The sequence below is a fragment of the Brevibacillus halotolerans genome, assembly GCF_026891775.1.
Taxonomy (GTDB): domain Bacteria; phylum Bacillota; class Bacilli; order Brevibacillales; family Brevibacillaceae; genus Brevibacillus_B; species Brevibacillus_B halotolerans.
Window position 1 is genome coordinate 57,672 of record NZ_JAPTNK010000012.1, and the last position, 57,671, is coordinate 115,342.

General features: G+C 41.5%; 19 protein-coding genes and 1 pseudogene (2 of these 20 cut by a window edge). 8 read left to right on the plus strand and 12 right to left on the minus strand.

Features of this window, described 5'->3' with window-relative positions; genetic code table 11:
• The 4 genes from O0550_RS15710 to O0550_RS15725 all read right to left on the minus strand — a co-directional run.
• On the minus strand, positions 1-406 hold the beginning of the coding sequence (locus tag O0550_RS15710) for a non-ribosomal peptide synthetase (RefSeq protein ID WP_258426781.1). Its footprint begins 12,200 nt before the window's first position; only the first 406 of its 12,606 coding nucleotides appear in the window; its start codon is at positions 404-406; the stop codon falls past the left edge of the window.
• Between the two features lie 175 nt (positions 407-581).
• A complete protein-coding gene (locus O0550_RS15715) occupies positions 582-37,154 on the minus strand; it encodes a non-ribosomal peptide synthase/polyketide synthase (RefSeq protein ID WP_258426782.1) in 36,573 nt (12,190 codons plus the stop codon).
• 530 nt (positions 37,155-37,684) lie between these two features.
• Positions 37,685-39,475: an ABC transporter ATP-binding protein gene (locus O0550_RS15720; RefSeq protein WP_258426783.1), complete on the minus strand. Its 1,791-nt coding sequence runs from the start codon at positions 39,473-39,475 to the stop codon at positions 37,685-37,687.
• Between the two features lie 14 nt (positions 39,476-39,489).
• Positions 39,490-41,283, minus strand: a complete 1,794-nt coding sequence (locus O0550_RS15725) for an ABC transporter ATP-binding protein (RefSeq protein WP_258426784.1) — start codon at positions 41,281-41,283, stop codon at positions 39,490-39,492.
• A gap of 1,057 nt (positions 41,284-42,340) precedes the next feature.
• On the opposite strand from O0550_RS15725, the gene O0550_RS15730 reads away from it, so the two are divergent.
• Positions 42,341-42,829 carry a DinB family protein gene (locus O0550_RS15730; RefSeq protein WP_258426785.1) on the plus strand — a complete coding sequence of 163 codons (489 nt, stop codon included), beginning with the start codon at positions 42,341-42,343 and terminating at the stop codon, positions 42,827-42,829.
• A 192-nt stretch (positions 42,830-43,021) separates the two neighbouring features.
• Here O0550_RS15730 and O0550_RS15735 read toward each other — a convergent pair whose 3' ends face one another.
• The 6 genes from O0550_RS15735 to O0550_RS15760 form a co-directional block, all read right to left on the minus strand.
• Positions 43,022-44,404, minus strand: coding sequence for a ribonuclease H-like domain-containing protein (locus O0550_RS15735; protein WP_258426786.1), 1,383 nt, complete (start codon positions 44,402-44,404; stop codon positions 43,022-43,024).
• Positions 44,394-46,676: a DEAD/DEAH box helicase gene (locus O0550_RS15740; protein ID WP_068792338.1), complete on the minus strand. Its 2,283-nt coding sequence runs from the start codon at positions 46,674-46,676 to the stop codon at positions 44,394-44,396. The genes O0550_RS15735 and O0550_RS15740 overlap by 11 nt, the downstream gene beginning before the upstream one ends.
• Positions 46,677-46,862: 186 nt before the next feature.
• Positions 46,863-47,291, minus strand: a complete 429-nt coding sequence (locus O0550_RS15745; protein WP_003336305.1) for an Rrf2 family transcriptional regulator — start codon at positions 47,289-47,291, stop codon at positions 46,863-46,865.
• Between the two features lie 176 nt (positions 47,292-47,467).
• Positions 47,468-48,466, minus strand: coding sequence for an inorganic phosphate transporter (locus O0550_RS15750; RefSeq protein WP_003339551.1), 999 nt, complete (start codon positions 48,464-48,466; stop codon positions 47,468-47,470).
• Positions 48,467-48,483: 17 nt separating this feature from the next.
• A complete protein-coding gene (locus O0550_RS15755; protein ID WP_258426787.1) occupies positions 48,484-49,104 on the minus strand; it encodes a DUF47 domain-containing protein in 621 nt (206 codons plus the stop codon).
• Between the two features lie 36 nt (positions 49,105-49,140).
• On the minus strand, positions 49,141-49,728 hold the full coding sequence (locus O0550_RS15760) for a TetR/AcrR family transcriptional regulator (protein WP_003336302.1): 588 nt from the start codon (positions 49,726-49,728) through the stop codon (positions 49,141-49,143).
• A 273-nt stretch (positions 49,729-50,001) separates the two neighbouring features.
• On the opposite strand from O0550_RS15760, the pseudogene O0550_RS15765 reads away from it, so the two are divergent.
• The 7 genes and pseudogenes from O0550_RS15765 to O0550_RS15795 all read left to right on the plus strand — a co-directional run.
• Positions 50,002-50,205, plus strand: a pseudogene (locus O0550_RS15765) (permease); the annotation flags it as partial.
• Positions 50,206-50,332: 127 nt separating this feature from the next.
• A complete protein-coding gene (locus O0550_RS24550) occupies positions 50,333-50,539 on the plus strand; it encodes a TIGR03943 family putative permease subunit (protein ID WP_346659910.1) in 207 nt (68 codons plus the stop codon).
• Between the two features lie 109 nt (positions 50,540-50,648).
• Positions 50,649-52,223 carry an FAD-dependent oxidoreductase gene (locus O0550_RS15775; protein WP_258426789.1) on the plus strand — a complete coding sequence of 525 codons (1,575 nt, stop codon included), beginning with the start codon at positions 50,649-50,651 and terminating at the stop codon, positions 52,221-52,223.
• Between the two features lie 493 nt (positions 52,224-52,716).
• Positions 52,717-53,298 carry an SMI1/KNR4 family protein gene (locus O0550_RS15780; RefSeq protein ID WP_003339562.1) on the plus strand — a complete coding sequence of 194 codons (582 nt, stop codon included), beginning with the start codon at positions 52,717-52,719 and terminating at the stop codon, positions 53,296-53,298.
• A gap of 78 nt (positions 53,299-53,376) precedes the next feature.
• The gene (locus O0550_RS15785; protein ID WP_258426790.1) at positions 53,377-53,781 is read left to right on the plus strand and encodes a VOC family protein; all 405 of its coding nucleotides are present in this window, start codon (positions 53,377-53,379) and stop codon (positions 53,779-53,781) included.
• Between the two features lie 251 nt (positions 53,782-54,032).
• The gene (gene def / locus O0550_RS15790) at positions 54,033-54,554 is read left to right on the plus strand and encodes a peptide deformylase (RefSeq protein WP_003336293.1); all 522 of its coding nucleotides are present in this window, start codon (positions 54,033-54,035) and stop codon (positions 54,552-54,554) included.
• A 45-nt stretch (positions 54,555-54,599) separates the two neighbouring features.
• A complete protein-coding gene (locus O0550_RS15795) occupies positions 54,600-54,809 on the plus strand; it encodes a DUF2905 domain-containing protein (RefSeq protein WP_003336292.1) in 210 nt (69 codons plus the stop codon).
• 91 nt (positions 54,810-54,900) lie between these two features.
• Here the strand turns inward: O0550_RS15795 and O0550_RS15800 are convergent, their stop codons facing one another.
• Together O0550_RS15800 and O0550_RS15805 are read right to left on the minus strand one after the other, a co-directional pair.
• Positions 54,901-56,241 carry a globin-coupled sensor protein gene (locus tag O0550_RS15800; protein ID WP_258426791.1) on the minus strand — a complete coding sequence of 447 codons (1,341 nt, stop codon included), beginning with the start codon at positions 56,239-56,241 and terminating at the stop codon, positions 54,901-54,903.
• Between the two features lie 586 nt (positions 56,242-56,827).
• A protein-coding gene (locus O0550_RS15805; protein ID WP_258426792.1) for an alkaline phosphatase family protein crosses the window boundary here: on the minus strand, positions 56,828-57,671 show its 3' portion. Its footprint extends 602 nt past the window's final position; only the last 844 of its 1,446 coding nucleotides appear in the window; the start codon falls outside the window, past its right edge; it ends in the stop codon at positions 56,828-56,830.

The window sequence follows — 57,671 nt, forward strand, 5'->3', positions numbered from 1 at the left end:
TCATTGCTTCACTAATGGAGGATTTGATTTTGTTTAATAAGGATTTAAAAGTATTCTTGCTATGTACTTCATTTTTTAAAATGATGAGCTGATTTGAAAGTGGTTGCGCATCAGGTGAAGTACGAAATCCCGGGACACCCACAATGATGGTTTCTTGGCTCGTATATTTGGACAACAAGCTTTCTAACCCTGCTAATAAAATCATAAAGATAGCGATATGTGACCCGCCTGCAATGGAACTGATTCTTTCGAAAATCTGAGGCGGCAATGTACTGGAAATGCTTTGGTATCTGTCGGTATTTCTATCAATAGAGGAAGTTCTGTTATACGGGAGAATTACGATTTGATCATCGGCATCAAACTTGCTGCTCCAAAAAGCTTTTTCTTTTTCAAATAGAGCTTTCAATTACATCACTCCAAGTTTTTAGTCACATTTGAACGCTAAACAATAGCGAGGTGTCTTCTATTGCATCCACACCTCTAATCGAATTGATATCTAGAAAAATGAATGAGTGCAAAAATGAAGGGTGAGCGTGTGCAATGGAACCCGCCCAAAACACACGCTCGTAAAGCTTTTTTTCTTAGAAATCAAATGTAATAGATTCTACTAGGTCTTGATTGCTAGCTGTATTCTCTACTAGCTCGAATTCCCCTAGCTTTCTGTCTGGAGTGCTAACAACCTCAGATAGGATCCGTACGAAATCATTTGCTACCTGTTCAATCATGTTTTTATTGAAAAGTTTTGTGCAATATTCGAATGCTCCCCTGATCTCTCCCTCTTCTGTACTCATTGACAAGGTTAGGTCAAATTTAGCTACAGTATGGTCTTGTACATAAGGAGTAACGGATAACGATCCAATGGTTGCTTCCTGATCCTCCGTATTTTGCATAACAAACACTGTGTCGAAGAGTGGATTTCGGCTTGGATCCCGCTTCACATTCAGCCTTTCCACTAATTCTTCCAATGGATACTCTTGGTTTTCAAACGCTTGTAGCGTGCGCTCTTTCACCTCTTCAAGGTATCCTTGGAACGTCTTATCCTTCTGCGGATAGTTACGAATTGCTAAGGTGTTAACAAACATACCGATAAGTGGTTCTAATTCGGCAGAAAGTCTTCCACCAACAGGAGTACCAACAATGATATCCTCTTGTCCACTGTACTTAGAAAGCAAGATTGTATAGGTAGCCATGAGAAGCATATATAAAGTGCTTCCGCTATTTTCAGCCAATTGGGTGACTTGGTCTGCCAAAGCACGGTCAATGACAAATTCATGCTCAGCGCCCTCAAAGCTGCGTACCGCAGGTCTCGGATAAGCAATCATTAAATCCAAGACAGGCAATGGACCAAAGAACTCACCAAACCAATAGTTTTCTTGCTGTTCATAGAGCTCGCTCTTCGCTCGTTGCTGCTGCCAAACCGCATAATCCTTGTACTGTAGCCGCAATGGGGACAATTCCTTGCCCTCATACAACTCGGCCACTTCTTGTATAAGGATACCCATCGAAATTCCATCAGAAATGATATGGTGCATGTCATAGAGTAGGATATGGCGATCTGGCTCTATTTCTATTAGGCCAGCTCTGATCAACGGTGCTTGTTGAAGATCAAATTTCCGCACAAAGCTGTTAAGATGTGCATTCACTTCCTCTTCTCTTGCTTGTATCTTCTCTAAAGTGAACTCCACATCTTTGTAGATCCGTTGAACTACCTCTCCATCGACCATTTCAAAACCTGTGCGTAATGACTCATGACGATCAATCAATTGGCGGAATGCTGTCTCTAGCTTCATCCAATCAAGTTGACCTTCAATTCTCATCACTCCCGGCATATTGTAGCTAAGCTCTCCACCATCGACGTGACTCAAAATATAGAGACGTTTTTGAGCTGAAGACACTGGATAGTACTCTTTTTCCTCCGCAAGAGGAATGGATATATAAGCTTGCTTCTCTGTAGTGGCAATGTGCTCAGCCATCTGCTCAATCGTTGGCATTTGGAATACATCTCGCAGTGTAATGCTTGTGTCCAATGCTTGATGTATTTTGGCTACAAGGGTCGTAGCACGTAAGGAATGTCCTCCGATCTCAAAGAAGTTTTCTGTAATCCCTACTTGCGATAGCCCTAGGACTTCCTGCCAAATTTGAGCTAGCTTCGCTTCCACCCCGGTTCTAGGGGCAACATATTCTCTACCTGTTTGCATACTTTCTTCTGGTGTTGGCAACGCTTTTCGGTCTAATTTACCGTTTCCAGTCAGAGGCATGCGTTCCATTTGGACAAAATAAGCTGGAATCATATAGTCCGGTAACTGTTGTGACAATGCTTTTCTTAGCTCTGCTACAGTCAGCTCATGATCTGCAACAAAATACGCGCATAAGTATTTGTCACCGCTTGCGTCTTCATGTGCTATCACAATCGCTTCTTGCATGGATTCGATGTTTAGAAGCTGCGTTTCAACTTCTCCCAGCTCAATGCGATAGCCGCGAATTTTGACTTGATGATCAATTCGGCCTAAATACTCAATATTGCCATCTGCCAGCCATCTCGCTAGATCGCCAGTCTTATACATACGTTCACCAGGTACAAACGGATTAGGAACAAATCGCTCATTGGTCAACTCTGGACGATTTAAGTAGCCACGGGCTAATCCTTCACCAGCAATATACAATTCTCCCTTAACTCCTACAGGTTGAAGGCGTAAATGTTCATCGAGAATGTAAGCAGATAAGGTTGGGATTGTTTTACCGATATTGCTTTTCGCTTGAGAAATTTCTACTTCGGTAATTTCCTTGTACGTAACATGGACAGTGGTTTCTGTTATTCCATACATGTTGATTAGCTTGACTTGTGGGTATTTCGCCTTCCAATCCTTCAATAAAGCTGGACTTAACGCTTCTCCACCGAAAATCACATTTCGTAGAGACAACTCTTTTCTATTATCCTTCGCTTCTTCCTGAAGCAATTGATAGAAATAGGTTGGTGTTTGATTTAATATCGTCACTTGTTGATCCTGAAGTAACTGAAGGAATTGCTTCGGATTCTTCGCTGTTAACGGAGGCACGATAACCAATTTTCCACCGTATAAGAGTGCTCCGTACATTTCCCACACAGAGAAATCAAAGCAGAACGAATGGAATAGCGTCCATGTATCAGAATCAGTAAAATCAAACAAATTTTTGCTGTTAAATAACAGACGAACCACGTTCTTATGCTCGATCAAGGTACCTTTTGGCTTACCTGTAGTCCCTGACGTATAGATCACATACGCCAGATTCCTTGGTCCAGAGCGCAGCTCCAGATTAGAGTGATCAGTCTGATAGGATTGTTCGTCATCTAGTAACAAGACCTGTTTATCAAAAGCTACACGTCCTAGTAAATGGGACTGCAACAATAGCAGATTCACATTCGAATCCTCCAGCATATAGGCAATACGATCTTCTGGATACTCTGGATCAATCGGTACATAGGCTCCTCCTGCTTTGAGGATCGCAAGCATTCCTACAACCATATCCAAGGATCGTTCAGCCATGATGCCTACTAACTCATCAGCCTGAACACCTTGAGCTACTAATGATCTTGCAAGTCGATTTGCCTTCTCGTTTAGATCACGATAAGAAAGCTGTTCCCCCTCAAAGAAGACTGCGACATGATCTGGTACAAGTGCTGCCTGCTCTTCAAACAACTGATGAATTGCCTTCTCGCGTGGATAATCCGCCTCTGAATCGTTAAATGTCTCAAGAATGGCAGTCTTTTCATGTGACGTAATCATCTCAATAGAGGAAAGGAGTGCATCTGGATTTGCAAGAACAGAATCAATCACCTGCATGAAATGTTCAATCAGTCGTTCTATGGTTTCGCGCTTGTACAGGGAGCTTGCAAAATCAAAGCTGCAAACGATGCTATCCTCAAGCTCTTCCGCATTTAAGGTCAAATCAAACTTAGCTACTATTGGTTGTTCTCCATAAGGTTTTAGTTGCAAGCCTTCAATGGACAGATCTCCTTGTTCCGTGTTTTGCAGCACAAACATTGTGTCAAACAGCGGGTTACGGCTTAGATCTCGTTTCACATCCAGCTTTTCTACTAATTCTTCAAATGGATAGTCCTGATTTTCAAAAGCTTGTAACGAATTGTCTTTGACCTCTTGTAAGTAAGTCAAGAAGGATTTATCCGCTTCTGGGTAATTCCGAATGGCTAAGGTGTTAACAAACATACCGATAATGGACTCCAGATCAGCGTGTGGTCTTGCTGCAATCGGCGTACCTACAATAATGTCTTCCTGACCGCTCTGTTTAGCAAGCAATGTGGTATAGACTGCAAGTAACACCATATACAAGGTGGACTCATGATCGGCTGCGAGTTTTTTCAAGCCTTCGCTTCTCTGTTTATTGATTATGAATTCGACGGCTTCTCCCTCAAATTTTCTGTTTGCAGGTCGCTGATAATCAATTGGCATGTCCAGAACAGGTATTTCACCAGCAAAGACTTTCATCCAGTATGCTTCCTGCTTGCTCATCCACTCGCTTTGCATGCCTGCTTGCTGCCAAGCGGCATAATCCTTGTATTGGATTCGTAGTGGAGAAAGCTCTTCTCCCCGATATATCTGGACAAATTCTTGCATGAGAACGCCCATAGATACACCGTCAGAGATAATATGATGCATATCAAATAGCAGAATGTACTGATTCACATTGACTGAAAGTAAGCCTACCCGCAATAGCGGAGCCTGTTTGAGATCAAACGCACGTACGAATCCTTCTATAATTGGTTCTGCTTCCTCTAAGTTGGTTTCCCAATACTCCAGCTTAAACGACACCTCATCGTGTACTCGTTGCATTGGTTCCCCATTTACAAGCTCAAAGCCTGTGCGTAATGTTTCGTGACGTTGCGCTAATTGTTGGAAAGCTGCTTCTACACGATCCTTATCTAGCGAACCCTCTAGCATCATAATGCCTGGCATGTTGTAGCTTAGCTCTCCACCTTCAAGATGACTTAGAATGTATAGTCTCTTTTGAGCAGAGGAAACCAAGTAGTACTCACTGTTCTCTATGACAGGAATAGAAGCGTACGTGTTATGCTCCATACTGGCTATCAGCTGAGCCAACTGTTCAATCGTCGGATATTTGAAAATGTCCCTTAGTGGTATCGCAACATTCATCACTTTATGAATCTTGGCAACTAAAGTAGTGGCACGTAGCGAATGCCCTCCCACATCAAAGAAATTCTCTGTCACTCCAACAGTTGAAAGGCCAAGCACCTCTTGCCAAATCAATGCCAAAGCTGTTTCCACTGGTGTCTTGGGAGCAACATACTCGTTTCCAGTTTGAATGCTTTCTTCTGGCACTGGCAAAGCTTTTCGATCAATTTTTCCATTTGGAGTAAGAGGCATTTTCTCCAATTGTACAAAGTAAGATGGAACCATGAATTCAGGCAGAACCTGATTTAATGCTTTTCGCAGTTCACGTGCCTTCAACTGATCTTCAGAAACAAAGTAGGCACATAACTGATTTTGTCCAGCATCTCCTTCTTTTACAATGACGATCGCTTCCTGAATAGGAGCCACCTTCATTAGCTGTACTTCCACTTCGCTAAGCTCAATACGATAGCCGCGAATTTTCACTTGATGATCAATTCGGCCTAAATACTCAATGCTGCCGTTTGGTAACCATCTGGCCAAGTCACCCGTTTTATACATCCGTTCGCCGGCTGCAAACGGATTCTCCACGAATTTCTCCGCTGTTAGCTCTGGTAGGTGCAGGTATCCCCTAGCTAAACCACTTCCTGCCATGCATAGCTCCCCAGCTACTCCAATTGGCTGAAGCTGATTGTGAACGCCAATGATATAGACCTGTTTATTTGCTATCGGGCTTCCGATAGAAATTTCCTGTTCTGGATTCGTAATCCTTAGAGATGTAGAGACTACACTGCTCTCTGTTGGACCGTATTCGTTGCAGATTTCAATGCTTGGCTTCATTTCCATCACTTTGTTAACTAGCGACGAAACGATCTTTTCTCCCCCAACTACAATATTCCTTACAGACTTCAGATCCTCTGGATTCATCGTATCCACAATACTCCATAAGAAACTAGGTGAGCTTTGCAGATGTGTAATGCTCTCTTGCGTAATAGCATTTTTAATAGCAACAGGGTCTTTGCTTTCTCCATCCGGCAACAAATACACCGTTGAACCAGATACCAATGGACCAAACAAGTGTGTCAGGAATGGATCGAAGACAAATGGAGTAACCATCAGCACGCGGTCGTTTTTCGTAAACCCGAATGCATTAGATTTCCAATGGATCGTATTTGCAATACTTGCGTGTTCGACCATAACCCCTTTTGGTTTGCCCGTTGTGCCTGAGGTATAGATCACATAGGCTAAATCACTTTGTCCATGGATTGGCTCCAAATTGGAACGCTCAGCCTGATAATTCGCAGAATCATCAAGAAGAACAAGCCTTTCTGTAGCAAAGAAGGAAAGCTGATCTAGCAAAGGTTGTTGCGTAACAACCAACTTCGCATCTGCATCCTCTAGCATGTAACGAATGCGATCCTCTGGGTATTCAGGGTCAATTGGTACGTATGCAGCGCCAGCCTTCAGGATTGCCAGTATGCCGACGATCATTTCTGTGGAACGTTCAGCCATAATGGCCACCAATTGATCAGCTTGCACACCTTTCAATCGTAATGTTCTTGCTAGTTGGTTTGCTTGATCATTTAATTCACGATAGGTCATTTGCTTATTTTGGCATACAATGGCTAGCTGATCTGCCGAGAGTTCTGCTTGCTGTTCAAACAATTGATGAATCATGTACTCCTGTGGATAAGGAACTGCTGTATGGTTGAATTCCTTGATAATCTGCTCTTTTTCCTGCTCTGTTACTATTTCCACCATATTCACAGCGATGGCAGGGTTATTGATCACTTGCTGCATAACATGAACGAAATGCCCCAGGATTCTCTCAACACCCGCTTGATCGTACATAGCCGCATTGTAATCGACATGAATTCTAATTTCTTCACCAGGAATTACGATGAGATTAAAGTCATAGTTGGTTTGTTCGACCATCTTGACGTTTGTAACCTCAAATGCCGTTTCGTCATCTTTTCCTACCTGCTCCATCTGCTCTTCAACAGGATAGTTTTCAAACACCATAATATGGTTGATCAAATCCTGTTTTTGTTCTGTCAGAGCCTGAATTTCGTAAAGTGGATGCGTGTCATATGCATGAGATGCCAAAGCTTTTTCTTGATTCTGCTTTAATAAATCAGCGAAAGAAATACCTTCCTCGCAATGGATACGAACAGGAATTGTATTGATAAACAAGCCGATCATATTCTCAACGTCTCGAATATCCGCTGGTCTACCAGAAACTACACTTCCAAAGACGACATCATCCGTTCCATTGTATTTTTGAAGCATGATGCCCCATACCGTCTGCATTAATGTATTGATTGTCACCTGATTCTGTCTTGCTAGATTGTTCAACTGTGCCGTCAGATCTTTATCTACATCGCAGAAGCTTGTTCTAAAGATTTGCTCCGCTTCTTTATCTGGCGATTTTGCTTTTGGAACGATTGTTTGTTGCTCATAGCCAGCCAAATAATTGCTCCAATAGCTAGAAGATTCCCTACTGTCTTGGTGCTCCAGCCATTCAATATAGGCACTATAAGGTGAGACTTCAGCCAATTGTGGGGCTCTTTGCTGCAATATGGCAAAGTAGCATTCAAACACCTCTGATGCAACTAAAGATAAGCACCAGCCATCCATTAAAATGTGATGGGAGCTCCAAATCATTTTGTATTCTTCTTCCTCTGTCCGAAGAATAGAAACGCGCATCAATAAATCCTGGCTTAAGTCAAAGCCTGTTTCCCTGTCCTTCTTGATAAAGGAGGTAACGTAAACATCCCGCTCTTCTACATCCATCACCATCAGGTCTTCATAATATAGAGAGCTATCTTTCTCTCGATATACGACCTGCAGCGGCTGCTCCTTCCATCCGTTGTAGAAATTCGTTCTAAATATCTCATGTCTTTGGAACAGCATACGTAAGCTTGTTTCAAAGATGTCTACATGGAAGTTTCCACGGATGTCAAAAGTCGTTTGTTCAAAATAAGCTCCAGACTGCGGGTCCATCAAGCTATGGAACCACATTCCCTTTTGCATAGGTGTCATCGCATAAATGTTTTCCACTTCACCTACATGACTGGTCTGTTCAACAATCTGTTCCAATTCATCAACAGTCAGTCCACGTAACAAGACATCGCTTGGCGTTAATTCTGGCCGCTCCTTGGCTACGCAGTGATGTAGAACTTCTCGGAGGCTGGCTTGTAGTAATGCTGCTAGCTGCTCCATCGTTTCTCTCTGGTACTCTTTTTCACTGTACGTAATTTCAAAGGATAGAGCGCCTTCTGAGATCAAACCATTCATGTCTAATGTAAATGGCATTGCTGCATTCGGGCTTGTCTCTGCACCACTTGCGTACGGAGAGAGCTTAATGTCATTGTTTTGCAAATCCTGGTCAAATTGTCCCAGATAGTTAAAGCTAATCTCAGGATCCGTAAAAGTACGATCCTCGTTTCGCTTAGACAAATATCTGTGAATGCCGTAACCAATTCCTTTTTGTGGGATATGGCGAAGCCCTTCTTTAACACTCTTGATTTGCTGGGAAACATGTTTTCCTTCATGTAGTGTCAGTACTACTGGATATTGACTTGTAAACCAGCCGACAGTTCGGGTAATATCCATGTCTTCAATAATAGATTCGCGACCATGACCCTCTAGGCTCACATGGATTTGTTCTATTCCAGTCCAAGAATGTATAGCCATGCCAAGTGCTGTGAGCAGCAAATCATTCACTTCTGTATTGTAGGCACGATTCGCTTGTTTCAGCAGTTGCTCTGTTTCCTCTGCTGTCCAATGCACCATAATATACTGGCTGTCTTTCATAAGCGAAGTAGCTTGGTCATTATCTTTTGGCAACGGAGTCATCGGAATTTGTTCAAGGTGTTGCCAATACTCTCGCTCTTGCTCCATCGCATCTGACTTCGCATAAAGAGCCAAGTGTTCTGCCCACATCTGGAAGGAATCTGTTTTGTACGGAAGACTAATGTCCTCTTTGTTCTGCGCTTGTTCAAACCCATTCGCAATATCTTCGAATAGAATGCGCCATGAAACCCCATCTACTACTAGGTGATGAAGTATGATCAACAAATGATCACCTTGCTTGCAACGGAACAAGCCCAGCTTCATAAGCGGTCCTTCGCTTATGTTCATGCTGCTTTGCAGCTCACTTGCTTTTGCTTCGACCGCTGTCGCTTCGTCAGATACATCTCGGAAATCAACAACCTCTAGGCTGTAGAGTTCGCCTTCCTCAATGCCACGGTTCCGTGCTTTATACCCGTTATCCGTTGGGATATATACGGTTCGCACAGCATCATGGTGTTCAGCAATCTTTTGCATCACCTTGCAAAGCGCTTCTTCCTCAAAGCCTTGCTCTTTAAACAACATAACGGACTGGTTATAGTGATGTTGTTGTGTGTATGCTTGCTCAAAGAACCAATGCTGAATCGGAGTTAATTCCACCTCGCCTATCACTTCACCTTGGTCCGCCAATCTGGTGATCGATTGAATCCGTTTGCTCAATTCGGCAATGGTTGGATATTGGAACAAGTCCTTCATTTCCAGCTTATAGCCTGCTTGGAACAAGCGTGATGATACCTGGATGGACTTGATAGAGTCCCCACCAAGATCAAAGAATTTATCCATGATCCCTATTGCATCCGTTCCAAGTACTTCTTGCCAGATAGACACAAGCGTCTTCTCAACCGGTGTACGTGGAGCTACGTAATCTGCACCTGTTTGTACACTTCCTTCTGGGGCCGGCAAAGCCTTGCGGTCAATTTTACCGTTTGGCGTTAGTGGCATCTCATCCAATTGAATAAAGTAGGTTGGAATCATGTACCCTGGCAATTCTTGAGATAGTGTGTTGCGAAGTTCGCTTAGGGTCAGGGTTTTCGTCGCTACAAAATAAGCGCACAACTGCTTAACCCCAGCCTCATTTTCTTGAGCAACTACGATAGCCTCCTGCATGAATGGCGTCTTCAAGAGCTTGGACTCAACTTCCCCTAGTTCAATCCGATTACCGCGAATTTTTACTTGGTGGTCGATTCGGCCAACGTACTCCATGTTTCCATCGGACAACCATCTTGCCAAATCTCCAGTTCTGTACATTTTCTCTCCCGGAACAAACGGATTATCCACAAACTTTTCTGCCGTTAGCTCTGGTCGATTCAAATAGCCTCGCCCTACTCCTTTTCCGCCAATATACAGTTCACCTAGAACACCTATCGGCAACATAGCATGGTTCTCATTTAACACGTACAGATTGACGTTAGGCAATGGCTTCCCAATAGGTAAGCTCACTGAAGGTACAATCGTTACTTGTTCGAAATAACTAGAATCGATGCACGCTTCTGTAACACCGTAACTATTTAAAATACGTATTTGTGAACCAAATCTACTCACCAATTGAGCAAAGGCATCTGAAGGGCATTGATCTGATCCTACAATTAATGTTTTCAAAGAACGAATGTCCAAGCTGTTTTCATACACGTACTCCATAAGTGGAATAACGATGGCTGGTGTAGATTCAAAAATGGTGATTTTGTACTCTTTCATCAATCCGTAGATACGAACAGGATCTAATCTGGACTGACTCGGGCAAATCACTAATTTTCCGCCATGTAACAATGCTCGAACATAATCACCTGTAAATACGTCAAATGAGAAGCTTGCCCATTGCAGCAATCGAACGGCATTCTCTTCTAATCGGTACGCTTTGTTCCAAGCAGCAGCGATTGAAGTAACCTGCTTGTGCTCAATCATGACACCTTTAGGCTTGCCTGTTGTTCCTGACGTATAGATGACATAAGCAAGATGCTCTGGGCTCGATGCTGCTGCTAGATTCGTTCCATCTTGATCGTAGCTGTCGGAATCATCTAACAGTACGAGTTTTCCAGTAAAGGATACGCTCTCTACTAAATGACTCTGCAAGACCAATAGTTTCGCTTGAGCATCCTCTAGCATATAGCTGATACGTTCTTCTGGATATTCAGGATCAATTGGTACATACGCACCGCCAGCTTTGAGAATTCCCAAGATCCCAACCATCATTTCAACCGATCGATCAACCATTATTCCTACTAACTGATCGGCTTCAACACCTTCAGCTCGCAATGTTCGGGCTAGTTGATTCGCTCGCTCGTTGAGTTCGCGGTAGGTTAATTGATCGCCCTCATGCACAACCGCTACTTGATCTGGAGTACGCTCCACTTGCTCTTCAAATAAGCGATGTATCGTTTTTTCGATTGCATAATCTATAGCCGTAGCATTAAACACATCTAAAATTGCTTCTTTTTCTGCCAAAGTAATCATGTCGAAAGACCCTAGTGTATTTTGAGGATTTTGGACAATGGCAGAAATGATTTGTTTGAAATGCCCTACTATGCGCTCAACAGTCTCTCTCTTGAATAGAGCTGTAGCATATTCTAACGTGCATACAATTCCTTCTTCTCTCTCCATAGCTTCTAGCGTTAGATCAAATTTAGCCACGGTATTTTCACTTGGATACGGCTTAACATGTAAACCTTCCATCTGTAGCTCGCCTTGCTCCAATGTGATAAATTCAAACATCGTGTCAAACAGAGGATTTCGACTTAAATCTCGATTTACTTTCAGCTTTTCTACCAATTCTTCAAATGGATAATCCTGATTTTCATAAGCTTTGAGAGCATTTACCTTCACTTCTTGCAAATATTCATCGAAGGATTTGTCTTTAGACGGATAGTTGCGAAGTGCTAAGGTATTCAGGAAAACACCAATCATGTCTTCAAGGTCAGCATGTGGTCTTCCAGCAATCGGAGTTCCCACAATGATATCCTCTTGTCCTGTATATTTATGCAGGAGCGTAGTATAGGCTGCTAGCATGACCATGTGTAAGGTAGAACCTGTTTGAGCCGCGAGTTTCTTTAAGCCCTCTCTATCATGATCCTCTATCACAAATTCAATCGTTTCACCAGCAAAGCTTTGTAGAGCCGGTCGAACATAGTCGGTAGGCAAGTCTAGTACAGGAACCTCTTTGCGGAAGGCATCCAGCCAATATGCTTCCTGCTGTTGCATTTGCTCACTATGAACATTTGTATGTTGCCATGCCGCATAATCCTTGTATTGGATGCGAAGCGGTGATAGCTCTTCTCCTGCATATAGTCGAGCGAATTCTTGAATAAGATTGCCCATTGAAACCCCATCAGAAATGATATGGTGCATATCAAATAGCATGAGGTAACGATCAGGGTTGGTTTCAATCACACCAACACGTAGCAATGGTGCCATTTTCAAGTCAAATTCTCGGATAAATTCACGGACATGCTCTTTTGCTTCTTCAAGACTTGCCCGTACATGCGAAATAGAGAAGTCAACCTCCTGATGAACTCGTTGTACTGGTACTCCATTTACCATTTCAAAGCTGGTTCGTAGGGTTTCGTGACGCTCGATCAGCTTCTGGAAGGCTTCCTCCACCCGCTGTTTATCCAACGAGCCTTCAATCATCACGATATCTGGCATATTGTAGCTAATTTCGCCACCTGTGAACTGACTTAAAATGTATAAACGTTTTTGTGCAGAAGATACAGGGTAATACTCTCGCTCCTCAGTAACTGGAATTGAGGTATACGTACTTTGCTCCTTACCAGCTATTACGTTGGCCATTTGCTCGATAGTCGGGTATTGGAATACATCCCGAAGAGGAAGATTTTTGTTCATTTCTTTATAGATCCTCGCTACCAAGTTGGTGGCTCGTAAGGAATGCCCACCGATTTCAAAGAAGTTATCTCTTATTCCGATGGTTTCTAGTCCTAGTACCTCTTGCCAAATTTGTACCAGCTTAACTTCCATCCAAGTACGAGGTGCCACGTACTCTGCTCCAGTGTGAATGCCTCCTTCTGGGGCAGGCAGTGCGTTACGATCAATTTTTCCATTTGGTGTAAGTGGCATTTGTTCCAATTGAATAAAGTAGGACGGAACCATATAGCTTGGCAATTCCTGAGACAATTGGGCTTTTAGATCATAGACAGTTAGTGGCTGATCTGCTACAAAATAAGCGCATAGCTGCTGCTGACCCTCTTGATCTCCACGTGCAATGACCACTGCCTCCGCTACAGAGCTTACATGTAATAGCTGTGTCTCTATTTCACCTAGCTCGATTCGATGGCCTCTAATTTTTACCTGATGGTCAATCCGACCAAGATACTCGATCGTTCCATCTGGTAGCCATTTGGCCAAATCTCCTGTTTGATAAATTCTTTCTCCTGGTACAAACGGATTCTCAACAAACTTCTCTGCCGTAAGCTCAGGACGATTCCAATAGCCTCTTGCCAATCCTTCACCTGCGATGCACAGCTCCCCTGCAACCCCGATCGGTTGTGGCTGACCCTCAGCATTTAACAGATAGAAGCGTGTATTGAGAAGCGGCTTACCGATTGTTATTTGCTCCTCATCTGTCACATCTCCGACTGACGACCATACAGTGGTTTCCGTTGGTCCATACATATTGTATAGACTTGCAGATGTATTCTTGCGTAACGCCTCCAGCAAGGAAGTAGACAGTGCTTCTCCGCCTAGCATAATTACTTGTAGCTGTTGCAAGCACTCTAGCTCGTTAGACGATAGCAACATCTGCATCCGAGATGGCGTCATTTGAATCATGTCTATTTGTTGTTCGACAATCACATCACTCAATGCTTTTGGATCTGTTTGCTGATCTGTATTAGCTAGAACGACTTTTACTCCTTTACTTAATGCTAGGAATGTCTCTAACACGAAGATATCAAACGAGATCGTGGTAACAGATAAGAGCGACTTGCCTTGAACAAATTCAATTCGATCTGTGATACCTTGTATCAGGTTTACGACCGACTGATGCTGAAGCATAACCCCTTTTGGTTTACCTGTTGATCCAGACGTATAGATGACATAAGCCAAATCATCGGAACTACCCAACGCATCTAGATTTGAGCCATCATGATGATAAGAGGCTTCTTCATCTAATGAGATACGTCTGTTTACAAAAGTAAGGCGATCGTGCAATTGATTTTGCATGACGACCAGTTTGGCTCCAGCGTCCTCTAGCATGTAACGGATACGTTCTTCTGGATATTCTGGATCAATCGGTACGTAAGCCCCGCCGGCCTTCAAGATACCTAATAATCCGATCATCATTTCTAAAGAACGATCCACCATAATACCGACTAGCTGATCTGACTGAACACCTTCAGCACGTAGTGTGCGTGCCAATTGGTTAGCTCGTTCATTTAGTTCACGGAATGTCAACTGCTGTCCTTCGTAAACCACGGCCACTTGATCTGGTGTGCGCATCACCTGATCCTCAAATAACTGGTGAATCGTTTGTTCACGAGGATATTCTGCTGTTGTATCATTAAACGTTTCAAGAATGAACGCTTTCTCTCTAGCTGTTATCATCTCAAGAGTAGCCAGCTTTTCATGTGGATCATTAATAATACCATCGATCACCTGTAGGAAATGTTCTGCCATCCGTTCTATGGTCTCACGCTTGTATAGTGAGGTAGCATATTCCATTCCACATCTGATGCCCTCTGCTTCTTCCACTGCATTCAATGTTAAATCAAACTTGGCAACACCATGCTCATCTGCATAAGGAGTAAATGTCAAGTCTTCAATAGCAAACTCCTCATTCTCCGTATTTTGCATGATAAACATTGTGTCAAATAATGGATTTCGACTGAAGTCACGAGCCAGGTGCAATTGTTCTACCAGTTCCTCGAACGGATACTCCTGATTCTCAAATGCTTCTAACGCATGTTCCTTGACTTCTTGCACGAACGAATAGAAGGATTTTTCTTTTGCAGGCTGAGTCCGGATCGCTAATGTATTAATAAACATACCAATTAAGTTTTCTAAATCAGCATGAGGTCTACCAGCAATTGGCGTTCCGATGATGATATCTTCTTGTCCGCTATATTTGTGAAGCATCGTGGAATAGCTAGCCAGCAAAACCATAAATAAAGTAGAACCAGTCTGAGCTGCGATCTCTTTTAATCCCTTACTACGTTCTTTGTCAATGAAGAAATCAAAAGTATCTCCCTGATAAGTTTGTATCGCAGGTCTGACAAAGTCCGTTGGCATATCCAAGACTGGAATTTCTCCGTGGAAAACATCTAGCCAATATTCTTCCTGCTTGTTCATTTGTTGGCTTTGTACTTCCTCTTGTTGCCACACTGCATAATCCTTGTATTGAATTCGAAGCGCTGGCAGCTCCTCACCTTTGTATAATTGAACGAACTCATGTATCAGAATGCTTGAAGATGCGCCATCAGAAACAATGTGGTGTATATCAAACAGGAGAAGGTGTCGATTTATGCCAAGCTCGATAAGTCCGACTCTGAGAAGCGGCGCTTTTTCCAAATCAAATGCGCGAACAAAAGCTCTAATTAGATGCTTCGCTTCTTCTTCAGTTGCCTGGGCATACTCTACTTCAAACTCTACTTCCTGATACACCCGCTGAATTGGCTCTCCGTTTATCATTTCAAAGCCAGTTCGCAGTGCTTCATGTCGTTCAATCAATTTTCTAAAGGCTTCTTCTAAGGATGTTCGCTTAAGTGGACCCTCTATTAGAAGAACGCTCGGCATATTGTAGCTGAGCTCTCCACCTTCCATCTGACCTAAGACATACAATCGTTTTTGAGCGGATGAGACAGGATAGTAATCTCTTTGCTCAACAATAGGTACAGAAGCATACGTAGCTTGAGAGTTTGTATCTGTAATTTTTGCTGCCATTTGCTCAATCGTTGGTGAGCTAAATACGTCCCGTAACGCTACGTTTAGCCCCAACTCTTTGTGTATTTTAGCCACTAAAGTTGTCGCACGTAACGAGTGGCCTCCAATATCAAAGAAGTTGTCCTTCACTCCAATGTCTGATAAGCCTAGTACCTCTGCCCAAATCTGCGCTAAGGAAAGTTCCAATGAAGTGCGTGGTGCTACATGCTCTACTCCCGTTTGCAGACTACCCTCTGGGGCAGGTAATGCTTTTCGATCAATTTTTCCGTTTGGTGTTAGTGGTAGCTCCTCAAGCTGCACAAAGTATGAAGGGAGCATATATGCAGGTAGCTCTTGCATAAGCGTTGCTCTCAAATCGCTCACGATAAGCTGATCGTCAGCTACAAAGTAGGCGCATAGATGCTTTTGTCCAACTGAATCCTCCTGAGCTATCACCACAACTTCTTCAATCGCATGTATCTTCAATAGCTGTGCTTCTATTTCACCTAGCTCAATTCGGTTTCCACGAATCTTAACTTGATGGTCGATTCGGCCTACATATTCGATATTGCCATCTGGTAGCCATCTGACTAGATCACCTGTTCTGTACAATCTTTCGTTGTCGACAAATGGACTGTCTACAAATTTTTCTGCTGTCAGTTCAGGGCGATTCAGGTAACCACGCCCCACACCTATTCCAGAAATATACAACTCACCTGGAATTCCTACAGGCTGTATTGCACGATTCTCATCTAAAACGTACATTTTTACGTTAGGCAACGGCTTTCCTATCGGTAGATTCAACGACAAGAGATTTGTCGTCTGCTCATAGAAGCTTGAATCAATGCACGCTTCTGTCACACCATAGCTGTTAAGAATGCGCATCTGTTCACCAAATCTACTGAGCAACTGAGCAAAAGCTTCTACAGGGCATTGGTCTGAACCTACAATCAGCGTTTTTAATGTATGGATATCTAGCTGGTTCTCGTAGACGTAATCCATAAGAGGAATCACGATAGCTGGTGTTGATTCAAAAATGTTAACCTGATGCTTACTAATTAGCTCATAGATACTAGTAGGGTCCAATCTGACATGACTTGGGCAAATAACTAATTCCCCGCCATGTAAGAGAGCACGTACATAATCACCTGTGAATACGTCGAAGGCAAAACTAGCCCATTGCAAGACTTTTGGATGTTGTTCATGTAACCCATAGGCTACTTTCCAAGCATTTGACATAGCAGTTAATTGCTTGTGCTCAATCATGACACCTTTTGGCTTACCAGTTGTTCCTGACGTATAGATGACATAAGCCAGGTGATTTGGTGCTTGTATCGGTTCCAGATTTGAGCCATTTTCATTATAAGACTCTGGCTTATCCAGAAGCACCATGCTTCCCATAAAGGCAACACGATCTTGTAAGTGGCTTTGTGTAACAATCAGGCTTGCTCTCGCATCCTCTAGCATGTAGCTGATACGTTCTTCAGGATACTCAGGATCAATCGGAACATAAGCAGCACCCGCTTTTAGAATTCCTAAAATCCCAATCATCATCTCAACAGAACGCTCCACCATGATCCCTATCAGTTGATCAGCTTGTACGCCCTTACTTCTCAAGGTTCTGGCTAACTGATTTGCTCGTTCATTTAGTTCTCGATAAGTCAACTGCTCGTCTTCGCACACAATTGCCACTTGATCTGGTGTACGCTCTACCTGATTCTCAAACAATTGCTGGACAGTCTTCTCTTCCTGATAATCAGCTATTACGTTGTTTGATTGAAGTAAGATTTGTGCTTTTTCTTCAGCGGTTACCAGTTCCAGTTGATCTATAGATACCTGTGGATCATTGACCACTTGCTGCAGCATGTGAACAAAATGGCCCAAAATCCTGTCAATTCCTGCTTGATCAAAGACAGACGCATTGTACTCGATATGGACTCTAATTTCTTCCCCAGGAAGAATATTTAGATTAAAGTCATAGTTTGTCTGTTCTACAATCGAAACGTTAGCAACCTCAAAGGCTTCTGGATTATTACCACCGACTTGCTCCATCTGTTGTTCCATCGGATAGTTTTCAAACACCATAATATGGTTAATCAAATCTTGTTTTTGTTCAGACAAGGCTTGGATTTCATAAAGTGGATACGTGTCATACGCATGAGATGCTATTGCATGCTCTTGACTTCGTTTCATCACCTCAGCAATTGTATCACCAGCCTCAGAACGAACACGAATCGGTATGGTATTAATGAACAAACCAATCATGCTCTCTACATCTGGAATATCAGCCGGTCTTCCTGAAACAACGCTTCCGAAAACAACATCTTTACTACCATTATATTTCTGAAGCATCAGACCCCACACAGTCTGCATTAACGTATAGATTGTCACCTGCTGTTTTCTTGCAAGCCCATTCATCTGCACAGTCAGTTCTCGACTCAAATCGCAGAAACGATGGTCGAAAACCGGAAGTTCTTTTCTTGGAAGTTTATCTTTTGGCACTGTCGTTTGTTGGTCATACCCAGCCAAATAATTGCTCCAATAGCTAGATGCTTCCTGCATGTCCTGACGCTCTAACCATTCAATATAGGCACTATATGGCGGAACCTCAGTCAATCTCGGTTCTCTATTTTGCATGATGGCAAAGTAGCATTCAAACACCTCTTGAGCAACCAGAGATAAGCACCAGCCATCCATTAGAATATGATGGGAACTCCAGATGACTCTGTATTCCTCCGTACCTGTTCGTAATACGGATATCCGCAACAGCGTATCCTGGCTAAGATCAAATCCTGTTTCTTTATCCCTTTGGATAAAGTCTTTCAAATACAATTCCTGTTCAGCTTTATCCATTCCCAGCAGCTCTTCATAATGAAGAACATGGGCTCTATTTTGGAAGACAACTTGAACTGGTTGATCCTTCCAGTCATTGTAGAAGCTTGTTCTAAAAATCTCGTGGCGTTGGAACAGCATTTGTAAGCTTTGTCCGAAAACGGTAGCATCAAAGCGTCCAAGCACATCAAATGCCGTTTGTTCAAAATAAGCTCCTGATTGCGGATCCATGAGACTATGGAACCACATTCCCTTCTGCATTGGCGTCATTTCATAAATGTTTCCAATTTCACCAAGATGTTTGGTTTTTGCTTCAATCTGTTCAAGCTCTTCTACCGTCAATCCTTTTAGTAAAACATCACTTGGCGTCAGTTCTGTACGTTCTTTCGATACGCAGTGTTCAATTACTTGACGTAGACTCTCTTGCAAAAGCTTAGTGAACTGCTCCACCGTTTCGCGATGATACTCTTTGCCGCTGTAATGGATTGTCATTGACAAGGCGCCATTCGAAATCATGCCATTCATATCCATGGCATATTGCATCGTCGCATTTTCACTCATGTCTGAGCCTTTTGAATATGGAGATAGCTCAATAGCATTGTTTTGCAAGTCCTGATCAAACTGACCGAGATAATTAAAGCTAATCTCAGGTTCAGATGTGAATGCATGCTCCTCACGGCTGTCAGATAAATATCTTAGGATACCGTAGCCAATTCCCTTTTGAGGTATTTGGCGAAGACCTTCTTTAGTTGTTTTTATTAATGTTGACATCTGTTTGCCTGCATTCATCTGTAGCAGGACAGGATATTGACTCGTGAACCATCCTACGGTACGTGTGATGTCGACATCTGAAAGAATAGCCTCTCTGCCGTGTCCCTCCATATTTATCAGCACTTGTTCCATTCCTGCCCAAGAATGAAGTGCTAAGCTTAAGGCTGCCAGCAATAGGTCATTTACCTCTGTGTTATAAGCTCGGTTTGCTTGTTTTAACAATTGCTCGGTTTCCTGCTCTGTCCAATGAACAGTGACAGACTCAACATCCTTCATCAACGAAGCAACATGTCTGTTATCTTTTGGTAATGGGGAGGTTTTTGTTTGGTCGATTTGCTGCCAGTATTTACGCTCTAGCTCGATTTGTTCGCTATTCGCGTATCGGGATAACTGCTCTGCCCAAGTACGGAACGAGTCTGTTTTATATGGGAAGCGAATAGCTTCTCCCTTCACAGCTTGTTCATAACCACTTGCAATATCCTCAAACAAGATTCTCCACGAAACCCCATCTACAACTAGATGGTGGATCACAATCAGCAGATGATCTCCATCCTCGCATTGGAATAACCCAAGCCTTAGAAGCGGTCCTTCACTCATGCTGATGCTCTCCTGCAACTGAATTGCTTTCTCTTCAATCGCTTGAGCGCAGTTGCTCACATTTTTGAAATCAAAAACATCGAGACTATAGACTTCCCCTTCACCTACTCCACGGTACCATGCCTGATACTCGCCTTCAGATTCGCGAATGACCATCCGTAGTGCATCATGGTGTTCCGTGATTTTATCCATTGCTTTATGAAGGGCGGTTTCATCAAAGCCTTCTGCCCGGTATAGCATCATCGCTTGGTTATAGTGATCTGAGTCTGCATAGGATTGCTCAAAGAACCAGCGTTGAATCGGAGTTAACAACGCTTCCCCTATTACTTCTCCTTGATCAGCTATTCTTGTAACCGAATGAATATGCTTGCTTAGTTCAGCTATAGTTGGATAGCTAAATAAATCTTTCATCTCCAGCTTATAACCTGCCTGCAATAAGCGCGAAGAAACTTGTATAGATTTGATCGAGTCACCGCCAAGATCAAAGAAATTATCCATGATCCCGATTGCTTTTGTACCCAAAACAGCTTGCCAAATGGAAACCAGCATTCTCTCTGCCGCTGTGCGAGGTTCCACGTATTCGATTTCATTCTCGATAGTTCCATCTGGAATTGGCAACGCACTACGATCGATTTTTCCATTCGGTGTAAGCGGTAGTTGCTCTACTTGCATGAAATACGAAGGAACCATGAAACTCGGAAGTACTTGTGACAAAGCCTCTCTTAGCTCACTTGAAGATAGTTTTTGATCTGCTACGAAATAAGCGCACAAATACTTTCTTCCTGCTTGGTCCTCTTGTGCAACGACAACATTTTCTTTTATCTTCGCGATTTTTAGGAGCTGTGTTTCTACTTCTCCTAATTCAATTCGGTTCCCGCGGATTTTTACCTGATGATCGATCCGACCCAGATATTCAATATTGCCATTCGGTAACCATCTTACCAAGTCGCCTGTTCGATACATCCGCTCTCCTGCAACAAACGGATTCTCTACAAACTTCTCTGCTGTCAGCTCTGGACGATTCAAGTAGCCACGTCCCACACCTTTTCCAGCTATATACAGCTCGCCTGGTATCCCGATAGGCTGCATCACGTTGTTTTCATGTAAAACGTACATGTTAACATTAGGCAACGGTTTACCAATCGGTATATTCATAGCGAAAAGGGAGTCAGTCTGTTCAAAGAAGCTAGAATCAATGCACGCCTCAGTTACCCCATAGCTGTTAAGAATACGCATGTGCGAGCCAAATCGAGTTAGCAAGGTCGCGAAGGCATCTGGCGGACATTGATCGGAACCAACAATTAGCGTTTTTAAGGAAAGCACGTCCAATTTGTTGTCATAAATGTAATCCATGAGCGGTACGACAATGGCTGGTGTTGATTCAAAAATAGTAACCTTATGCCCTCTGATTAGGTCATAGATACTCGCAGGCTCTAATCTGGAATGACTTGGGCATATAATCAATGTTCCGCCATGCAGTAATGCCCGGACATAATCACCTGTAAATACGTCAAAGGAGAAGCTTGCCCACTGCAATACTGTTGGTCGCTCTTCACCTAATCCATAGGCTACTTTCCAAGCATGGGCCATCGCTGTCAATTGTTGATGCTCAATCATGACACCTTTTGGCTTACCTGTAGTTCCAGAAGTATAAATCACATAGGCTAAATGATCTGGTCCTTGAATTGGTTTTAGATTGGAATGATCGTGACTATATGCTTCTGCATCATCTAGCATAACGATGCTGCCTGTAAAAGCTACACGCTCCCGCAAATGAGTTTGCGTTAGCAGCAGTTTGGCTCCCGCATCCTCGAGCATATAGCTAATGCGTTCCTCAGGATACTCAGGGTCAATCGGTACATAGGCTGCGCCGGCTTTTAAAATCGCAAGAATACCGACTATCATTTCTACTGAACGTTCAGCCATGATCCCTACCAATTGATCAGCTCGTACTTCAGCAACTCTCAATGTATGGGCCAGTTGATTTGCCTTTTCATTTAACTCACGGTATGTTAGCTGACTTCCCTCATAAACAACCGCTACCTGATCTGGTGCACCTTCTACCTGTGCCTCAAATAGCTGTTGAATGGTCATTGCATGAGGATAATCCATGTCAGTGTCATTAAATCCTTCTAGGATTTGTGCCTTTTCTGGTACTGTTATTAATTCCAGCTCGTTGACACGAATGTGTGGATTCTCCGCAATTTGCTCCAAAATGTGTACAAAATGGCCTAGAATCTGTTGAATGCTATCCTGATCATAGACAACTGCATTGTACTCGGAGCAAATATCCATATTTTCTCCTGGAATAATAGATAGGTTGAAGTCATAGTTGGTTTGTTCCATTATTTGGATATTAGAAATCTCAAAGCCCTCATCATCGCCATTGCCCAACTGCTCAATTTGTTCGCCCATTGGATAATTTTCAAACACAATAATATGGTTGATCAAATCTTGTTTTTGTGCAGATAGTCGTTGGATGTCGTATAGCGGATAAGTATCAAATGCTTGAGATGCTAAAGCCTGCTCCTGACCACGAATCATTACATCCGCAAAAGATTCTTCCTTTGTGCAACGAATACGAACAGGAACTGTGTTGATAAATAGCCCAATAATGTTTTCAATTCCAGGAATTTCGGTTGGTCTTCCAGAGACAACACTTCCGAAAACAACATCTTGGCTATCATTATATTTTTGCAAGGTAACTCCCCATGCTGCTTGTACCAGCGTATTAATTGTTACTTGTGTTTGTTTTGCTATCTGATGCAAATGCTCGGTTAGCTCCTTGCCAAGCTGATGAGTGAACTTCGAAGCGGAATAACCCTCAGGTTTGTTTGACATCTTTCCTTTTGGCAGTAAGGTTTGCTGGTTATAACCAGACAGATACTCACTCCAGTAATCTGATGCCTTATCCTCATCCTGATTTTCCAGCCACTCGATATAGTTGCTATAAGGTGTTATATCTCCAAGCTCAGGTTGCTTATTTCCTCGAATAGCGAAATAGCTGCCAAACACTTCTTTTGTCATAAGAGATAAGCACCAGCCATCCATCACGATATGATGGAAGCTCCAGATCAAGTGATACACTTTTTCATCTGTGCGTAAGATTGACACCCGAATGAGTGAATCTTGGGCCAAATCAAAACCTTTCGCCTTATCTTCAACAGCAAAATTAGCGAGATAGGCATCACGCGTTGCCTTATCCATTTGACGCAAATCTTCATAATAAAGCTCACTGCGTTTGTTTCGATAAGCCACTTGTACGGGTAAGTCCTTTAAACCATTGTAGAAATTTGTTCGTAATGCAACATGTCTTTGCGTCAAGATTTCTAAACTTTTTCCAAACGCAATGACATCAAAGCTTCCTTTTAAGTCAAATGTCGTTTGTTCAAAGTAAGCTCCAGACGATGGATTCATCAAACTGTGGAAATACATACCCTTTTGCATTGGTGTCAACGGATAGACGTTTTCAATCTCACCAAGGTGTTGTGTACCCTCCACTAATCGTTCCAGTTCTTGAATCGTCAGGCCTTTTAATAAAATATCACTTGGAGTCAATTCTGCACGTTCCAAAGCTACGCAGTGTCTGATGATCTCTTGCAGGCTAGAACGTAACAGATCAGCGATATGCATAATCGTTTCGTGCTGATATTCCCTGCCGTTAAAGCCAATCGTAAGCTCTAATGCACCTTTGGTAATCAAACCATTCATATCCAGAGTGTATCTGCGTTCCTTATCCTGACTGACAGCTTCGCCACTTGAATAAGGCGAAAATTGCATTTCATTACGCTGTAAATCCTGATCAAATTGTCCCAAATAGTTAAATGTGATCTCAGGCTCCGCCATGAATGTCATACCGTCTTTAGGTTCAGATAGATATCTGAGAATGCCGTAGCCAATACCTTTTTGCGGAATTTGACGCAGTCCCTCTTTAATAGTCTTAATCCGCTGACCGATATGTTGGTTCGCACTGGTTTGTAAAACAACTGGGAACTGACTAGTAAACCAGCCAACTGTACGTGAAATATCAATATCTGGAACGATAGATTCCCGACCATGGCCTTCTAAATTTACCAATACTTGTTCCGTACCAGTCCACGCATGAATAGCCATTCCAAGCGCTGTTAATAACAGATCATTAACTTCTGTATTGTAGGCACGATTTGCCTGTTTTAGGAGCTGTTCTGTTTCTTGCTCTGTCCAGCGTATTGTAACGATTTGTCCATCTCGTACATATGACTTATCCAGAACCTTATCTTTCGGTATCGGTATCATCTTACTTTGTTCAATTTGATTCCAATAAGCTCGCTCAGCTTCCATCGTCGGACTGTTGGCATAATGAGACAACTGTTCAGCCCAAGTTTGGAAGGAATCGGTTTTTTGAGGGAGACGAATCACTTGTCCATTCAATGCTTGTTCATAACCTGATGCAATGTCCTCAAATAGAATTCGCCAAGAGACGCCATCAACGGCCAAGTGGTGAATTACGATCAGCAAATGATCACCATCTAAACATTTGAAAAGTCCAAGCTTCAGTAGTGGACCTTCCGTTATGTTGATGCTGCTTTGAATCTCATTTGCTTTCGCCTCAATTATCTGGGCCACTTCACGTTCGTTTCTCACATCTATTATTTCAAGACTGTATAGCTCTCCTTCATCTATCCCGCGATTCCAAGCCTCAAAACCAGCTTCGGTCTCTTTGAAAACCATTCGCAAAGCATCGTGATGCTCTACAATCTTTTGTATTACTTGACGCAGTACCACTTCATCGAATCCTTGCTCTTGATACAGGGTGACTGCTTGGTTAAAATGGTGCGGCTCAGCCGATTTTTGTTCAAAAAGCCAGTGATGAATTGGCGTTAGCTTTATTGAACCAACTACTTCCCTTTGGTCTGCGATTTTGCTAACCACTTGAAGATGCGGACTTAACTGAGCTACAGTTGGATATTTGAACAAATCTTTAATCTCAAGCTTATAGCCTGCTTGGAGCAATCTGGAAGATACCTGAATAGCTTTGATAGAGTCTCCCCCAAGATCTAGGAAGTTCTCTAAAATACCAATCTGTTGACTTCCCAAGACAGCCTGCCAAATCGAAACCAATGTTTGTTCAACCGGTGTACGCGGCTCTACATACTCAACTCCTGTTTGCACGCCACCCTCTGGTGCAGGGAGTGCCTTGCGATCAATCTTTCCGTTTGTAGTAAGAGGCATTTGTTCTAGTTGTATAAAGAACGCGGGAATCATAAAGCTAGGTAATTCCTGAGCCAGTACGTTTCGAATCTCACCCACAGTTACCTGCTTATCTGCTACGAAATACGCGCATAGGTGCTTCTGCCCCTCTTGCTCTTCACGCGCAACCACAATAGCCTCTTGTACAGAATCGATTCGTAACAGGTGGGCTTCCACCTCGCCAAGCTCGATCCGATACCCACGAATTTTCACCTGATGGTCAATACGCCCTACATATTCAATATTTCCATCCGGTAACCATCTCGCCAAGTCCCCAGTCTTATACATCTTCTCTTCTGGAGTAAACGGATTGTCCACGAACTTCTCTGTTGAAAGCTGTGGAAGATGCAAATATCCTCTAGCCAATCCTGTACCTGCAATGCACAGTTCTCCAGCTACGCCTACTGGCTGAAGCTGATTGTGCTGATCTAGGATATACACCTGTTTGTTTGCAATTGGTCGGCCAATTGATAGCTCCTGTTCTGGCTGCGTTATGGATAGTGATGTAGTAACTACACTGCTTTCAGTAGGGCCATATTCATTGCAAATTTCAATGCTCGGGTTCAGTTCCGCCACTTTTTTTACAAGGGAGGCAACAATCTTCTCTCCACCAACTACAATGTTTTTTACTGACAGTAAATCTTGAGGATTCATTGTTTCGACAATTGCCCATAAAAAGCTAGGTGAGCTCTGGAAATGTGTCATTTGGTGTTGAGTAATTGCTTTTTTGATCGCTTCCGGGTCCTTACTTTCTTCGTCAAGCAATACATATACGGTTGAACCAGATGCCAGCGGTCCAAATAAATGGGTAAGGAATGGATCGAATACAAATGGAGTTACCATAAGCACGCGATCTTCTAGTGAAAACTGATAAGCATTCGCCTTCCAAAGTATTGTGTTGACAATGCTGGCATGCTCTACCATAACACCCTTAGGCTTGCCTGTTGTTCCAGACGTATAGATAACATAAGCCAAATCTTGTGGTCCATGTATCGCTCTAAGATTAGAAGCTAGTGTCTGGTAGGATGTTTCCTCATCTAACAATAGGATTTTACCTGTAAATGATACTCTCTCCTGTAGATGACCCTGTGTCAGGAGTAAAGTAGCTTTCGCATCCTCAAGCATGTAGCTGATGCGTTCCTCAGGATACTCAGGATCAATTGGAACATAGGCCCCGCCAGCTTTTAAGATGCCTAACACACCGACAATCATTTCTAGCGAGCGTTCAGCCATAATACCAACTAATTGATCGGCTTTTATCCCCTGTTTACGCAATGTTCTTGCTAATTGATTAGCTCGTGCATTTAGTTCACGATAGGTAAGCTTCTCATGCTCGCAAACAACCGCTATCTGGTCTGGTGTACGTTTTGCCTGACGTTCAAACAATTGATGAAGCATGATGTCCTGCGGATAAGTCTCTTTTGTATCATTGAACACTGTTAAAATTTGTTCTTTTTCTACCGCAGTAACCAGTTCTAATTCGTTCACACGCAATTGTGGGTTAGACGTAATTTGCTCTACGATATGGACAAAATGGCCCTGGATTTGTTCGATGCTGGTTTGATCATATACCAAGGAATTATAGCCGTAGCAAATCCCCAGCTCTTCCCCAGGCATAATGATCAGGTTGAGGTCATAGTTCGTCTGTTCCACTGTCTCGATATTTCCAATTGCAAATTTGGATTGTCCAGTGCTTCCCAATTGCTCAATCTGCTGTTCCATTGGATAATTCTCAAACACCATAATGTGATTGATTAAATCCTGTTTTTGTTCTGTGAGCGCCTGTATATCATAGAGTGGATAGGTATCATACGCATTCGATGCCAATGCTTGCTCCTGAATTCTTCTCATTACCTGTGCAGCCGTTTCCTCTGCTTCACAACGAATACGGACCGGGATTGTATTAATAAACAATCCAAGAATGTTTTCAACGCCAGGAATGTCAGCCGGTCTTCCAGAAACCACACTGCCAAAGACGGCATCGTGGTGATTATTGTATTTCTGGAGCATAATTCCCCATGCAGTCTGCATCAACGTATTGATTGTTACTTGATTCTGCTTAGCTGCTTGATCCAATCTCTTCGTAAGTTCTTTACTAAATGTGAAGTGTAATTTGGTTGCCGCATAAGCTTTGTCTTCCTTACCCTGCTTTCTATCATGTATCAGTAGGGTTTGTTGTTCATAGCCAGCTAAATACTCGCTCCAGTAACTAGCTGCACTCTCCTGATCTTGGCGTCCCAGCCATTCAATATAATGGCTATACGGTGTTAGGGCAGTATACTCAGGTTGTCTATTTTCTCGAATTGCATTGTATCCACCAAATACTTCCTTCACCATGATAGACACGCACCAGCCGTCCATCACGATATGGTGGAAACTCCAAATAAGGCGGTACTTTTCTTCCTCCATACGAAGAACGGATACACGAATCAAGGAATCCTTGGCTAAATCAAATCCTTTTGCCTTGTCTTCTCTCTTATAATTGGCCATATAGGAATTACGGGTTGCCGCATCCATTTCGCGTAGGTCCTCATAATAAAGTTCACCATTTTTATGACGATACACCACTTGTATAGGCTGATCTTTAAAGCCATTGTAAAAATTTGTCCGCAGTGCCTCATGCCGTTGTACCCATGCATCTAAGCTTTTAGCAAACGCGGTGAGATCAAAGCTTCCTGTCAAATCAAAGGATGTTTGCTCAAAGTATGCACCTGAATGAGGATTCATCAAGCTGTGGAAATACATACCCTTCTGCATCGGGGTTAATTCATATACGTTCTCGATTTCACCCGTTTCTTTCATTCGTTCTACTAACTGATCAAGCTCTTCAATGCTTAGACCAGCTAATAAAACATCACTTGGAGTAAGCTCTGTGCTTTTTCTCGCCACGCAGTGTGTAATCACATTCTGTAGCGAAGACTGCAATAGCTTAGCTACTTCTTCCATTGTTTCTTTCTTGTATTCTTTCTTACTGTATCTGATGGTCATCTCCAAGCGTCCATTAGAAATCATGCCGTTTATATTTAAAGCGGTTTTCATTTCTATCTGTTCACTTACAACATCTCCAACAGAATACGGTGATAATTGCATCTCATTATTTTGATAGTCCTGATCAAACTGCCCCAGGTAATTAAAGCTGATCTCAGGCTCTAGCTTGAATATTGGATTACCTTGCAGTGCTGATAAATACCTTAAGATGCCATAGCCAATTCCTTTGTTAGGAATCTGACGCAACCCTTCCTTTACTCCCTTAATTTGTTGAGACAGATTCTTATCGGCTTGTACCTCTACAACTACTGGATACTGACTTGTAAACCATCCTACTGTACGAGTGATATCAATATCCCGAACGATGTCCTCTCTACCATGCCCTTCAAGATTTACGAAGATTTGCTCCATACCTGTCCATGCATGGATTGTCATACCAAGTGCAGTGAGCAGCAGATCATTTACTTCTGTTCCATATGCGCGATTTGCTTGCTTTAGCAATTGTTCCGTTTCCTGTTCGGTCCATTGAACGGTAATCATTTCACTATCGCGAACCAGCTTCTTGGCTTGTACATGATCCTTAGGAAGTAATTGCATCTCCATTTGCTCTAGTCGCTGCCAGTACTTTTGTTCGTTCTCCATAGCCGCACTATTCGCATAAAGTGATAACTGTTCAGCCCATGTTTGGAACGAATCTGTTTTTTGTGGTAATTGAATGGCTGCCCCATTCATTGCTTGTTCATAGCCTGTAGCAAGGTCTTCGAATAAAATACGCCATGAAATTCCGTCTACTACCAAGTGATGAATAACCATTAATAAATGGTCTCCATCTGAGCAATGGAACAAACCAAGTTTCAGGAGCGGACCCTCATTTATATTGATACTACTTTGAATTTCGGTTGCTTTCTTTTCAATCGCTTTGGAGCAATCCGGGGTTTCTTTGAGATTAATCACTTCTAGGGTATATAAATCCCCTTCATCCACTCCACGGTTTCGTGCTTCGAATCCACTCTCGGTCTCTTTAAATACCATTCGTAAGGCATCGTGATGAGAGACCAGCTTTTGCATCACCTCGCGAAGCGCAGACTCTGTAAAGCCTTGCTTACGATATAACATGTAGGCTTGATTGAAATGATGCGGTTCAACTGGCATCTGTTCAAAGAACCACCGCTGTATCGGGGTAAGTTCTACTTGACCTACTACTTCCCCTTGATCCGCCATTTTGCTAATCAGTTGGAGACGTGGGCTTAACATCTCTACAGTTGGATATTTAAACAAATCCTTCATTTCCAGCTTATATTCAGATTGAAGTAGGCGGGAAGAAACCTGGATTGCTTTGATAGAATCTCCACCCAGATCAAAGAAATTATCCAAGATACCGACTTGCTGACTGCCTAAGATTGTTTTCCAAATAGCTGCCAACAGTTGTTCGACTTCATTGCGTGGGGCTATATACTCAACCCCAGTGTCTACGTTTCCTTCTGGTGCAGGTAGCGCTTTGCGATCAATTTTTCCATTTGAGGTAAGTGGCATTTGCTCTAATTGCACAAAGTAGCTTGGTATCATGTAATTAGGTAATTCATGAGATAATTCGCTTCTAAGCTTGGCCATACTCAGCAGGCTTTCAGCAACAAAATAGGCACATAAATGCTTTTGTCCTGCCTCGTCATCTCTTGCGATGACAATAGCTTCTTGAACCGTATCTACCTTCAGTAGCTGCGCTTCAACCTCACCCAGCTCAATACGGTACCCACGGATTTTTACCTGATGATCAATTCGACCCAAATATTCAATGGTACCATCTGACATCCATCTAGCCAGATCGCCCGTTTTGTACATTCGTTCCCCTGCTCTGAAACGGCTGTTCACAAATTTTTCTTCAGTAAGCTCTGGGCGATTCAGATAACCCCGTGCTAACCCAACACCAGCAATGCATAGTTCGCCTGCAACACCGATAGGTAGCAAATGACCTTCTGCATCAACAATGTAGATGCGATGGTTCTTAAGAGGTCGACCGATAGGCACAACGTTTTCTGGCATTGACTCGCGATCATAAGACCATACGGAGGAGCAAATCGTATCCTCAGTCGGACCGTAGGCATTGAAATACGACACGTGATCTTTCCATTTCTGCACTAATTCAACAGAGGAAGCAGACCCAGCAGTGATCAGTGTTTTTAAGCTAGGCAGATTGCTTGGCTCCAGATATATTGCATAAGTAGGAGGCAATGCCGCGACAGTTATTTGATTGGAAGTAATATAGTCCTCGAACAAACGATAATTCATAATGATGGAGGTAGAAGGTATATATAGGGTTCCGCCACAAATAAAGGCTTTGAAAAATTCTGCGCACGCTGCATCAAATGACACGCTGGCAAACTGCACGATTCGATCATCCGCGCTAAGTCCCAAATTGTATTCAAAATACGTTTTTAAATTGCACAGACCATGATGCTCTACCATAACACCCTTTGGTTTACCTGTAGTTCCAGATGTGTATATGACATAAGCCAAATCATTTGGTCCAGTAATCGATTCAACATTGGTATCGTCTGCGTTATACACTTTCTCATCATCTAGCATTAGGAGTGTTCCATTAAAGGTGATTTGCTCCTGTAAATGGCTTTGGGTGAGCAACAGCTTAGCCCCGGAATCCTCCAGCATATAACGAATCCGCTCTTCTGGATATTCTGGATCAATAGGAACGTAGGCGCCTCCAGCTTTTAATACCCCAAAGATACCTATTATCATTTCTAACGAACGTTCTACCATGATACCGACTAGTTCGTTTTTCTGAATTCCCTCTTCTCGCAGAGTTCGAGCCAGTTGATTAGCTTTCGCATTCAATTCACGATAAGTTAATGGTTTTTCTTCATAAACAACTGCCACTTTATCAGGGTTTTTCGCTACGTGCTCTTCAAATAACTGGTAAACGGTCTGCTCACTAGGATAGTCAGCCTGCGTATCATTGAACACATTGAGAATCTGCTCCTTCTCAACAGGTGTTACAGCTTCCAATTCATTTATACGGGCATCTGGATTTTCAATAATTTGCTCCAGCATTTGAACAAAGTGCATCGCAATTCGCTTAATGCCAGCTTCATCAAATACCTGTGCATTATAATCCAGCATAAGCTTCATCTCTTCGCCCGGCACGACAGCTATGTTTAAATCATAGTTTGTTTGTTCTGTTACTTTTACATCTGCAATTGAGAAGTTGGCTTGTTTTCCAATCCCCAACTGCTCCATCTCATGATCGATCGGATAGTTTTCGAATATCATAATATGGTTAATTAAATCTTGTTTTTGTTCCGTCAGCCCTTGAATTTTATAGAGCGGATGCGTATCGTAAGCATGCGATTGCAGAGCTTGTCCTTGCACCTTTCGCAATACTTCACTTAGCGTATCTGTTCCCTCGCAACGAACCCGAACCGGAATGGTGTTAATAAATAAGCCAATGACACCTTCAATTCCTGCTATATCAGCTGTTCTTCCTGAAACGACACTGCCAAAAACAACATCGTGATTACCATTGTATTTCTGTAATAAAAGCCCCCATGCAGTCTGCATGAACGTATTAATTGTTACCTGATGCTGTTTAGCTACCTGATCCATTCGCTCTACAAGCGTCTTATCAAGAACGTTGATCACTTTCTTAGCAGAATAGCCTTCTTTATTTGGATGTTTTTCTTTGGGCAAAATCGTTTGACCCTCGTATTCTGCCAAATACTCACTCCAGTATCTCGTTTTCTCTTCTTCATGTTGATGCTCTAACCAATCGATGTACTGGCTATATGGCGTTACAGCTTCCCATTTAGGTTGTCTATTTTGTAGGATAGCAAAATAGCCTTCAAACACCTCTTTAGTCATAATTGGCAGGCACCAGCCGTCCATCACGATATGATGGAAACTCCAAACAAAATGGTACGTATCCGCTGTCAATCGCAAAATGGATACCCGCATCAAAGAATCTTCTGCTAAATCAAACCCTCTGCTTTTATCCTTTTCGGCATAGCTACTCAGATGTTCCTCACGTTCAGCTTCGCTCATTTCTCGCAAATCTTCATAATATAGCTCACTATTTTTCTGACGGAATACAACCTGAATAGGGTCATCTTTTAAACCATTATAAAAATTGGTTCTTAACGTCGCATGCCTTTGGGTAAAGACATCTAGACTCTTCCCAAAAGTGATGACATCAAAGCTGCCCTTTATGGTAAACGTTAATTGCTCAAAATACGCCCCTGAGTATGAATCCATCAGGTTGTGGAAGAACATCCCCTTCTGCATTGGTGTTAAATAATAAACATTCTCAATTTCACCAATATCTGCGGTCTGTTCTACTAATCGCTCAAGCTCTTCAACTGTCAGGTCTTTTATTAATAGGTCACTTGGTGTTAGCTCTACCTGTTCTTTTGTCACGCAATGGGCAATTATCTGTTGTAGGCTGGCTTGTAAGTGTTTTGCTAGTTGCTGCATCGTTTCGGTACGATATTCTTTACTGCTGTAACTAATCGTAAGCTTCAACGATCCATTGGTGACCATCGCATTCAAGTCAAGAGTATAGTTTCTCTTGGCCCGCGGACTCACAAATGCTCCACTTGAATAATGAGAAAGCTGAAGATCATTATGCTGTAAGTCCTGATCAAATTGCCCCAAGTAGTTAAAACTGATTTCAGGCTCCAAATTACTTATGTTCTTCTTCTCGGATTTATCCAAATATCGTAAAATGCCGTATCCTAAACCCTTCTGCGGAATTTGACGCAACATTTCTTTGACCTGCTTAATACGACGAGAGATTTCCTGATCCCCATCCATTTGGAGCATGACAGGGTACAAGCTGGTAAACCAGCCTACCGTCCGAGTAACATCGATATCTTGATGAATCAACTCGCGACCATGGCCCTCTACATTCACCAAAAATTGATGATTGCCCGTCCAATCGTGTAATGCCATCCCTAACGCAGTAAGCAATAAGTCGTTAACTTCCGTGTTGTAGGCACGATTTGATTGTTTCAATAATTGTTCTGTATCTTGCTCAGTCCATTGAATTTCTACAATTTCACTATCCGCAATGACCGATTGTTCTTGGATAAAGTCCTTTGGCAAATCTATAGTTGTAACTTGTTCGATTTGCTTCCAGTAAGCTTTTTCACGCTGCAATTCATCACTTTTAGCATAATCAGAGAGTTGCTCTGCCCACTTTTGGAAGGAATCTGTCTTTTGCGGGAAGCTGATGGTTTCCCCTCGAAGTGCTTGTTCATAACCGCTTGCGATATCTTCGAATAAAATTCGCCACGAAACTCCATCAACTGCCAAATGGTGAATAACAATCAGCAGGTGATCTCCTTCTTGACACTGGAATAGTCCCATTTTTAGTAATGGGCCTTCAGTCAGAGAAATACTGCCTTGAATTTCATTTACTTTCGTTTCGATGAGTCGGGCGCAGTCTATTTCACTTCTCAAATCTATTACTTCAAGACTATACAGCTCGCCCTCCTCTACCCCTCGATGCCACGTTTCATAACCATTTTCTGTTTCGCGAACAATCATTCGTAACGCGTCATGATGAATGGCGATCTTTTCCATGGTCATCCGAAGCAATGTTTCATTAAAACCTTTTTCCATGAAAAGCATGAAAGCTTGGTTATAATGGTTTTGTTCAACTAGTTTTTGCTCAAAGAACCAGTGCTGAATTGGAGTTAATAATGTAGCCCCCACTACCTCACTCTGATCAGCAATCTTCGTAACTAACTGAATATGTTGGCTTAATTGGGCAATGGTTGGATAGGTGAACAAATCCTTCATTTCCAGCTTATAGCCTGCCTGAAGCATCCTAGAAGAGATCTGAATAGACTTGATAGAGTCTCCTCCCAGATCAAAGAAATTATCCAATACACTAATTTTCTTAGCTCCTAGAACAGCCTGCCAAATGGATACCAATGTCTGCTCTATAGCAGTGCGAGGTGCTACATACTCTACACCCGTTTGGATACTCTCCTCTGGTGCTGGTAGCATTTTACGATCAATCTTGCCATTTGGAGACAGTGGCATTTTATCCATTTGAACAAAATAGGATGGAACCATATATGTAGGTAATTCTCGGGAAAGGTCGGCTCTTAGCTCACCTACAGTCAGCTGCTTGTTCGCTACATAATAGGCGCACATTTGCTTTTGACCGCTTGCATCTTCTCTAACAATTACCACCGCTTCTTGTATCGCTTCTATTTTCAATAGCTGCAACTCGACTTCGCCAAGCTCAATACGGTAGCCACGGATTTTTACTTGGTGATCAATCCGACCCAAATATTCAATATTTCCATCTGGTAACCATCTTGCTAAGTCTCCCGTTCTATACATTCGTTCTCCTGGGGCAAACGGATTTTTCACAAATTTCTCTTCCGTAAGCTCCGGTCGATTCAGGTACCCTCTAGCTAAACCGACCCCAGCAATGCATAGCTCACCTGCTATCCCAATCGGTTGAAGGTTCACAGAATCAGCTTGGACGATGTAAAGTTGGGTATTATATATAGGTTTACCGATTGGAATTGCAGCTAGTTCCTCATCTGTATCACAATCAAAATACGTAACATCTACAGTAGCCTCAGTCGGTCCATATAAATTGATCAATCTAGCTTGACATACTGAAGAAATTGCTCGGCGGAATCTATCTACATGCTGTGGCGGCAATGCTTCACCACTCGCAAAAACCTGACGTAAAGATTGAAGCTTTTCTTTTACAATCTCAGGTGATTGTTGCTCAACATAATCCAAGAAAGCGTGCAACATTGCCGGAACAAAATGCATTGTTGTAATGCGATGCTCGGCTATTGTCTTTAAGATTTGCTCAGGGTTCTTTTCTCCTCCTACAGATAATAGGCACATTTTGGAACCCACCATCGACCACCAGAATAGCTCCCATACTGATACGTCAAACGTAATCGCTGTTTTTTGCATAATGGTGTCAGCGGATGAAATAGGGTATTTTGCATGCATCCACATCAGTCGATTTATAACTGAATGATGTTCTATCATAACTCCTTTAGGCTTGCCTGTAGAACCTGATGTATAAATAACATAGGCTAAGTGATTCGGACCATTTATCGCTTCCAAATTCGAACCATCTTGGTGATAGCTTTGAGCATCATTGATATCTACTATTTTCCCGGCAAAAGTTACTCGCTCCACCAAATGATTCTGGGTCAAAAGTAGCTTTGCATTTGAATCTTCTAGCATATAGCGGATTCTTTCCTCTGGAAATTCCGGATCAATCGGCATATATGCACCGCCAGCTTTTAAAATCCCAAAAATTCCAATCATCATCTCTAATGATCGTTCCGCCATGATTCCAACTAATTGATCGGCTACTACTCCTTCAGCACGTAGCTTTCGCGCTAACTGATTCGCTCTTTCATTCAGTTCCCGGTAAGTGAGTTGCTTCCCTTCGAAAATTACAGCCGCTTCATCGGGTATACGTGCTGCTTGTTCTTCAAACAGCTGATGAATCAACTTTTCCCGCGGATAGTCAACTAACGTATTATTAAATTCAGATAAAATGACATTCTTCTCTTCTTCACCAAGTAGGGATATGTCTGCAATTTTTGAAGTAGGATGATGAATGATTGTTTCAATAATGGTAGAGAACTGTTGAACTAGTTGTTCCATCTCTTCATCTGTAAACAACTGTGCTCGATAGTTTAGTTGAAGATTAATCTTTTCATTATCTAATTCAATCACGTTCATCTCAAAGTCATTGATAACGTCTCCACAAAAATTTTCAACAACTTCGACTTTCACATTTTCATATTGCGGATAATCCATCGCCCGGTACTGTACAGATACGCCAAAGAGACGTTGAAGATCCTTATGCTGATGCGTTTCTCGCACGTCTTGCATCATTTGATTGTATGGGAACCTTTGATGGCGTAGGATCGAAATCTGCTCTTTAGATACGGCTTGCAGAAGCGCTAGTAGGTCCATGTCAGGATCTACAAATACTCGTGTAGGTACTGTACTAACGAACATTCCTACCATTTCTTTTTCCTTTTTGGTTGTTCTATTTGCATAGAATGTACCAATAGAAACATCATTCTGCGCTGTCTTTTTATGCATATAGATGTACATCGCAGTCATAAAGACTGTTAGCATACTGCTATTTGTTTGTTTGCAAAAATCGTACAGGCTATGATACAAACTGTCTTCCAAGATTATATTTTTTCGTATACCAGCAGTGCTTTGAGTAAACGGATTATATGATTTAAACCCTATCACTTCAGGTAAAGTGCTAAATTTATCAACCCAATACGTCTTATCCTTTTGATAACGCTCTGATTTCTCGTAGTCCTGCTCCATTTGTATAAAGTCGAAGTAAGCATGATTTGCAGCTATTTCTAAAGGCTCACCATTTGCAATCTGAGAATAGCATTTGTTCACTTGATTCATGAACATATTTGCAGAGATTCCGTCGCAAACAATATGATGAATTTTGAGGTTATACCAATATTCTTGATCGCTAATCTTGCAGATGGTGAATGTATACAACTCCGAATGGAAAAGTTCAAAAGGTGTACGATTATGTTCATCCAGCCACTTCAATGCTTGAGCTTCCCCGTCAACACCAGAAAAATCTAAACATTCGAACTCTTTATCACTATGCTCCTCCACATATTGCTGAGGAAATCCATTTTGAGAAGTTAATTGAATCCGGAGGGAATCATGCAGTCCAATAATCATATTTAGAGCTTGTTGCAGGGCACTTAGATTGATATTTCCTCTCAGTTTAACGATCGATGAAATCGACGACACACCCGTATTTGGAAAAAGTAATTCGGAGTACCAAATCCTTTGTTGAGGCTGAGTCAACGAAAATAATTGAATCAAATCCTTATTCATATTGCTGCACCTCTTGTTAGACATTATAGTTTCTTATAAAAAATACTATGATTGCTTACTATGTGGATGCGACATGCTGCAGGGTTTGACTGTATGTTAGGAAAAATTAACGTAATCTCTATTACGGGAGTTATGTCTTTAGATGTAGGAAATGCTTGAGGAAAAATCGTAAGTTATGAAGAGGAACCATCATGATGTGAAAGATTTTTTGTTTATGGATAAAGTTAATACATATTCACCATCACCTCTTTGTTCAAGGATAATTGAAACGGTAGTATGCTACCATAATTGGCCTCCTCTCTTTATACATAACATATTTTTTCAGCAAAAAACGTGAAACTACTGTATATAACACAATCGCATATTTCACAAAAAAATATTTTAATAATAAATAAACACTCGAAACTTATTATAACATATCAGTATTATTCTTCCATCTGTTTTTTTGTAAATTTTATGAACTTCACTTAATATCTCAATGAATCCTAAGATGAAAATATGTAGCAAATCCTAAACATGATCGCACTGTATTAGTAGATCGTGATAGCTTCGTTAGAATTGTTTTCCTCTGCAAATAAACGTTGGTACGGGCCTTCTTTCGCTTTTATCTCATTAGGTGATCCATGATCCACAATAGCCCCCTGTTCCATCACAAAAATGACATCTGCAATTTCTGCTGTTTGCCTTTGATGTGTTACGATCATCACCGTACGTTGCCCCTTTAATGCACGAATCGCTTCCCGCACACATGTTTCTGAATGTGAATCTAGAGCAGACGTAGGCTCATCAAATAAAACAATGGGAGCTTTCGATAGTAAAGCCCGGGCAATGGCAATTCGCTGGCGTTGTCCTCCTGATAAACGTACCTTGTCCTCTCCAATTCGTGTTTTGTATCCATCAGGTAGCTCCAGTATAAACTCGTGCGCAAATGCCGCCTTAGCTGCGTCAACAAGCTCTTCCATTTCTGCATCTGGTCTCCCGAATCTAATATTTTCTTCAATCGTGCCTTCAAATAAATGCGGTTCCTGAGGAACGTAGGCTATCAATTCCCTCACCTGTGTAAGCGTGTGAGCTTTTACGTTTTTAGCAAAGTAATAAATATCCCCTTCCGCAGGGGGATAAAATCCTAAAAGCGCTTTTAATAACGTACTTTTACCAGAACCACTTGTTCCGACAACCGCAGTTAGTTCACCGGCCCCAACCGAAAGAGAAACATGATTTAATACCTGATTCATGCCGCGTTGTAGGACAACATCGTGTAACGAGAATGCCTCGGTAGATGAGCAACTTTTGACATGATTGGACTGTTTTTCAGATTTTTCACGAGAGATGACCAGATCAATTTGTTCAACAGGGTGATTCAATAGACCATACACTCTAGCTGAGCCCGATAAGGAATGTTGCAGGGAAGCAATAATTCTGCCAAACTCTAGGAAAATAAACACCATAGTTGTCTGTAACTGCACTAGTTGTCCCAAGACACCTAATTCATTTTTGGTATAGATAAACAACCCAACAACTAACATACCGCCGAACATCACAAAACTAAACAAAAAATTGATAGCATCTAATAGCCCTGTCTTAAAACCCTGACTATTAGCGGTTTGTGTTAGCTCCTTATTTGTATCAGCTAGATCCTCTCTAACCTTATTCCCGGCAGAAAAGGTTTTAATAATAGGCAATCCTTCTATAAAACCGGCTATCTTTGCTGTTATTTCTCCCAATGTAGCTTGAAGTCGATCATTTGTCTCCCTCAACGGCTGAACAAACCGAATATTTACAAACGTGATGCCAAGTCCTAGCACGATAAAAATGAGAGAGAATCTCCAATCCATGATCAGCATTGTGGTAGTTACCATCACCAAAGTCATCACATTTTGCAAAATATTGCGCATACTTTCTCCATATGCCTCTTCCATGTTGTGTGCATCGTTAATGATACGTGATACCATTTCACCAGGATGATTAGCTTCAAAATAAGAAACGGGCAGCTTGGTAAGATGTTCGTACAGCGTTACTCTAATATCGGCCATCGTCTTTTTTATGATTCGTTGCAGACTATAGTGAATAAAAGGAACTGCTGCACTAAAAAAAAGAAAGGTTAGACTTATCAGGATGGAGGATCGAACCAATGACTCTACGCTGCCATTAACTGATGCCGTAATTAGTTCGTTGAGCGCAAAGCTGATCGCGACTGGTAATGCCCCCATGATGGTGCAGTCAGCCAGTAAAGCGAATAGATAAGCCCGCCGTCGTGATTTTAGAAATATTAGCATATCCTTCCATTCCAAATAGGCCTTTTGAAGTCCGTGTAATCCCATTGTATTCCTCCCATTTACTTCACTGAAAGGCTAGGCTGTATGAGATAGTGATCCTGAACCTGTGGATCGTAGAGCTTTCGATACAATCCGTTTGCCTTCATTAATTCGCGATGGGTTCCCCGTTCTACAATATTTCCACGATCCAACACCCAGATTTCATCACAATGTCGAATGGAAGAAAAACGATGTGCCACCATCACAACGGTCTTTTTTTCTAAAAGCTTTTTAAGTCCTTCATGGAACAAAAGCTCTGATTGAGCATCCAAAGCCGAAGTAGGCTCGTCCATGATAATAAAGGGCGCATTCTTTATAAAAGCGCGGGCAATGGCTATCCGTTGTTTTTGACCACCAGATAATTGGAAGCCTCCCTCACCCACAACAGTTTGATAACCCTGGGACAATCCGGAAATAAATTCATGTGCATTCGCTAGTTTAGCTGCTTCTACAATTTCTTCAAGGGTTGCATCTTCTTTTCCAAAGGCAATATTTTCTGCAATCGACTTAGAAAACAAAAAGACATCCTGTGGGACATACGCAATAAAGGATCGAAGCGAAGCGATATCCCAATTTTGTGAATAAGAATTATCGCCTTTGACCCGGAAGTGTCCCGTATTTGGAACATAAAGGCCGCAAAGTAGTTTCACAATCGTTGATTTTCCGCCTCCGCTTGGCCCAACAATCGCGATATGCCTGCCCGTTTTTAGCTCAAAATTTAAATGATGTAACACGGGAGGTTTTTGTTCATCATATGTAAAGGAAATTTGGTTGAATTGTAAACAAAAATCTTTCGCTACATGATCCTTAGGTATCTCTGTGAGAATGATTTCCTCTTCAGGTAAAGACAGAATCTCCCCCGTACGTCTATACGATCCTAGTGCTTGTTGAAATTGAATGATTAATTCGGGAAGCACTGAGACTGGCTGTATAATATGCCCCAAGAAATAAATAAAGGCGATTAACTCCGCTGGTTTCAATTCCTGATGGGCAATTAGATATGCTCCAAACAGAATACAAAACACCAGCGGACTTGACATAAATATAATATGCAGCGGATTTAGCCAAGCATGTCTGCGTTCAATTTTTAAATTCAGATGTAGCATTTGTTCAATTGCCGTTTTGAATCTTCGAAAGAAAGCTTCATATAAATGAAACACTTTAATGATTGGAATTCCTGAGATAGTATCTTTCATAATAGAGGCTGTACGACCGACCTGCTGTTGTAGTTCGTAGGAGTAGGCATTTAGAGGTTTGCTTATCATAGCTGCAAAAAGTAATGCAAATGGAACCAAAGACAAGCTAAAAAGGATAAGTTTCCAGCTAATCAAGAAAAGGTAGACAAAAGCAGCGATAAACATAAGAGGCTCAATGATTAGTTTTGGAAAGTGTTCAGTCAAAAATCGTTGTACAATCGTTAAATCATTGGAGAATCGGGATAAAAGATCCCCAGTGCTGTATTTTTCTACAGAGGCAAAGGAAGCACGCTCTAATTTTTCGGCAAAGCGATTTCGCAAATCTCTGATAATGGAAGCACTAAATTTCGTAGACAACCATTTCACAAAAAAGTGAGCAATCATCCCGATCATGACACAAATCCCAAACACATACAATAAAGTGCTCATATGATCCTGAGTGTCAACGATAGAATACGAAACCATCTGCTGAATATTGTATCCAATCACAACTTCTACAAGAACAGCTACAATGCTACAGATCACAATTAGTACCAGTAAATACCAATATGTAAAAATTGTTGCTACTATTTTTCCCCACATTGATTCTTGTAATTGACTACGTATTCTTTTTATCAAGTTGTTCTCTCCCCAAGATTTCCCTGATTTTTGTTACCTGTAAATAAGAGTACACTATTTTTTAGTAGTTGTTTAGTTAATTTTTTACAAACCTTCTTCAAATTTTAAATTAAGCAATTTTTTATACCTACCCTTCTTTCCTTTCAAAAAGGTTTATTGGTAAAAAATAGTTACCTAATGTTAGTAATGTTGCATAGTCGTAAAGTTGGCTAACTCAGATTAAGGGGAGGATGTTGGCAAAGAAGGTTTACTTATCGTGCCTATGCTTGTTTCATTATTTGAAATTTGATTCTCTCGGTCATGCGCCTTTTCGTCACAAATTATTACCGGCTTCATCCAGTTGAAGTAGAACATATTTATAGAAGATAACGAAAAAGAACAGGTTTTCAAGCTTCTTTGTAATCAAGCATGAGTGCGGAGCAGATTTGTCACATATATAATCTTGTTCGTATTACAGGTCATCATGGAAAGCTGTATGCCGGGAAAAAAGTGGAAGTCTACTCGTAACAAAATAAGCTAATATGCCAAAAAAAGCCCGGCCATCATACCAAGCTTCTCGACGTGAACAAACTCTCATTTCTTTATGACCTGTTATGGGTTTGTTTTTATATTGCATGCTTTAAACCATTCTTTACTTATAAAAGAAATAAAAGAAAATTCCCAAAAAAATAACGGTGCATATGACGTAAAACATTGTTAATCTGGTCAAATTTCTTTTTGTCTTCGTACCATAATTATGATCCTTTGGCTTTATCCCTACCAGGATAGTCCCAATGGCAGCTACCAATACGATCAAAAAAATGAAAGGTATGAGATAAGTCATTCGTTTCAACTCTTTCTGCCGTTTTATTTATCATAACTCATGATCGTAATAGTCGCGACCATCCACTTTCCGTTTATTTTGCCCATCCAGTTCATTAAGCTTGTGATCACTTGTTTGATTTCTTTTGCTTCTATTGTTAATAGATCGAGTCTGACCACTAAAAACGATGGAAAGACGCCCTGCCTTAGCTATATAATTGAAAAGAGGAAATGTTGAGTGAAAGGGGTAGATTATATGATACCGAAAGACGATTTACTATCAAATTTCGAAGGTGTTCGTAAACGAACCTTGAAATCTTTAGCGGTAATACCTGAGCAAGTCATCGATTGGCGTCCAGACGATCACAAATTTTCTTTTGGTGATATCGTCCGGCATTTGGGCTCTGCAGAATTAATGTTTTATCATGCGATTATACATAATGAATGGAAGTATTGCGGGCATGAACCCGATAAAGGTCGGAGTATGGAGGAAGCTATCGGTTATTTACAGAATTGTCACAACACTGTTCTGACAGGTCTTCATCAGTTAGAGCCTGAGCAACTAACCAGAAAGGTGAAAAACCTCTTAGGCTATGAAGTCAGTGCCTGGAGAATCATAATGGCAATGGCTGAACATGAAATTCATCATCGAGGTCAGCTTTCTGTATACATGCAGGTAAATCATATTGATCCCCCACAAATATTCGGCTTGAAAATCGAGCAAGTCCCTGACCCAAGAGATTAGAAAGTGTTATTCCTTAATAATCTGATACCCTCGTAGGAAAATAACGAAATGAAAAATTGAGGTTGCTATAGCATTGTCTTTTCCATCTCAAAAAAAAAGACATTCCCACCAGTGCAATTACAGCCGACTGAGGAAACGTCCTTTGTTAAACCATATAAGTTGATAAAATGACAGCACATTCCTAGCCCCAATTCATCTTGTAGCCTCTTCATCAAACAAGCTCTCACTTACCTGCTCTCGCTTTTTCTCTAAGCGCAAAAGCCTTTTTTCATACATTTCGCGTTCTGATTTATTCCTTTGCCGCAGATATGACGTTTTCTTTTGCCAGCGCTCGAAGGCCATTTTGGTATACGCATATGCCTTGTCATATTCTTTTAATTGATGCTCACAAATCTTGGCTACCTCGATACAAATCTCTTCAGTACCCCATTCTTTGTCCTGTAAGCAGGCATCATAGCAATAAAGAGCCTTACCCCATTCCTTTTGACGCTTAAATATATGTCCTAGCGCAGCTTTTGCCCGCCCAGCATAAGGATGCTTGCTACGAGCCACTTCCTTGTAATGTGACAGAGCCAATTGCTCTGATCCGATCGCCTCATACCAGCGTGCCACCTCATATCGCTCTTCCATAGACATCGTAACAGACTCTGCAGACAACAGCATATAAGAGATATGAATATAGAGGGTAATAAGGGATAGTACATCCACTTCATTATGCTGAAGCACACCAGCAATATGTTCTGGATTCTGCTCTCTGACGTATTCAAAATATAGCATTGGGGCTAGTGAGCCAGGTATGTCTTCCAAGCGCCTGATTCCTAGCTTTTGTTGTTCTACGATCGACAAGCGACAAGAAACGAGTTCATTTTTCCATAGTCTTCTCGCCCCATGTAACAAATCGATGTGACCAAACACAGGTAAGGCTGGCACATCGTTTCGTACCAGCGTATGTCGTGTTTTTACCTGAGGCCAATCAAACGCTTTTCCATTATAGGTGACAAGTTGCTTGGATTCTTTTACATCGGCTAAAAATGACTGATACAACGTAATTTCCGAAAAAGGATCGGTTAAAAAATGCTGACGAACGACCACCTCGTCCTGTTCCCATTTACTATAACCCAATAAGAAGATGGTATTACCCACCCCACCATGTAAACCAGTTGTTTCTGTATCAAAGAATAGTAAATCCTCTGGTTGTTTGTTAGCAGCAGACAGAGGATGCTCTAGGCCGCTTTCGTTCCATTTGTCAATAACATCAAGTAACGCCGAAAATTCATAGTTCCCATGAATCATGTCTAAGGGATAACGAACTTCTCGTACCATAGCGTACTCCTCTTCGCCAAAGAATGGTTTGGCTTGAAGACGTCGCCACGTATCTGCATAAGGTATCTGGATTTGAGGTGATTCATAAACGTTTCGTTTACAGTCCGACTGCTCTGGTCTTTGTAAGCTGGAAGCGGATATATCACTCTGTTGTTTGGACTCTGCCTGCTTTTCCTGCCGATCTGCTTGCTCGTTATTACTTTCGAGTGTCAGATGCTTTTTCATTCGTTGCAATTTATTTTTAAGAGACAAACGCTACTCCCCCTTGCGCCACTCGCAATAGAGATAGTGCTAGCTCTTTTCCATCCCGCTCCACATAGCCAATACACGAAGGACATCCCGACGCACATGGACATGAGCTAATCATCTCTTCTGCTTTAGCAAGGATGGTTTCCATCTGGTGATACACCTGTTCGCTAAGGCCAATGCCACCTGGATATCGGTCATAGAAGAATATCGTTGGTTGATTCGAATGAACAGCTTTTCTCTGTGAGATCACGTGCAAATCTTTCGGATCACACATCACCCATAAAGGAGCAACGTGTTGCAGCACATGTCCTGCCCCAACCAGCCCAAGCTCTACTTCCTCTTGACCAATCGTTTGTAAAATAGATTCCGGAAAACTAATCCAAGCTGCATTCGTGTGCAATTCTTCTTCTGGTAAATGTATCGGCCCTGATCCGATGTTCTCATGGGTCTCGAACTTAATTTTTTTAAAAATCGTAGCCATCGCATTAACCGCTACTTCCCCATAAGCCAATTCAGTCTCGTTCTGCTTCCGTGCAAAATCTGACTCTAGAACCTTTAACTGGACCGCTACATTCGCATCTGTGTAATAATCGACCTTCACCTCGCGAATATAGGCCTTTTTCTCTTCATAATCCAGCTTTTCTACTTGATACTGCACTCCCTGATGCAGATAAATCGCTTCCTCATGCAGCAATGTCATCGAACTGAAACGATCCATTTCTCCAATGACCTTTTCCTGTCCACGCTCGGTAATATCGACAATCACCACATTCTCCTGTGAAGCAGAGCGCAAGCTGATATTATGAGCTGGAAAAGAATCGTTCATCCAGAACCACTTCCCCTTTGAGAAGTGCAAGATCTGCTCCTCCGTTAAAAATTCTAGAATTTCTGCTATTTCTGCCCGCCCAAAAGTATCTCCTGTCGTAAAAGGCAGTTCATATGCTGCACACTTCATATGATCCACAAGAATGATTAGATTGTCAGGATTAATACGAGCTGACTCCGGATTTCGTTCAAAGAAATACTCTGGATGCAAAATAATGTACTGGTCAAGTGGAGAAGAGCTTCCAACCATAACCACGACAGACTCATCCTGCCGACGTCCGGCTCTTCCTGCCTGCTGCCAGGTACTAGCCACGGAACCAGGATATCCTGTAATCACACATGCCTGTAATTGGCCAATGTCTACACCTAGCTCTAGTGCATTTGTGCTAACCACCCCGACAATATCACCTTGTCGCAATCCTCGTTCAATTTGTCTCCTTTGTGTTGGTAAATATCCGCCTCTATAGCCTTGAATTGTTTTGGGCCCCAGTTTTTTTCGAATCAGCTCCTGTAAATAGGTCAAAAGTATCTCTACACGCACACGGCTTCTCGCAAATAAAATTGTTTGGACTCCATTTGTTAGAAAAGTAGATGCTATGTCCCGCGCTTCTAATGTTGCACTCCTACGAATATTTAGCTGATGATTTACAATAGGTGGATTGTAAAATATAAAATGCTTCGTTCCTGCCGGAGCTCCATTGTTATCTACAAGTTCCATCTGTTCCTCTGTGATTTGTTCTGCTAATTGCACTGGATTCGCAATAGTGGCAGAAGTACAAATGAATTGTGGATGAGAACCATAATATGCGCATATACGTTTTAACCGTCTGATCACATTGGCAACATGGCTTCCAAATACACCGCGGTAGGTGTGTAGCTCATCAATTACCACATATTTCAAATGTTCAAAAAAAGCGACCCATTTCGTATGGTGAGGCAGGATCGCAGAATGTAGCATGTCCGGGTTTGTAATGACAATATTACCGGCCTTGCGGACCATTTGCCGTATAGCAGCAGGCGTATCACCATCATAGGTCTCCGATTTAATGCTTAGTCCCATATCATTGATCAATTCATGTAGCTCACTCTTTTGATCCTGAGCAAGGGCTTTAGTAGGAAACATGTATAGTGCCCTCGCTTGCGCATCATTAGCCAACGTTTGCAAAATTGGCAGGTGGTAGCACATGCTTTTTCCTGAAGCGGTTGGAGTCACAGCCACAATATGCTTCCCATCCTGAATATGGCGAAAGGCTGTTGCTTGATGTGTATATAAAGATGAAATCCCTCGTCTACTCAACGCTTGAGCAATCCGTTCATCTATTTGCTCTGGAAATGGTACTACCTGTGGATCGCGAGGCGGAATCGTTGTCCAGTTAACGATGTTTTGTTTCATCCGCTCATCAGAGCGAAACTCTTCTAAAAGTTCCGCCATGGTTTTCTTTCGTAACATGTATTGATCACCCTCTTCTTTTCTATTGTACGTAGAGTGTCAAGGTGAAAAAAGCTCTCTGACCTTCCTGATATGTGCAGATTTCGCTGATTAGAAAAAGCTAAAAGCTAACAATCTTTCTCTTCAGACCGATCGCTAGCTTTCAATGAACAATATATTGAGACTCCTCATACTCGACGACGAGGTCTATTCTGTCACATTTTTACCCATGCCCATTCCACTTAACACATCTGCTACGGTTTTGTTTGCCAATTCTTGCTCCATCGCCTGCTGGGCACCTAAAAAAACATCAGTCAGGGTGTGTTGAATCTGCCTTCCGATTGGACATGCTGGATTGGGCTCCTCATGAATTGCGAATAGCTCATCAGGGCTTTGTACTGCTTTGTAAACATCAAGAAGAGTTATTTCTTCTGGACTTTTGGTTAACGTCGATCCTGGGGACCCGACCTTAGACTCTATCATTCCTGCTTTTTTTAACATGCTGCTAATACGGCGAATTACTACAGGATTTGTATTAACACTCCCAGCAATATATGCTGATGTAGCCTGTCCACAGGGAGTGGAGGCTACTATTGAAAGGATATGAATAGCTACTGCAAAACGACTATTTACCATCTGCGTTTTCCCCCCTATTCTATGATTAGATAGTCGCTACCCCTACTTTATACCTTTTTTGCCACAAAAAAAACACCTAAAAGATATACCTCAAGGTACATGGAGAGGGTAGCATTCAAACAGACTCTGTCCTTGATGAACATGATCGGTTTCCTTTATCTTTTAGGTGTATTCTTTTACACAAATAGCATGACTACCTTGTATAAACATGCTGACAACAGTGCGGTAATCGGCATAGTGATTATCCAAGTAAACACGATCCGTCGTGCTACTCCCCACTTTACGTCTTTCACACGCTGTGCTGATCCTACTCCCATAATGGATGAAGAGATGACATGTGTTGTACTAACAGGCAAGTGTAGGAAAGTAAATCCAAAAATGATAAAGGCTGACGACAAATCTGCTGCCGCACCGCTAACCGGTTTCAATTTGGTAATTTTGCCTCCAACTGTTTTAATAATTCTCCATCCGCCTACCATGGTACCAAGTCCCATTGCTAATGCGACAGAGACACGAATCCAGGTTGGAATGTCTGTAGTTGTCTGGAAGCCTGCTGTGATCAAAGCCATCGTCATAATCCCCATGGTTTTTTGTGCATCATTAGTTCCATGGCTAAATGATTGCAAAGCAGCCGTCATGATTTGAAGAATGCGAAATCCCTTGTTCGTTTTAGCCAGATTAGAATTGCGAAATACTACCTTGAATAAGGACATAACTAAAAATCCAATAATCAGTGCTGCAACAGGGGAGATGAGCAATGCTTCCAATATCCGAATAAACCCTGAGTAATTTAAGCTCCATAAACCTTCTGAAACGATAGCAGCACCAGCAATCGAACCAACTAGCGCATGGGAAGAACTACTAGGTATGCCATAGTACCAGGTAATTAGATTCCAAGCTATCGCACCAATAAGGGCGCATAAGAGGACGATCGAACCATTTTCAAGAGAAAAAGGATCGACAATATCTTTTGTAATGGTTTGAGCTACACCTGTAAACAATAAGGCACCAAAAAAATTCATCAATGCTGCCATCACAATTGCTACTTGGGGAGGCAATGCTCTTGTAGAAACGGAAGTGGCAATCGTATTGGCTGTATCGTGAAACCCATTAATAAAGTCAAAAGTTAAACCCAGGATGATGATGCAAACCAAAATAAAAAGTACACTATCCATCATGGAACCCCTTTTCTTTAGACATTTCTCATGATGATCGTTTCCAGTGCATTGGCTACATCCTCACAGCTATCTGCAACGCCTTCGAACATCTCATAAATCTCTTTATACTGCATAATGGCAATCGGGTCTTTTTGAGAAGCAAAAAGCTGACGAATACTTTTATCTAATACGGCATCCGCTTTTGATTCTAGATCGTTTATTCTTACTACATAAGGATGAATCTCGTTCATTTTCTTTTGGAACAACAGATCGGTCGCTCCTGCAATCTCCTTAGTAGCTGCCAGCAATAGAATCGTAAACTCCTTCATGTGCTCGTCCCACTTCTGGATATTATAAATCTCCAAGCGAGAGGAAAGCTCCTCAAAACCATCTAGTACGTCGTCTAGCTTCACAGCCAATGCCAAGATGTCTTCGCGCTCAATAGGTGTGATAAATGCCTTGTTTAACTCCATAATTACTTTATGTATGTGTGTATCTGCCTTATGCTCGTAGTCTTTCATGACACTAGAGAAGGTAACCAGATCTCCATCGTTCTTCTCAGGAAATTGAGCAAAATACTGAGCAGACTCCTCAATTATACTTACAATCTGGCTTAACGTACTAAAAAATTTATCGTCCTTTGGTCTAAAAATCATAAATGCTCCTCCTCTTTCTCCAAATCTCGTGCAAAACTATTCAGAAGGAGTCCCAGGTGATATCCCTCGGATGAATGTGTTTATAGTATGGTGCATTATTTCTTGCTCATTCAACGTAATTAACGAACGACACAAACTGAATCGCATAAAAAAGTAGCCCGTCGTGAGACAAATAAATAATTCTGCCGTAGCAACACAATCAATATCAGCTATCTTACCCTTTTCCTTCATTTTAGCAAAATAATCAGTCAACATTTGTTTAAACTGATTTGGCTGGATCGAGATTTTTTTCACAAGCTCAGCAAACACAGTCGGGTCACGAAAACTAATTGAAATAATATCCTGCATCTCAGTAAGTTGCCGCAAAAAATATTGGCCGATATGTAACAGGTCCACTTCCAGTTCCCATGTGAAGTAATCTCTTATGATGTCCATCTGAAAAGTGTGCCTTTGCACGATCATTTCCATAATTTTGTCTTTACTGCCAAAGTTCCTAAAAATCGTCACTTCATTGACTCCGGCTTTTTCGGCAATTGCTTTTGTAGTCGTAGCTCTGTAGCCCTGTTCCTTTAACAAGTCTATCGTAGCCTGCAGAATTTTATCATTTGTCGATTCTTTCCTCATCTCTTTTCACCCTAATTTTATGAATGCAAGCACTTACTTGCAAAGAAAAGTATAGTTCACAGACAGAACAGATGTCAATTTGTTAGAAAACTTAGCTGTGTCAGAAATGAAAAAGATAGAATCGGCTTTTATACAAACAGCTTTTTCCTCCTCAAAATAGTCTTCGCGGGCTCCGAACCTATTCCCTTTGTGTTGATTGGTGTGTTTTTTTCTGCATTATTACAAACCTTCGTTCGTGACAAAACTGTTTGACACTGGACACCTAAGCACCCATTAATAGCTATCCCTTTCGCTACCCTGCTAGGATTTATTTTTCCTGTCTGTGAATGTGCCATTGTACCAATTGTGCGCCGGTTGATTCATAGAGGTATGCCTGTTTATGTGGGAATGGTTTTCTTATTAGCAGGTCCAATCATTAATCCTGTTGTGATGGCAGCAACATATACAGCATTTCCTATTGATCCGCAGATGGTATGATATCGAACGCTGTTTGCCTTTATCGTTGCGACAGTGGTAGGTATTGTTCTCTTTTTTACACAAAAAGTCACCTTCTTAAAGCTAGGGAGTGAATATGTGATAACACACGAACAATGTATCCTGCTGTATAGCAGACGCACAGGTATCCGGAGTTCTTATCCAATCGCCCACTGCCAAGGAATTTAGGACAGATAGCTGGGTAAAGGTGAAGGGAACATTAGGCATGACACCATTTGAAGGCAATGAACTTCTCGTTTTACAGGCTCAGCAAATCTCACAGGTACCAGCACCAAAATATCCTTATGTCTACTATTCTGCTCTCCCTAACAGCTAGATTTATGAAATATTTTATTTTTTACAATTTTTAGGTTTCATTTACCTCTTTCTGTGTTAAAACCAATATATACCCTGTTTTTTCATATACACTAAAGGAGGTCGTTTAGATGCATAAGGAATTAGAAACAGAGGTTGCCATTATCGGTGGCGGTGTAGGTGGATTTGCAGCAGCTTTAGGCGCCGCACGGCTTGGAAAAAAAGTAATACTTACAGAGGAAACAGATTGGATTGGCGGGCAATTTACTAGTCAGGCCGTACCACCTGATGAGCATCGTTGGATTGAGCAGTTTGGTTGCACCCAAACCTATCGTCAATTTCGTAATCAAGTTCGGGACTACTACCGTTTGCACTTCCCATTGACGACAGAAGCACGTTTAAAATACAATCTTGATCCGGGTAATGGTAGTGTTAGTCGACTATGTGCTGACCCCCGCGTCTATTTGTCCGTAATGGAAGAAATGCTAGCACCTTATGTTCATAGTGGACTAGTTACGATTTTAACTCGCTTTAAACCGATTTCAGTTGAAACACACGGTGATACCATTTGCTCTGTTACACTTTCCCAATGTGACAACGAGATTACCCTGACGATAAAAGCCCCCTATTTCCTAGATGCTACAGAATGTGGTGATCTTTTACCTATGGCTAATGTCGAATATGTCACTGGGGCTGAGTCTCAATACGAAACGGGTGAGCCTCATGCTATAGACGGGGATGCAAGACCCTTTGACATTCAGGCCTCGACATATGTGTTTGCGATGGATTATGTGGAAGGAGAAAACCACGTTATAGATAAACCAGCAGACTACGAGTTTTGGCGGAATTACAAGCCTGACTTTTGGCCAGCTCGTCAGCTAAGCTTTACGGCAGCCGACCCCAGAACATTACAGCCAATTGAATACTCCTTGTTCCCTGATTCACAAAAATTTTCTTTATATACGTATCGAAGAATCATTGATCAATTAAATTTTGTTCCCGGTACTTTTTCTACAGATATTACCCTAGTAAACTGGCCACAAAACGATTATTGGCTGGCCCCTATTTATGACCTTCCAGAAGAAGCGGTCTCGAAGCATTTAAATCAGGCAAAGCAGTTAAGCTTGTCGTTATTGTACTGGATGCAAACAGAGGCACCTCGACCAGATGGAAAGGAAGGATATCCTGGATTACGATTACGTCCAGATGTGATGGGAACAATAGATGGATTAGCTAAGTACCCATACATTCGAGAATCTCGCCGGATTAAAGCAGCATTTACTGTTCTGGAGCAGCATGTGAGCGCAGAATGGAGAGGTGACGAGGGCGCCGAGCGTTTCCTTGATACAATTGGCATTGGCAGCTATCGCATTGACTTGCATCCAACCACGGAAGGTACAAATTATATAGATGTAGCCTCCTTGCCATTCCAAATCCCATTGGGTGCGCTCATCCCTATTCGTGTAAATAATCTTTTGCCTGCTTGCAAAAATATTGGGACCACTCACATCACGAACGGTTGTTATCGACTACATCCTGTTGAATGGAATATTGGAGAGTCAGCAGGAATGCTAGCCGCTTTTTGTGCTGAAAAAGGATTTCAGCCTAGAGAAGTGTGGGAGGATACTGCCAAGCTTGCTGATTATCAACAATTGCTCACCAAGCAGGGAGTAGAGCTGTACTGGCCTAAGCTCTCAGCTGTTTAAGCATTTTCGGCGTTCAACCACCGGTCCAAAATTACATTCCATTTCGAAATAAAGCTCGGCTATTAGTCAGCACAAACCCCTATTCACTCATCACTCAGGGGATTGTTTGCTACACTAGCCGAGTTTTTTAATAGATCGGTGTCCCCTATTACACAAGCTATTTACTAATCAGAATATAAGAACTGTCCTGATCGTTCTCTGTTTGAAGCCACAGAATCTGCAACACTAAAGTTGATGATCCTTTTCAAAGTCGTACATCAATCAGTAACGAGAATGTTAGCAAAATACTCATGGAACCCTTCCTCAATCCATCAAAATAGGATTACAAACACTAAACAAATTACGCTCTTTTTAAACCAGCATATCTTCTAGTATAATTAATGGGTACTACATATCCTCGTATGAAAGCTAGATAATGATACGATTCGAAAAACCACGTCCTACCTGTCAATCCTGCAACCGTAATATTATATACAGAGGTGGAATGAGCCCAATGAAAACACGAATTGAAGAGCTTGAACGATTGTTATCGAGTAAGGTCGGCGAAGATGTACAGGAGGAATATAACAATTATCTCTCTTTACAGGGTGCTTCCGAAGAAAACCTGCAAGAGATAGAAACGCTCTTTGATATCAAGCTCCCTGAAGATTTCAAAGAATTTTATCGTTATAAGAATGGGAGTGGTTACCATTTTCATATTCTATATCCTGAATATAGCGAAGGCTGTATTGAGCCCTTTTATCTATACTCTCTAGACGAAATGATAGAAACAAAAGAATATTTCTGCAAAGAGGATGAACTCCTCAGTGAATATTATGATGAGCAAGAGATTTCCGAATTAGATGCTAGAATTAAACCTTATCTATTCAACAAGAAATGGTTCCCCTTCGCTCAATTAGCAGGTGGCAGTCTATATCTTATGCTAGATTATGATCCAGCCCCGGACGGAAGAGCTGGGCAGATTATCGCGTATGTTCATGACCCAGATTTTATTTATTACATTGCCTCGTCCTTTACTGAGCTATTATCAGAATCAAATACGAATTTACAGGATTGGGAAGAGATTGACTACTAAGATTGATTTGTTTCATAAGGAGCGATGGTCACGTTTTAAGCTCACTTGTAAAACAACATCTAGTTATAGGAGAATGTTATGAGTCGAAAATATGTTCATCATATTTGTATCCAAACCAATACGTATAAAGAGTCCCTGCGGTTTTATCAAGAAGCTTTAGGATTTGAGCTGATTCAGGAAACACCTCATTTTCACCAACGTGATTTTAATACCTGGTTAAGACTAGATTCCTTCTATATCGAGCTCCAAACTGGGAAAACGGGAGAATTACTTGATCCTCCTAACGCCAATACCCAAGGACTTGTACATCTGTGTTTATGGGTAGAAAATTTGGATACAGAGCTTCAAAGAATGAAGCATTTAGGTTATCGCCTTAAAATGAAGGATGGACAGGAAATCTATACAGTTGAAAATGGGCGATTACTGAAATTGCTCGCTCCTGAAGGGACAATTGTTGAGCTTAGAGATAATCAAGGGATCTAAAAAATAAACAAGAGGCTGTCCTTCCCATGTAGACAGTCCCTTGTTTATTTTCTGTATTAGCCTTTATAGACTTCACATAGCATCTTTAATTAGGTAAATTACCTATCAACAATAGTAACCCTTTCCCTAACAAGCTAATAAAACGTATAATATGAATAAATACATAAATTTACAGACCTTTTGTAAAACAAGTACTGTAAGCCCTGAAAAAACAATATAAGAAGATCGAAATGGAAGGATTGATTTTTAACATGGCTGAATTGATGATTCGAAAACTGGGTGATCCTGTGCTGCGCAAGGTATGTAAGCCGATTACCAGTATCACAGATCGTGAACAAAAATTATTACAAAATTTAATCGATACTCTATATGCTGACCCTGGTCGAGCAGGCTTGGCTGCGCCACAAGTGGGCTATTTGAAACGAATAGCAGTCCTAGACTGTGGTGACGGATTAGTTGAATTAATTAATCCAGAAATGATTTCTCAATCGGGAGAAACCTTTGAATATGAAGCTTGCCTCTCCCTGCCTGGAATGTATGGAGCTGTGAAGCGAGCTGAATCAATCGTAGTAAAAACATTAAATCGTCAGGGTGAAGAGCAAATCATCGAGGCTTCCGGACATAAAGCACGTTGTATTCAGCACGAAATGGACCACTTGGATGGAATATTGTACATTGATCATGTAAAAAATGGGCATCTTTTTCAAGAGAAAACAAAAAAACCAGTAGACGTGTATCAAATGATTCAGCTTTCCAAGCAAAACGCTTTGTAATTGGGAATAATTCCGAATCGTTATGGTGCAAATAAAGGAGTACATATGGGGAAAACCTTAGTCGTGATCGGTGTTGTCCTGATTGTAGTTGGCTTACTCTGGCAAGTTGGGGGTCGATTTCTGAATCTAGGGCGGTTACCGGGTGACATCGTAGTAGAAAAGGAGAACTTTCGTTTTTATTTTCCTGTAGTTACATGTATTATCATTAGCGTTGTGCTATCACTAATCATGTATGTCATTCGTTTTTTTAAATAAATGATCGTAAATCTTCGGCAAGTTACCAATGAAGTTTGGCATTGTGTAACTTGCCTGTTTTATTATATGTCGTCTTTGTCAGATTAAAGCGCTATCTGTTGCCTTGTTGCTCTAATGCTTCTTGTAACTGATTTAATGATTGGGCTGATTCAGAAACTTTATGAGTTGAATTCCCTATCATTTCGACATCTTCAATGAATTGTGCCATTTTCGCAGTAGCTCGGTCAATCTCGGTTATACTTGTTTGCATGGAAATTACGATTTGATTAAGTGCTGCTTCGGTTTGATCTGACTCTTTTTGTCCCTTGTTTACTAGGAGTTGGATGTGACGGATGGAGGAGACTACTTCTTGCATAAATTGACTCGATTGGGCAATAAGTGAAGATACATCTTGAACGGATTGTCTAGTTTGTTCGGAAAGTTTACGTACCTCTTGTGAGACGACAGAAAAACCACGTCCATGCTCTCCAGCTCTCGCTGCTTCAATCGCTGAATTTAACGCAAGTAGATTTGTCTGTTCTGCAATTTGTTGTACAAGATTGACAATTTTTTGAATTTCATTCGATGAGTGATTAAGCTTTTCAATCAACTCTTCCATATCATTCATACCATTATTGATATCTCGAATACGTGACTCCAATTCTTTCATTCGTTGCTGTCCTTCACTCGCTAATTGAAGGGTTTCTTTAGATTTGTCTGCACTATGCTGAACCGCTATATTCATATCTTGACCGCTAGAAATCAACTGTTCTACAGAAGTAGTGGTTTGCTGGCTTAATGAGGCAAGCATAAGGCTTATATCCGCCATTTTGGTTTGAATTTGCTCCCGTCCCCGATACTCTTGCTCGCGTCGCTTATTTTCTTTTTCATACGCTTCAATGACAACCTGCTGCTCAAAATTAAACATCTTTGAAATAACACTACTTGCTTCTAATAATTGCTTTTTATCTAAAATTTGCTCAAAAATAATTCGCAATACATGCTCTTGAACATTTTGAAACGCTGCAATATACCATTTTGGTTCCAAACCAATACGTACATGTACCTCTGCCACTTTGAAACGCTTTTGTAAAAACACATCATCTATATGGCCATCAAACATATCCATCAAATGTAATTCCAGACTTTTTGCGAGACGCTCTACTGTACTATGCTTGGTCAATATTTGCTTAAGGTGAGGGACACTGAGAATTGTTTTATAAAAAGTTTTGGCAATCTCATGGATATGCGTCGCAATCATTGGTTGCAATGCTTTCGCTATCTTTAAATCCTCTTGGCTTAGTCGAATCATATTCATCTGAGTTTCAATTTCAGAGTGCTTTATATTCATGCTGACTTGGATACTTGCAATCTGTTTTTTAAACATTTTTGTTTGTGGAGATTCTTCGATCTTTGTGCGAAACCAACTCGAAAACAAAAAGCTTTTTCCCATATTATGTTATCACCTTTGTTAATATATTTTTGATAAATAAATCAAACAATCACAAACCATCACAATTATACAAACCTTATACAACATTGTAAATCATTGACCAGTCCCTATTCGTTAAAAGCCTGTGAATTATTTTTGATAGGAAATATTTTATTTGTTTTACAAATCTAAAAAGCCTCTATAGTTTCCTACAGAGGTTTTATGTTAAGGAAGATATACATTGTATTTCGTACCATTTTTCCACACAAAAATGCCACTTGTTACTATGTCAAAAAAGGAACTGTTCTTGTAGATACATCCTATATTTAGCCAATCGCTCAAAACATAGTGCTTTTCTCTGTCTTCCTCTCAGTTTCTGTCGCCACTTTTGCAACGAAGCCACAAACAGGAACGTGCCGATTCATTTTTTCGATCACGACATAAATTAAATTTTAAATAATTGGTAAATCTAAGGGCAACATCCAATCGGAGGTTTTTTATGGTAAACAATGTTGCTTTACTGTAATAATTGATAAAAAAGGAGATACACATGAGTATAATTAGTTTCTTTCTATCAAAAGGAGAACCATTTATGAACCTGTATTTTCTATAAATCCATATGTCTGACAAGTTTCTCTAGGAAAGGCAGCGCTTCTGACACCTTATTCAATTTAGGCATAGGCACGTTATAATACGAAGAAAGGCCTTTGATCATCCCATATTGTAAATCATTTAAAGGAAGCTCAGAAGTAAAGGTCTCAATGGCATAAATTGGCCCCAGCATAGGACAATCCTTTCTTGGCTCTTTTCTGGTTAATACTTGGCTAATATCAACAGCAGCTCTATCTCTCTCTGTTAAGTTTCCTAACCCCCAACGGTTTGTAATCGTCTTAATAATAGAGGTATGGTCAAGTGGTACATCATGTTCCACACCGCCTAGTATTCTCTTCGCTCGAAAAACAGTTCCCTTTTCAATATAGGGAGAAATAAGTAATGTACAAACTCGTACTCCCAAGCGGTCAAAGGTAAATCCTTTTTCTCCTGGCTTTTGGTTGATCGTGGGAGGAACAGCTTTTGGAGGAGCCACATGATCATAACACCCTCCATGTTCGTCATACGTAACAATCAAGAGTGTTCGATCCCACCTCTTACCTTCTCTTACTGCCTGATAAACTTCCGATATAAGATTTTCCCCAAGTAAGACGTTATGAGGAGGATGCTGATCATTCGCATCTAGTAAAAACCTAGGTTCTATAAAAGAATACGATGGAAGCTTCCCTTCTTTCGCATCTTTTTTAAACTGCTTCATGTACGAAAAATGACTTTTCCGATAACGTGAAAGCCTTGGAAAATGAATTAACAACGTTAAGGACACCATATCAAGCTTATCGTAATACACTCTCCATGTGAGATCTTTCCTATTCTGTGCAAGTATACGATCAAAAATGGTC

Excerpts from the sequence above, each read along its gene's own strand:
- O0550_RS15800 (WP_258426791.1), bottom strand. The coding sequence starts at position 56,241 with ATGGGAAAAAGCTTTTTGTTTTCGAGTTGGTTTCGCACAAAGATCGAA.
- O0550_RS15775 (WP_258426789.1), top strand. The coding sequence starts at position 50,649 with ATGCATAAGGAATTAGAAACAGAGGTTGCCATTATCGGTGGCGGTGTA.
- O0550_RS15720 (WP_258426783.1), bottom strand. The coding sequence starts at position 39,475 with ATGGGATTACACGGACTTCAAAAGGCCTATTTGGAATGGAAGGATATG.
- O0550_RS15780 (WP_003339562.1), top strand. The coding sequence starts at position 52,717 with ATGAAAACACGAATTGAAGAGCTTGAACGATTGTTATCGAGTAAGGTC.
- O0550_RS15785 (WP_258426790.1), top strand. The coding sequence starts at position 53,377 with ATGAGTCGAAAATATGTTCATCATATTTGTATCCAAACCAATACGTAT.
- O0550_RS15730 (WP_258426785.1), top strand. The coding sequence starts at position 42,341 with ATGATACCGAAAGACGATTTACTATCAAATTTCGAAGGTGTTCGTAAA.
- O0550_RS15745 (WP_003336305.1), bottom strand. The coding sequence starts at position 47,291 with ATGGTAAATAGTCGTTTTGCAGTAGCTATTCATATCCTTTCAATAGTA.
- O0550_RS15755 (WP_258426787.1), bottom strand. The coding sequence starts at position 49,104 with ATGATTTTTAGACCAAAGGACGATAAATTTTTTAGTACGTTAAGCCAG.
- O0550_RS15715 (WP_258426782.1), bottom strand. The coding sequence starts at position 37,154 with ATGAATAAGGATTTGATTCAATTATTTTCGTTGACTCAGCCTCAACAA.
- O0550_RS15760 (WP_003336302.1), bottom strand. The coding sequence starts at position 49,728 with ATGAGGAAAGAATCGACAAATGATAAAATTCTGCAGGCTACGATAGAC.
- O0550_RS15795 (WP_003336292.1), top strand. The coding sequence starts at position 54,600 with ATGGGGAAAACCTTAGTCGTGATCGGTGTTGTCCTGATTGTAGTTGGC.
- O0550_RS15750 (WP_003339551.1), bottom strand. The coding sequence starts at position 48,466 with ATGGATAGTGTACTTTTTATTTTGGTTTGCATCATCATCCTGGGTTTA.
- O0550_RS15740 (WP_068792338.1), bottom strand. The coding sequence starts at position 46,676 with ATGTTACGAAAGAAAACCATGGCGGAACTTTTAGAAGAGTTTCGCTCT.
- def (WP_003336293.1), top strand. The coding sequence starts at position 54,033 with ATGGCTGAATTGATGATTCGAAAACTGGGTGATCCTGTGCTGCGCAAG.